Below are 55,148 nucleotides of genomic sequence, written 5' to 3'. Positions count from 1 at the left end.
CACCGGCGACTTCGAGGTCGAGCAGATCGAGCGCGCCGCCCGTGGCACCAGCGTCATCCTGCACCTGCGCGACGACGCGTCGGATTACCTGGACGCCTGGACGCTCAAGGGCATTGTCAGCAAATACTCCGACCACATTTCCCTGCCCATTTTGATGCCGCAAGAGCGCTGGGAAGCCGGCGAGGAAGGCCAGCCCGGCCAGATGGTGGCCACCGGCGAATGGGAGCCCATCAACCAGGGCAGCGCGCTGTGGACCCGGGCCAAAAAAGACATCAGCGACGAGCAGTACCAGTCGTTTTACAAACAGCTGGCCATGGACCACGAGAACCCGCTGGCCTGGAGCCACAACCGCGTGGAAGGCAGCACCGAATACACCCAGCTGCTGTACATCCCGTCCAAGGCCCCGGCCGATTTGTACCAGCGCGAGAAGGTGGCCGGCGTCAAGCTGTACGTGAAGCGCGTCTTCATCATGGACGACGCCGAGGCCTTGATGCCCGCCTACCTGCGCTTTGTGCAGGGCGTGGTGGACTCGGCCGACCTGCCGCTCAACGTGAGCCGCGAGCTGCTGCAGGAAAGCCGCGACGTGAAAGCCATCCGCGAAGGCTGCACCAAGCGCGTGCTGAGCATGTTGGAAGATCTGGCCAAGCACGACCGCCTGCCCACCGAAGGCGCCGATGGCGTGACCGATGTGGCCAGCGACGAAGACAAGGCCAAGGCCGGCCAGTACGCCAAGTTCTATGCCGAGTTTGGCGCGGTGCTGAAAGAAGGCCTGGCCGAAGACTTTGCCAATCGCGAGCGCCTGGCCAAGCTGCTGCGCTACGCCTCCACCCAGAGCGACACCGTCAGCGTGTCGCTGGCCGACTACAAGGCCCGCATGAAAGAAGGCCAGCAGGCCATTTACTTCATCACCGCCGACACCCTGGCTGCCGCCAAGAACAGCCCGCAGCTCGAAGTCTTCAAGAAAAAGGGCATCGAGGTGCTGCTGATGACCGACCGCGTGGACGAGTGGGCGCTGAACTACCTGCACGACTTTGACGGCACGCCGCTCAAGAGCGTGGCCAAGGGCGCGGTGGACCTTGGCGACCTGCTGGACGAGGGCGAAAAGAAAGCCGCCGAAGACGCCGCCGAGGCCTTCAAGCCGGTGCTGGCCAAGCTGAAAGAGGCGCTGAAAGACAAGGCCCAGGACGTGCGCGTCACCAGCCGCCTGGTGGACTCGCCCGCCTGCCTGGTGGTGCAAGACGGCGGCATGAGCATCCAGCTCGCCCGCATGCTCAAGCAGGCCGGCCAGAAGGCGCCCGAGGTCAAGCCCACGCTGGAGGTGAACGCCGAGCACGCGCTGGTGAAAAAGCTCGACAACAACGTCAACTTCAACGACCTGGCCCACATCCTGTTTGACCAGGCCCTGCTGGCCGAAGGTGGCCTGCCCGAAGACCCCGCCGCCTATGTGAAACGGGTCAACGCGCTGCTGGTGTGACACCGGCCTCCAGCCGGCGTAAAGTGGGTGCCATGCGCACCCCTTTTGCTTTTTGGCCGCTTGTTTTCATTGCCGCCGCTGCCGCCACCTTGAGTGGCTGCGGCTCGGTGGGTGCCGGTGTGGGCATCAGCGTGCCGGTGGCGCCCGGCGTGTCCATCGGCATCGGTGTGGGCAGCGGCGGCCCCACGGTGGGCGTGACGGCCGGCTCCGGCCCGGTGGGTGTGGGCGTGGGTGTTAACCAGAACGGCCAGGTGACCGGCGGTGTGGGCGTGGGCACGAGCACCGAAGTGGGCAACAGCGGCGTGCGGGTGGGGGCGGGCGTGGGCACCGGGACGGTGATTTATGACCCGAATGAGAAGCGGCAGAGGGAGCAGGAGTCGGGGCGGTGAGTCGGAGGATGACAAGCCGCTTTCGGCCAGGTGGGGAAGCTCAAGGCCCGGCGGCTAAAGCCAGCCGATGGAAGCCGAAATACGCTGCGCTCCAAAGTCGTCGATCTGCACCAGGGTAGCCAGTGGCTGGCCCCCGACCCCCGACCACCGGCCGGGGGCTTGGGCTTACTTCAAGGCGTCGGCCACCTTGGCGATGCCGGCGTTGGCGCAGACCTCGTCCTTCTCGCCGCCAGGCGCGCCCGACACGCCCACCGCGCCGATGGCCACACCGCCCGACCGGATGGGCACTCCGCCGCCCACTGCCACCGTGTCTGGAATCTGGCGCAGGTAGGCGTTGGCAGGGTCGTCGGTGAGTTTCATGAACTCCAGCGAGGTCTGGTTGCGGGTGCGGGCGGTATAGGCCTTGCGGCGTGCAAACTCCACAGTGTGCGGCGAGGTGCCGTCGCCACGCAGCGCCGAGTGCAGCTGGCCCGCGTTGTCCACAATCACCACCGAGACGCGGTAGCCGTCCTTGCTGCATTGCTCGATCACGCCGTCGATGATGGCCTGCGCCATGCGCATGGACACGTTCTTCTGGGTCTGGGGCGCCAGGTTCTGGGCACTGGCCGAGGCGGTGCCGCCCAAGGCCAGCAGGGCCAGCGCGAGGCCGGCCAATGGGCTTGTTCCACGGTGCATGAAGTCTCTCCTCTGGGTGTTGAAATGAGCGGTCAGTCTAAGCCGCGTCACCGACCTGGTCACCCCCGGGCTCACCCGGGTGGCGGGTCTGGCCAGGCGGCAGACCGGGGGGCGCATCTTCGGCGATGATGGTGGTTTTCTGGGCCCAGCCATCTCGTCTGTGAGGCGGCTCCCTCACCCACCCCAACGAAACACACACCATGTCCAGCTATGTCGATGAAGTTCTGGTGCCCGGCGAACGGGTGGTTCATCTGGGCCGCACCAGCCTGTGGTCGGTGTGGCATTTGCTGGTGCTGGGGCTGGTTCTGTTGCCAGCCTTCGGCCTGGGGCTGGTGTTCTGGGGCGTGGCCTATGTGCGCATCAAGTCCACCGAGCTGGCCGTCACCACGCGGCGGCTGATCGTCAAGCACGGCTTCATTCGCCGCAGCACCATGGAAATCAACATCAGCAAGGTGGAGAGCCTGCAGGTCAACCAGTCGCTGCTGGGCCGCATGCTGGACTACGGCACCCTGGTGATTGCCGGCACCGGCACCTCGCACGCGCCCATCGCAGGCATTGCCGAGCCGCTGGCGTTTCGGCGCGCCTTTGTGGAAGCGCAAGACGCCGCCGGCAAGGGCGCCGGCAGCGTGGCCAGCAGCGAGGCCTGAGCCTGCCGCCGCGCCGCGTCAGATGCCTTCTCGAACGACGTCGTTCTTGCCCAGGATGGGCAGCTGAACCGAGCCGTTGAAGAAGGCGGCCGGCGCAAACAGGTCGGTGGAGAACACGGTGGCGTATTGCGCATGGAAGGCGTAGATCAGCAGGCCCAGTTGGTCGCCTTTTTTCAGGCGGGCGCTGAGGCCGGCCAGGTCCACCGCGTGTTTGCCAAAGCCGCGCACCGGGGTCAGGTTGGCGTCCACCAGGGTCCAGTGCGATGCGCCGGCCGACAGCCTGCCAATGCCGATGAAGAAGCGCGGGTCACAGCCGCCCAGCTGCGGGCTGGGGCAGTTCGTCATTTGCAGTGCCGGCACAAAGCCTGACAGGTCGATGTTCATGGTGGGGATGCCGGCCACGAGGGTGTTGTCCTGGCTGGCGGTGAACAGCGGCTGAACCGACAGCAGCATTTCGCGGGCCGCGCCACCCAGCAGCGAGCCGGCCACACCCACCGGCCCACTGAACTGCGGCGTGGCCTGGCTGACCTTGAAGCTGGTGCCACCGCGCTTAATGGTGCGCAACTGAATGGCGTCGCCGTCGGCAATGCTCATGCAGAAGTCTTTGCCGGTTTTCACCACGCCTTGGGTGGCGTTGGTTTTGCCCTGCAGCTTTTCTTCCATCCACGAGAACACCGCGTCTTGCACGTTGATGCCGCCGCAGGCGTTGGCGCCGCCCGGGCCCTGAAATTCCGGCGGGTTGATGGCGGCGTACAGCGGGTCCAGCCCTTCCGAGCCGGGCACGGTGGCCACGCTCACCGGCAGGATGTGGCCGCCCTGGTGGGTCAGCAGGCGCACGTCGCCGCCGCCGCGCTTCAGGCACTGGTGGTTGTTGTAGCCGTTGTTGAAGTTGAACAAGGTGTCGCTCATGCCGATGGTGATGAGCGCGTCGATCTTGGGGAAGGCCTTAGGTGCCACCAGCGCCGGAAAGGCGTCGGGCACGGCGCCGGGCAGCGTGAACACCTGCTGCTTGGCCGGCAGGCCGTCGCAGAAATAAGACACGCTGTGGTACTTCATGAAGTTCACATCGGTCTCGGTCATGCTGCCGCTCAGCGAAGACAGGCCCATGGCCTGGATGAGGGTGGGGTCGGCCCGGGTGGGCTCGCCACGCGAGGCCCGGTCGAGCAGGGTCTGCACCGCCAGCTTGGGGTCGAACGGGGTGGACGGTGAGTTGCCCAGCGGGTTCAGGCTGGGCGGGGCCTCGGCCAGTGCCAGCAGGCCGGTCAGGTAGGTGGACTTGGGCACGTTGTTCTGGTTCAGCGAATAGGCCAGGTCGTGTGGCGCGATGTCGGGCGCGATCACGCGCAGCCGCTGCTGGGGGTCGGCGCCGGCCAGCAAAAACTGGAACATGCCGCCGTAGGAGCCGCCGTAGCTGCCCAGCACCATCTTGCCGTCGGTTTTGCGGCGCAGGCCGGGCAGCTTTTCTGCCCAGTCGAGGATGGCGATCAGGCTTTTGCCGTCGTACTCCGGGTCCATGGCTCGCACCTTGCCGCCCGATTCGCCAAAGCCGCGCTGGTCGAACGAGATCACGTAGTAACCGGCGTCGCGAAACTGGGCGGTGATGCTGCCGGGTGGCGCGGCCACGTTGCGCATGCCGCTCCAGCCATGGCCGTTGAGCACCAGCGGGTAGGTTTTGCCCACCTGCAGCCGGGTGGGCTCAAAGACCTGGAACACATGGGTTTCGCCGCCCACGTCAATGGTCTGGCGGTAGATGGTGCCGTCGCGGTCCTGCGTGATGGGGGTGTCGGTGCGGCCCATGTCGCCGCTGGAAGCCACCTCGGGCACCGGCAGCGAGGTGCTGCCCTCCGCGGAGGCCCCGGCCGCACTGACGCGGCCATTCAGGCTGAGTTTCTCGCTGCCGGTGGCGCTGCCGTCACCGCCGCCACAGGCGCTGAGTGACAGCGCGCCCACCAGGCCCAGGGCCTTGAAAATTTGGTTTGCCAACATGAATCGTCTCCAGTTCACCGTGAATCAAGCACTGGCCTGTACGGTAAAAGGGCTATCGGTTCAGTTTTGTCATCCCAAAGACAACTGAAGTGTGAACCAATGACTTAATTCACGGCCGCGCCGGAATTCTTGTCATGCTTTCGGTTTACACCACGCCAGCCGTCCCGGCGTTGGGCCTCACACCACCAGCGGTTCGCCCTGCATGGCCTCGATCTGCTCTTCCAGCATCTGCACCTGGCCCTGCCAGTAGTCGCTGCTGCCGAAAAACGGGAAGTTGATCGGGAAGATGGGGTCGTCCCAGCGCCGGGCCAGCCAGGCGCTGTAGTGAATCAGCCTCAAGGTGCGCAGCGGCTCGATCAGGGCCAGCTCGCGGCGGTCGAACGCGCGGAACTGCTCGTAGCCGTCCACCAGGGCGCCCAGCTGGCGCTGCTGCTGCCGGCGGTCGCCGCTGAGCAGCATCCACAGGTCTTGCACCGCCGGGCCGGTGCGGGCGTCGTCCAGATCCACAAAATGCGGGCCGCCGCCGGGGCGGTCGGTGGGTGTCCACAGAATGTTGCCGGGGTGGCAGTCGCCATGCAGGCGCAGCCGGGCCAGCGGCTCGTCCTGGGCCTCGGTGCGGCCCAGGGCTGACTGGGCAATCAGGTCCAGCGCTTCTGTGCAGCGGGCGGCCCAGGCCGACTGCACGTCCAGCGGCACCATCTCGTGGCCCAGCAGCCAGTCGCGTGGCTCCTGGCCAAAACTTTGCAAATCCAGCGCCGGGCGGTGCACAAAGGGGCGTTCGCTGCCCACGCTGTGGATGCGGGCCAGAAAGCGGCCAATCCATTCCAGCACCTCGTCGTCGTCCAGCTCGGGCGGCCGGCCGCCGCGGCGCGGGCTGACGCTGAAGGCAAAGTCGCCGAACTGGTGCAGCGTGGCGCCGTTCAGCACCAGCGGCCCCACGGCCGGCACCTCGGCGGCCATCAGCTCGGCGGCAAAGCCGTGTTCTTCCAGAATCTGCGCCTCGCTCCAGCGGCCGGGGCGGTAGAACTTGGCCACCACCGCCTCGCCGTCTTCCAGGTGGGCCAGGTAGACCCGGTTCTCGTAGGAGCTGAGCGCCATCAGGCGGCCGTCGCCGTACAGGCCCACACTGGCCAGGGCGTCCAGCACCTGGTCGGGTGTCAGCGATTCAAAAGGGTGAAGCATCGGGTTTGGGCGGCGGCAGCAGCGTCTCTAGTTGTTCGAAGGGCAGCGCGGATTTGACCAGCACCACGGTGCAGGGCGCGGCCATGGCCACCTTGATGGGCACGGTGGCCAGCAGGCGCTGCAGGTGCAGGCCATGGGTGGCCGCCCCCATCACCAGGATGCTGACGGCGTTGCCCTCGGCGTAGCGCAACAGGGCATGGGCCACGTCGGTGGCCTCGATCACATGGCAGGACAGCGAATGCGCCTCCAGCCCCAGCGGCTGGGCCCATTGGCGCAGCAGGGCCAGGTGCTGGCGGTGCACCTGGGTTTCGCTTCGGGCGTCGATGGTGCTGCTGGTCGAGCCGGGCGAGATCACCGTCACGCAGGCCAGCCGCGCGCCGGGCTGCAGGCCCAGCACCCGGCCCACCGACTGGCGCAGCGAGTACAGCGTGGCGTCGGTCACGTCGCGGTGGGGCACGGCCACCATCACGATGGGCGAGGCTTCCAGGTGGCGGGTGGGCAGCGGGCTTGGCTGGTAGTGAAGGCCGGCGGCGCGCAGCCAGCGTTTCACATGGGTGCGGAAGCTGGTGCCGTGCAGCCGGCGGCCCCGTTCGGTGATGGCCACCTGGTCGGGGTGGCTGAGGTCCAGTGCCAGCTGGCTGGCCGAGGGGTAGCGTTTGGCGGCCTCGGGTTCCAGGCAGCGCAGGATGATTTCCTGCAGCCATTCAGGCAGGCCGGGCCGGCTTTGGCGCGGCGGCCGCGGGTCGGCCCACAGGCGCTGGCGCAGGCCGCTGGGGGTTTGCGGGTCGCCAAAGGGCAGCCGTCCGGTGGCCAGCTGGTACAGGATGACGCCAATGGCAAAGATGTCGCTGCGCGGGTCGCCGCGCACGCCCACCACCTGTTCGGGCGCAATCCACGGCGGCGAGCCCACGGCCTTGCGCAGCTCCTCGGCCAGCAGGTCCGGGTAATGGGCGTGCCACGACAGGCCAAAGTCCAGCAGCACCGCGCTGCCGTCGGGCTTGATCATCACGTTGCCGGGTTTCAGGTCCAGGTGCACCGCGTCCTGCCGGTGCAGGCTGTGGGTGGCGCGGGCCATGGCCACGCCCAACTGCACCAGGGTGTCGGCATACAGCGGCTCGCCCTGGTCCAGCCAGTGCTGCACCGTCTGGCCGGGCACATGCTCCATCACCAACCAAGGCAGGCGCGACAAGTCACCGGCTGCCACAAAACGCGGCACATGCGGGCCACTGACCGCGCGCAGGATTTGCAGCTCCACCTCGAAGCCGATGATGTTTTCGGCGCCGTCGCCGGCTGTCATGCGCGGCACCTTCATCACCATTGGAAAGCCCGGGTCGGCCGCGCCATTCCGGTAGGTCACGGCGTAAATGTGGGCCATGCCGCCGGCGTGCAGGCAGTCGCCCACCACAAAGCCGTCGACCTCGGTGCCTGGCGCCAGCAGCTTCATTGCCCGGTCTCCAGCCGGCTGGCAAAGGCCAGCGGCAGACCGCTCAGCCGCACGGCCTCGGCGGCGGCCAGGTGGTCGTAGGGCACGCGGTGAAACCACAGCTGCAGCGCGGTGGTGTCGAACAGCGCGTACATGGCCCGCGGGTCACCGTCGCGCGGCTGGCCCACCGAGCCCACGGTGGCCAGCCAGCTGCGGTGCAGCGGCACCGGAATGGCCACGCCGGGGGTGGGATCGAAGCGCATCAGGCCCTGGCGGGCGCCACGGTAAAACAAGCGCTGGTGGTGCACATGGCCACCAAACACATGCTGAACGCCGGGCCAGGCGCTCGCGGCCTGCAGGCTGGCCTGGGCGCTGCGCTCGTCGGTCACATAGGTCCAGCGCTCGGGCTGGTCGGCGCTGGCGTGCACCAGCAGCCAGGGCGCTTCGCTGGCCAGCAGCGGCAGGCCGGCCAGAAAGGCGCGCTGGGCGGGCGACAGCCGCTGGCGGGTCCAGGCGGTGCTCAGGCTTTCGTGGGTGGGCGGCTCGGCTTTGCTGGCCAGCACCGGGGGCTGGCTGGCGGCCAGGTCGTGGTTGCCCTGCAGCAGCACCGCGCCGTCGGCGGCCAGCGCCTGCAGGCGGTCCACCACCGCGCCGGGTTCGGGGCCGTAGCCCACCGAGTCGCCCAGCACCGCGATGCGCTCGGCGCCCTGTTGGCGGGCGTGGGCCAGACAGGCGTCCAGCGCCCAGGGGTTGGCGTGGATGTCGGACAGCAGGGCCAGTTTCATGCGCCGATGATGCCCCAAGCGCAGCCGGGTTTGGCCCCCGCGCAGAAAAAAGCGGCCCGCCCCGCGAAGGGCTGGCCGCTGGTGGGCGGACGCCAGTGTCAGGTGGGCTCAGACCACCGTCAGGCCCACGTCGATGTTGCCGCGGGTGGCGTTGGAGTAGGGGCAGACCACATGGGCCTTTTCCACCAGCGCCTCGGCGGCGGCGTGGTCCATGCCGGGGATGTGCACCGACAGGTCGACCTTGATGTTGAAGCCGGTGGGGATGGGGCCGATGCCCACCGCGCCATTGACCAGGGTGTCGGCCGGCAGGTTGATTTTTTCCTTGCCGGCGACGAACTTCATCGCGCCCAGAAAGCAGGCGGCGTAGCCGGCGGCAAACATCTGCTCGGGGTTGACGCCGCCACCCATGCCGCCCATTTCCTTGGGCAACACGAGTTTCAGGTCCAGATGGCCGTCGTCCGACTTGATCTGGCCTTCGCGGCCACCGGTGGCGTGGGCGTGGGCGGTGTAAACAATTTTTTCGGGTTTGGTCATGGTTCTCTCCTGGGGGTGGGTGAATGCTTCGTTGCCGAAGCGGGGGCTGAAAGGGGGTCAGGGCGACAGCCGCTGGCGCAGCTGGTGCAATTCGGCGGTCAGGGCCAGCAGCTCGGGCAGCGTGCATTCGGTGGCCTGGGCCACGCAGCTGGGCACCTTGGCGGCGCGGGCCCGGAGCTTGCGGCCAGCGCTGGTGAGCTGCACATGGACGCGGCGCTGGTCTTCCGGCGCCCGCACCCGGCTCACCAGGCCGGCGGCCTCCAGCCGCTTGAGCAGCGGTGTCAGCGTGCCCGAATCGAGGCTGAGCCGCTCGCCCAGGCTGGAAACCATGGGGCCCGGGCCCTTGCCGTGGTCCTGGAGGTCACCCTCCCACAGCACCAGCATCACCAGATACTGCGGGTAGGTCAGGCTCAGCGATTCCAGCAACGGCTTGTACAGCTTGGTCATGGCCAGCGAGGCGGAGTACAGCGCAAAACACAGCTGGTTGTCGAGCAGCAAAGCCTGGTCGGTGGTGAAGCTTGGGCGGGCCATGGTGCAATGATAGCCAACAATTTAATTGTGTGCAATTTAATTGTGACTGGATGTTGCGGCTTGGCTGGGTGGCTGGCCTATGATGCGCCCATGCCCCGCACCCCCCTCAGTGAAAAAACTTCGGTGGCCAAGGCCCAGCGCGCCGCCCCCACCGACATCCCCGAGATCCGCCCCGGCCAGTCGATCGAGCTGCTCAAAGAGCTGCACATCCTGACCCGCGACGGCAAGCTCAACCAGGACTCGCGGCGCAAGCTCAAGCAGGTCTACCACCTGTTCCAGTTCATCGAGCCGCTGTTGCAGCAGGTGCTGGACGCGCGCGGCGACGTGGCGCTGGTTGACCATGGCGCCGGCAAGTCCTACCTCGGCTTCATCCTCTACGACCTGTTCTTCAAGGCCCGCGCCAGCGGCCAGGTGGTGGGCATCGAAACCCGGCCCGAGCTGGTGGAGAAATCGCGTGCGCTGGCGCAGCGGCTGGGCTTTGAGCGCATGGCGTTTTTGAACCTGACGGTGCAGGCCTCGATGACGTCGGCCGAGCTGCCCGCCACGGTGGATGTGGTGACGGCGCTGCATGCCTGCGACACCGCCACCGACGATGCCATCCGTTTCGGCCTGCACAAGCAGGCCCGCTTCATGGTGCTGGTGCCCTGTTGCCAGGCCGAGGTGGCCGGCGTGCTGCGGCAGCACAAGGCTTTGTCGCTGTCGCGCACGCCGCTGAGCGAAATCTGGCGGCATCCGCTGCACACCCGCGAGTTCGGCAGCCAGATCACCAACGTGCTGCGCTGCCTGCAGCTGGAGGCCAGCGGCTACCAGGTCACAGTGACCGAGCTGGTGGGCTGGGAGCATTCGATGAAGAACGAGCTCATCATCGCCACCCGCCACAGCGGCCCGCGTCGCAGCGCCGCCGCGCGGCTGCAGCAGCTGCTCGACGAGCTGGGGCTGGACGACCTGCGGGCGCGTTTTTCGCCCATGGCCCACGCGTCGGCGCTGGCCGAAGAGGCGGAGCCCGCCGCCTGAGTCCGCGTCAGTAGCGGTAGATGCCGTGGCCGGTTTTGCGGCCCAGGCGGCCGGCGGCCACCAGCTCCTTGAGCAGCGGGCAGGGGCGGTACTTGGAGTCACCAAACTCCTTCAGGTAGACCTCCATCACCGCCAGGCACACGTCCAGGCCCACCATGTCGGCCAGGGCCAGCGGACCGATGGGCTGGTTGCAACCCAGCTTCATGCCGGCGTCGATGTCTTCCGGCGTGGCCAGGCCCTCGGACAGCACAAACAGCGCCTCGTTGATCATGGGCACCAGGATGCGGTTGACCACAAAGCCCGGCGCGTTCTTCACCGTGATGGGGGTCTTGCCCAGCGCCATGGCCAGCGCGTGCACTGCCGCGTGGGTGGCGTCGCTGGTCTGCAGGCCACGGATGATTTCCACCAGCGCCATCATGGGCACCGGGTTGAAGAAATGCATGCCGATGAAACGCTCGGCGCGCTGCGTCACCGCGGCCAGCTGGGTGATGGAGATCGACGAGGTGTTGGAGGCGATCAGCACCTCGGGCGCCAGCAGCGTGTCGAGCTGCTTCAAGATCTTGACCTTGAGCTCGAAGTTCTCGGTGGCCGCCTCGATCACCAGCTGGGCGGCGCTGAGGTCTTCGTAGCGGGTGCTGCCTTGGATGCGGGCCAGGGCCGCGTCCTTCTCGGCGGCGGTCATTTTTTCTTTCTTGATCAGCCGGTCCAGGCTGCCGGCCACGGTGGCCACGCCCTTGGCCACGGCCGCCTCCGAGATGTCCACCATCACCACGTGAATGCCTGAGACCGCGCAGGCCTGGGCGATGCCGTTGCCCATGGTGCCGGCACCAACGATGCCAACGGTCTGGATGGGGGTGTGAGAGGCCATGCGAACTCCAAAAAAAGAAATGAAAAACGAGGGTCACCGCCGACGGTGGCGACAAAGCGGGGCATGTTAACCCGAGCACTCCATCACGTTGGTGTCGGGCCTTGGCCTGAAAAGCGGCATTCCGTCACGAACGGCGGCCTGGTCGTAGGAATTGCACTGACATGGGATTTGGCGCTGCGCCGACTTAATCTTTTGGGTCGGCTTGCCTACAGTCAAGCCATCGACTCACCAACCCGCTGCAGGTTTCCGAATGCAGCACAACCCAAGGACTTGATCATGACGCTGCATTCCCAACTTTCCAACCCCTTCGCCATGTTGCTCAACGCCGAAGCCGTGCTGGATTACATGCACCACTCGGAAAGTTTGGAGAAGCTGGCCCACCAGGTGCACCACCCACTGGACAAGGTGACCCGGGTCAGCCTGCCGATGGAGCTGGCGGCCTATGACGACAACGTCGAGGCCACCATCGGCGACGACATCAGCGACCTGCCGGAAGAAGACCGCACCGACCCCATCATTGACGACGGCACGATCGACCTGGACCCGACCCACCACTGAGCCGGGCAGCGAAGCTCAGGCGCGAAAGCGCTTGCGGGTCAGCGCCAATGCCAGCCAGAAGGCGGCCACGGCACTGACCACCAACACCAGGCCGTGCCGCAGCGGGTGGGCCGGCCACTGGTCCATGAACAGCGGCCGCACCAGCTCCACCGCGTTGGTCAGCGGCAACCAGTCGGACACCACCCTCACCAGCCCCGGCAGCTGTTCCCGCGGGAAAAAGATGCCGCTGAGGAACATCATGGGCGTGAGGAACAGCGTGAAGTAGTAGGTGAAGAAGTCATAGCCCTTGGCCAGCGCGTTGAACACCAGCGCGATGCAGCTGAAGGTGATGCCCACTCCCAGCAGCACCGGCCAGGCCAGCAGCAGCTTGGGCGAGTAGCTGATGCCCAGGCCCAGCATCACGCCCAGGATGGCGGTGGTGGTGAACAGCGACTTGAAGGCCGCCCACATCATTTCGGCAAAGACGATGTTGTCCAGGCTCACCGGGGCGTTCATGATGCCGTCCCAGGTTTTCTGCACATGCATGCGCGAGAAGGCCGAGTACAGCGCCTCGAAGCTGGCCGCGTTCATCGCGCTCATGCAGATGCTGCCGCTGGCCAGAAACAGGATGTAGGGCACCACCGTGCCGTTGACCGTGATCTGCCCCACCAGCGCGCCCATGCCGTAGCCAAAGGCCACCAGCCACATCAGCGGCTCGGCAATGTTGCCCACCAGGCTGGGAATGGCCAGCTTGCGCCAGACCAGCAGGTTGCGCAGAAACACCGGCCACCAGCGGGTTGACAGTTCCGGCACTCTCCATATCGATTGCATCTAGCCGTCCTCTCTGATCTGTCGGCCGGTGAGCTTGAGGAACAAGTCCTCCAGGTTGGCCGGGCGGTGCAAGGTGCGCAGGCCACCATGGGCGTCCAGCCCGGCCAGCAGCGGCTTGGCGTTCTGGGTGTAGAAAAACACCGTCTCGCCGCTCACCTCGACCCTTGCCGCCAGCGCGCGCAGCGCCGCGTGCTCGGGCGCGCTGGCCAGCGTCAGCGCGCCGTTTCCGTAAACCTCCACCACGTCGGGCTCCAGGTGCTGGGCGATCAGCTCGCGGGGCTTGCCCTCGGCGATTTTTTTGCCATGGTCCAGCACCAGCAGCCGGGAACACAGGCGCTCGGCCTCGTCCATGAAATGGGTGGTGAGCAGAATGGACTTGCCCTGTTGCAACAGCAGCTGCAGCCGCTCCCACATCAAATGCCTAGCCTGCGGGTCCAGGCCGGTGGTGGGCTCGTCGAGCAGCAGCAGTTTGGGGTCATTGACCAGCGCCCTGGCCAGGCTGAGCCGACGCTTCATGCCGCCCGACAGCTCGCCGGGCTTGGCGTCGGCCTTGTGGGTCAGCGCGGCGAACTCCAGCAGCTGCGGGATGCGGGCCCGGATGTCGGCGTCGCGCAGGCCGAAGTAGCGGCCATAGACCAGCAGGTTTTCGGCGCAGCTGAAGTCCGGGTCCAGCGTGTCGAACTGGCTCACCACCCCCAGCTGGGCCTTGATGGCCAGCGCGTCCTGCGGCATGGTCAGGCCCAGCGCGGTGATGCGACCGGTGTCGGGAGCCGTGAGCCCCAGGCACATGCGTATGGTGGTGGTTTTACCGGCGCCGTTGGGGCCGATCACCCCCAGGCATTCGCCGGGCGCGATGTCGAAGCACACGTCATTGACAACGGTGCTGCTGCCGTAGCGTTTGCTCAGGTGTTCGACGGAAAAAAGCGGTGCTGCCATCCGGCCATTGTGACCCAGACCGGTGTCGCCGACAGGGCAGTCCCAAGGGGGTGCGCCGATATAATCCGCCCCGTTCCAACCGCATTCGCACGGGCAAAAACCGTGTGCACAGGCCCTTATGTCTGACCGTCTGGCCGTGCTGCCGCAATACCTGTTACCGAAGCGGGCCCTGACCCGTTTTGCCGGCTGGGTCGCCAGCGGCCGCTGGGGCGGCCTGACCCACTGGATCATCCGCGACTTTGTGGCGCGCTACCAGGTCAACATGGCTGAGGCGGCCAACCCCGACATCACCAGCTACCCCAGCTTCAACGAGTTCTTCACCCGCGCCCTGAAGCCCGGCGCGCGGCCGTTGGCCGCGGCCGACTTTGTCTGCCCGGTGGACGGCGCCATCAGCCAGTTCGGTGCCATCGAAGGCGACCAGATCTTCCAGGCCAAGGGCCACAGCTACTCCACCACCGCGCTGGTGGGCGGCGACGCGGCGCTGGCCGCGCAGTTTGCCCAAGGCGACTTCGCCACCATTTACCTGAGCCCCAAGGACTACCACCGCATCCACATGCCTTGTGACGGCCACTTGCTGCGCATGACCTATGTGCCGGGTGATTTGTTCTCGGTCAACCCCACCACCGCGCGTGGTGTGCCGGGGCTGTTTGCCCGCAACGAGCGGGTGGTCTGTGTGTTCGACACCGCCCACGGTCCCATGGTCTTGACCTTGGTGGGCGCCACCATCGTCGGCAGCATGGCCACGGTCTGGCACGGCGTGGTCAACCCGCCGCGCCGGCCCGATGTGTACACCTGGGACTACAGTGGCCAGAACATCCGCCTCAAGCAGGGCGACGAGATGGGCCGCTTCCTGCTCGGCTCCACCGTGGTGCTGCTGTTCCCCAAAGACCGCATCCGCTTCAACCCCGGCTGGGCGCCGGCCGGCCCGGTGTGCCTGGGCCAGGCCATGGGCCACACCCCTTCCTCCACCCACCTGTAACGCCATGACCACCTTCGGAACCCCGCTCTCCCCCCATGCCACCAAAGTGATGCTGCTGGGCAGCGGCGAACTGGGCAAGGAGGTCTTGATTGCGCTGCAGCGCCTCGGTGTGGAAACCATCGCCACCGACCGCTACGACAACGCCCCCGGCCAGCAGGTGGCCCACCACGCCCGCACCATCATCATGAGTGACCCGGCGCAGCTGAAGGCGTTGATCGAGAAGGAGCGGCCCGACCTGGTGGTGCCCGAGATCGAGGCCATCGCCACGCCGATGCTGGAAGAACTGGAAGCCGCCGGTGTGGTGCGGGTGATTCCCACCGCCCGCGCCGCCCGGCTGACCATGGACCGCGAAGGCATCCGCCGGCTGGCCGCCGAAACCCTGGGCCTGCCCACCAGCCCTTATGTGTTCTGCGACTCGCTGGCCGAGCTGCAGGCCGCCATCGACGGCAAGATCGGCTACCCCTGCATCGTCAAGCCGGTGATGAGCAGCTCGGGCAAGGGCCAGAGCAAGATCAGCGGCCCGGCCGATGTGGCCAAGGCCTGGGATTACGCCATGGCCGGTGGCCGCGTCAGCCACGGCCGCGTGATCGTCGAAGGCTTCATCGACTTTGACTACGAAATCACCCAGCTCACCGTGCGCGCGGTGGGTGCGAATGGCCAGATCGAAACCCATTTCTGCGACCCCATCGGCCATGTGCAGGTGGCGGGCGACTATGTGGAAAGCTGGCAGCCCCACCCCATGCTGGCCAGCGCGCTGGCCATGAGCCGCACCATCGCCAAGGCGGTGACCGACAACCTCGGCGGCCAAGGCCTGTTCGGTGTGGAGCTGTTCGTCAAGGGCGAGGACGTGTGGTTCAGCGAGGTCAGCCCGCGCCCGCACGACACCGGCATGGTGACGCTGACCACCCAGTGGCAGAACGAGTTTGAATTGCACGCCCGCGCCATCCTGGGCCTGCCGGTCAACACCCGGCTGAAGAGCCCGGGCGCCAGCGCGGTGATCTATGGCGGCGTGGACGCGCAAGGCATCGTGTTCGACGGTGTGGCCGAGGCGCTGCGGGTGCCCAACACCGACATCCGGCTGTTCGGCAAGCCCGAGAGCTTTGTCAAACGCCGCATGGGTGTGGCCCTGGCCTTCGACTCCGACGTCGAAGTGGCCCGCGCCAACGCCAAGCTGGCGGCCTCCAAGGTCAAGCCCCGCGTCCCCTGACGCCGCGGCCTCCGACGTGACCGAGGCCATCCCCCGCCGCGTCTTGCCGGTGCTGGTGTTGGCCCAGTTTGCCGGCACCTCGCTGTGGTTTGCCGTCAACGCGGTCATGCCCGATCTGCAGCGCGAGTTCGGCTGGCCCGCCACCGCGGTGGGCAGCCTCACCTCGGCGCTGCAAATCGGCTTCATCGCCGGCACGCTGGTGTTTGCGCTGCTGACCATTGCCGACCGTTTTCCCGCCCGCCGCGTGTTCCTGTTCTGTGCGCTGGCCGGTGCGGCCTGCACCGTGGCGGCCTGGGCCATGGTGCAGCATTTCACCGCGCTGCTGCTGTGGCGGGCCGCCACCGGTTTCTTTCTGGCCGGCATCTACCCGGTGGGCATGAAGATCGCCGCCCAGTGGTACCGCCAGGGCCTGGGCGCGGCGCTGGGCCTGCTGCTTGGCGCGCTGGTGCTGGGCTCGGCCAGCCCGCACGGCCTGCGTGCCATCAGCAGCCAGTTGCCCTGGCCCAGCGTGATGCTGGGCGTGGCCCTGCTGGCGGCGCTGGGTGGGGTGTTGCTGTACTGGGGCCTGCCTGAACCGCCCGCCGCGCCCAAGGCCGCGCCGCTGCAATGGCGGGCCTTGTCGGTGCTGTGGACAGACCGCCAGGTGCGGGCCTCGGTGCTGGGTTACTTCGGCCACATGTGGGAGCTGTACACCATGTGGGTGCTGGTGCCCCTGCTGTTGGCCAGCCGGCTGCAGGGCGCGGCACTGTCGGCCGCGGCCTTCTGCGTGCTGGGCGCCGGCGTGCTGGGCTGTGTGGGTGGCGGCCTGCTGGTGCGGCGCTGGGGCAGTGCCCGTGTGGCCGGTGTGCAACTGGCCACCAGCGGCCTGTGTTGTGTGCTGGCGCCCTGGCTGGCCGGTGCGGCGGACCCGCCGTTTTACGCCTGGCTGCTGGTCTGGGGCATCACCGTGTCGGGCGACTCGCCGCAGTTCTCGGCGCTGACCGCCCGCAACGCGCCACCGCAGGCGGTGGGCAGCGTACTCACGCTCAGCAACAGCATCGGCTTTGCGATCTCGGTGCTGAGCATCCTGCTGTTTGTGGCGCTGTCGGCCCGGCACCCGGTGGCCCAACTGATGCCCTGGCTGGCCCTGGGGCCGGCGCTGGGCCTGTGGGCGCTGTGGCCCTTGCTGCGGGCGAAGCCGGTCTGACCCTCAGGCCTGCTGGGCGCCGCGTGGCGCGTGCAGGATGCGCTGGCGGATGAAGCCGCTGAGCCGGTCCATCGCCGCCACCAGCGCCACCACCACGATCAGCAGCGTGGCCAGCCGGTCCCACTGGAACAGCGACACCGCCTCGCTCACCAGCAGGCCCAGGCCGCCGGCGCCAATCAGGCCCAGCACGGTGGAGTCGCGCACATTGAACTCCCACACATAAAGGTGGATGGAGGCGAACTGCGGGTAAAAGCCGCGCCGCATCGGGTGGGTCAGCACCTGCCAGGGCGTGAAGCCCAGCGCCAGCCCGCTTTCGAACAGCGCCGCGTCGGCGGCCTCGATGGCCTCGGCGTAGAGCTTGCCGTAGCTGCCCAGCGAGTGCGCGGCAATCGCCAGGATGCCGGCCACCGGCCCCAGGCCCACAATGCCCACCAGCAGCAGGCCGAACACCAGCGTGTGGATGGCGCGGCAGCCGTTGAGCAGCGCACGCGCCGGCAGCGCCAGCCAGGCCGGTGCCTGGGCGTTGCGGGCCGCCAGCCAGCCCAGCGGCAGGGCCAGCACCGCGGCCAGCGCGCTGCCCAGCGTGCCAATCACCAGCGTGGTCCAGGTGGCGCCGGCGATGCTGGCCATAAAGGCCTGCTCGACCTCACGCCGGTTTTCCACGCGCAACACCCGGCCGTCGTCGGCGGTGAAGGCCAGCCGCTCGGGTCCGAACCAGGCGTCGAGAAAACTCGGGTGGCCAAAGTCGGCCAGCGTGCGCAGCAGGTTGTCCCAGGGGTGGCGGCCCAGCGTCAAGTCACCCTGCAGCGCCAGCGTGGCCAGGCCGGCCAGCACCAGCGCCGCGTAGACCAGGCCCAGGCCACGCAGGGCGGTGAAGCGCCCGCCCATCAGCGCTTGGGCAGCAACTTGCCGGTGGCCAGGCCGGCGTCGCGGATGGGCGCGTAGTAGGCGTTGTCCTTGGCCACAAAGCCGGTGTAGCGCTTGGGCAGCAGGGCCGGGTTGGTTTGGAGTTCGGCGCCCAGGCCTTCGAGCGCGCTGCGCAGCCGGGCCACCAGCGCGGCGTCTTTGGCCAGCGTGGCGCTGACGGCGAAGGCGTCGTTGGGCAGCGGCGCCGAGGTCCAGATGATTTTGCTGTCGCCGGCCTTGATCAGACCCTCGTCGATCATGGCGTCGCGGTTGCGGTTGTAGTCGGCACCGGCGTCCAGCTCGCCACGCGCCACCTGGGTTTCGATGGCCTGGTGCTTGGTGTAGAGCACCTTGCTGAAGTGGGTGTCGGGGTGGATGCCGCGCTTCTGGAACTCATGGAAGGGAATCAGATAGCCGCTGGTCGAGCCCTTGTCGCCAAAGGCAAAGCTCTTGCCCTTCAGGTCGTCGATGCCGTTGATGCCGGTTTTCGGGTTCGTCACCATGATGGCAAAGTACTCGGGCTTGCCTTCGTACAGGATGGTGGCGATGGCCTGGGCGCCGGCCTCGTGGTTGGCCAGCACATAGCCCCAGGGGCCCATCAACGCCAGGTCGGTCTCGCCGCTGGCCAGCGACTTGGCCAGGCCCTCCCAGGTGTCCACCGTGCGCAGCTGCACCGGCCGCTGCAGCCGGGCCGCGAGGTGCTCGGCCAGCGGCTTGTAGGTGGCGTCGTTCTTCTCCCGGTCGGGCTGGAACAGGCCCACCCCCAGGCGCAGCGGCGCCTGGGCGAAGGCGCTCTGGCCCAGGGTGGCGGCGAGCAGCAGGGTGGCGAGCAGGGTGCGGCGTGTGGTGTGCATCATGGGACGGTGAAAGCAGGGGCTGGGCTTCAGGGTTGCTGTGGGTCGGCCAGCGCGCGTGATTCTGACAAGCCAGTGCGGACCCGGCGCCAGTACGAGGTGTGGGCCGGGCTGCCGGCGGGCCACAGCGCGAGGAACTGGCGCTGCCAGGCGGCGTCGTCAAAGTCCACCCGCACGGCCTGCACCCAGCAGTCCTTCACCTGCACCGACCGCAGCACCGGCACACCGGCGGGCGCCGGCCGCACCGAAATGCGGGTGACGAGGCCGGCGGTCTGGCCGGCCAGGCTGGCCAGCCCGGCCGCGCCGTTGTTGGCCACCCAGGTGGCGCCGGCCAGGCGCTGCAGCGTGGGCGCACAGGTGTGGCTGGAGGCGAACAGGTCCACGCCGGCCTGGGCCGCCACCCGGTCGCGCCAGGGCTGCTGGGCGGGGTCGGCCAGCGCGGCGGGGTCGAAGCCCCAGCCGGCCAGCGACTCGGCGTCGCCATGGACGATGGCCGTTCGCAGCGCGCCCACCCGGGCCACCGCGTGCATGGGCAACCGGCCCAGCGCGGCACGGGCCTCGGGGTGCTGGCGGGCGGTGTCGCGCAGCAGGCCCAGGATGGTGTTGGAGCGGGCCACATCGGCGTCGTCCACACGGTCGGGGTAGGCGCAGCCGCAGCCCACATCGGCGCTGTCGCTGGCCAGCTCGGTCTCCACATTGCCGCGCAGCGCCAGATGCGTCCGCACCCGGCGGTCGATGTCGGCGAACAGGCCGGGGTCGTTGTCGAACCAGTGGAAGTCGCCATTGAACACCAGCCGCTTGGCGCCGGATTCGAGCGCGAACAGGGACTCGATGCGGTCCAGCGCGCAGGGGTTGCCGTACAGCCCACCGACCACGTACAGCGTGTCGGTGTGCAGCTCGGGCGGGCGCTGAAACACCTGGGCCGGGTAGCGGTAGGCCAGCGGGCAGCTGCGGCCTGGGGCCTCGCTCACTGGAAGGCCACCTCGGCGAAGCTGCGCAGCTTGCGGCTGTGCAGCTGGGCCAGGCCGTTCTGGCGCAGCAGCTCGATGGCGCGCAGGCCGATGCGCAAATGCTGGTCGACCCGCTCGCGGTAGAAATGGTTGGCCATGCCGGGCAGCTTGATTTCGCCGTGCAGTGGCTTGTCGCTGACACACAGCAGCGTGCCATAGGGCACACGGAAACGGAAGCCGTTGGCGGCCACGGTGGCGCTTTCCATGTCGAGTGCCACCGCCCGGCTCTGGCTGAAGCGGCGCTGCGGCTGGTTGGCCGGCAACAACTCCCAGTTGCGGTTGTCGGTGCTGGCCACGGTGCCGGTGCGCAGCACCCGCTTCAGGTCGGCGCCGGCGAGCTGGGTCACGTCGGCCACCGCCTGCTCCAGCGCCAGCTGGATCTCTGCCAGCGCCGGGATGGGCACCCACAGCGGCAGCTCTTCGTCCAGCACATGGTCTTCGCGCACATAGCCATGGGCCAGCACGTAGTCGCCCAGCTGCTGGCTGTTGCGCAGGCCGGCGCAGTGGCCCAGCATCAGCCAGGCATGGGGCCGCAGCACGGCGATGTGGTCGGTGATGTTCTTGGCGTTGGCCGGGCCGACACCGATGTTGACCAGCGTGATGCCGCTGTGGTCGTCGCGCACCAGGTGGTAGGCCGGCATCTGCGGCAGCCGGGGCGGTGCCAGGCCCTCGGCGTCGCCGGCCCGGGCCGGCAGGCCGGTGCGGCGCGTGACCAGGTTGCCGGGCTCGATGAAGGCGCTGTAGGGGCTGGCCGGGTCGGCCATCTCGGTCTGGCCCAGGCGCACAAATTCGTCCACGTAGAACTGGTAGTTGGTGAACAGCACGAAGTTCTGGAAGGCCTTGGGCGAGGTGCCGGTGTAGTGGCGCAGGCGGTGCAGCGAGTAGTCGACCCGCGGTGCGGTGAACAGCGCCAGCGGCTGCGGCTCGCCGGCCGGCGGCTCGTGGCTGCCGTTGGCAATGCCGTCGTCCATGGCCGCCAGGTCGGGCAGGTCAAACAGGTCGCGCAGCTGGGCCCGGCGCTCGTTGCCCAGCTCGCCTTCCAGGTGCTCGTGCTCGCTGAAGGAAAAATGCAGCGGGATGGGCTGGGTGCTGGTGCCCACCTCCAGCTCGCCGGCGTGGTTTTGCAGCAGCAGGCGGAACTGCTCCAGGTAGTAGTCGGCGTACAAATCGGGCCGGGTCAGCGTGGTCTCGAAGCGGCCGGGCCCGGCCACAAAACCGTAGCTCAGGCCCTCGTGCGGCGAGCCGCCGCGTGGCCGCGAGGCCTCGGTGCGCACCCGCACCAGCGGGTAGAAGGCGCGCACCCGCTGGGTGGGCGGCGGGCTGTCGGGGCCGGCGGCCACAAAGTCGTGCATGGCCTCGCGCAGGTGCTGGATGCCGGCGTCGTAAATCTGCTGAACCAGCGCCAGGGCGGCCGGGGCGTCGGTGAAGCGTTGGGGGGCGATGAAGGCGGGCAGCGAGTACATGCCCCATTCTGTCCGAAAGCCGGGGCGCTACCGTGACGGCGGGGCGCTCAGGCGCGCGGGCGGCGGCGGTGGCCCAGCAGCGCCAAGCCGCCCAGGCACAGCAGCAGCCAGGCCGTGCCCGAGGCCGCGCCGGCCAGCACGTCGCTGGGATGGTGCACGCCCAGAAACACCCGGCTGCAGGCCACCGCATAAGCGATGGCCACCGCGGCCAGCACCACCAGCAGGCCCAGCCGATGCACCCAGCGCGGCGGCAGCAGGGTCAGCAGCAGCCAGGCCAGCAGGCCGTAGGCCACCACCGCGGCCGAGGCATGGCCGCTGGGGAAACTGGCGCCGTGGGCCGCCACCAGGCCTGCTGCGCTGCCGTCGGCCAGCAAGGGCCGCGGGCGCTCGAACCAGGCCTTCAGGCCGTGGTTGATGGCGGCATTGCCCAGCAAGGCCACCCACCAGGACAAGGCCAGCCAGGGCCGAGCCAGCAGCGCCACCGCCACGCTGACCCCCAGGCCCAGCGTGAGCCAGGTGGCGGTGTCGCCCAGCCGGGTGATGGCCGTGGCCAAGCTGGCCAGCTCGGGGGTGACCTGGGGCCGCAGCGCCTGCAGAAAGGCGTTGTCCAGCGCGCTGAGCCGGCCGTCGGGGGCGATGCCGCTGGCCAGGCCGGCAAACACCCCGGCTGCGGCCACCGCCAGCGCCGCGGCAAAAATCAGGTGCAGCGCCAGAAACAGCTCGGGCGGCCAGCTGCTGCGCAGCCGCGGCACCCACAGGTGGCGGCCAAATCCCCACAGGCCGGCGGTGGTCCACAGCAGCAGTGCGCCGGCCACGCCACAGGTGGTCAGCGCCTCGCTGCCAAGGCCGCGGGCCAGGTCGGTGAGGGCCAGGGTGTCGTCCAACATGGTGATCAGAAAGGGGCCTTAGCTTAATCGCATCAGGTGAAGACGCCAGGCGTCGGCACAAGTCCCGATAATCGCGCATGACCCTTTCTGCCCCTGCTTCCCCTTCGCCCGCTCCGTCTTCCGCCGCCGGCCCGACCTTCGGCCAGCTGCCTTTGTCGCCCGAGGCGCTGGCCAACCTGACCCAGCTGGGCTACACCGCGATGACGCCCATCCAGGCTGCCAGCCTGCCGGTGGCCTTGCTGGGCAAGGACTTGATTGCCCAGGCCAAGACCGGCAGCGGCAAGACCGCCGCCTTCGCGCTGGCCCTGCTGGCCAACCTGAACCCGCGCCGTTTCGCGGTGCAGGCCCTGGTGCTGTGCCCGACCCGCGAGCTGGCCGACCAGGTGGCCCAGGAAATCCGCCGGCTGGCCCGCGCCGAAGAAAACATCAAGACCGTGACGCTGTGTGGCGGGGTGCCGCTGCGCATGCAGAACGCCAGCCTGGAGCATGGTGCCCACATCGCGGTGGGCACGCCCGGCCGCATCATGGACCACCTGCAGCGCGGCACGCTGGACCTGTCGGCCCTCAACACCCTGGTGCTGGACGAGGCCGACCGCATGCTGGACATGGGCTTCTTCGACGACATCGCCAGCGTGGTCAAGCAATGCCCGGCCAACCGCCAGACGCTGCTGTTCTCGGCCACTTACCCCGAGGGCATCGAGAAGATCGCCCGCCAGTTCATGCGCGAGCCGCAGCAGATCACGGTGGCGCCCGAAAAGGCGGGCAACCAGATCGCCCAGCGCTTCTACCAGGTGACGCGGGCCGAGCGCCTGCCGGCGGTGGCCAAAATCCTCAACCATTTCCGTCCGGTCAGCACCATCGCGTTCTGCAACACCAAGCAGCAATGCCGCGACCTGGTGGCCTTTTTGCAGGCCCAGGGCTTCAGCGCGCTGGCGCTGTACGGCGAGTTGGAGCAGCGCGAACGCGACCAGGTGCTGGCGCAGTTTGCCAACCGCAGCTGCTCGGTGCTGGTGGCCACCGACGTGGCCTCGCGTGGGCTGGACATCCAGCAGCTGGAGGCGGTGGTCAATGTCGACATCTCGCCCGATGCGGAGGTCCATGTGCACCGCATCGGTCGCACCGGCCGGGCTGGCGAGGCCGGCCTGGCGCTGAGCCTGGCCAGCATGGACGAGATGGGGTTTGTGGGCCGCATCGAGCAGTACCAGAACCTGACCTCGGCCTGGCACAAGCTCGACGAGCTGACACCGGCCAGCACCCAGCCGCTCACGCCGCCCATGGTGACGCTGCAAATTTTGGGTGGCCGCAAGGAAAAAATCCGCGCCGGCGACGTGCTGGGTGCGCTGACCGGCGACGCCGGCTTCAGCCGCGAGCAGGTGGGCAAGATCATGGTCACCGACTTCTGCACCTTTGTGGCGGTGGACCGCGCCATTGCCGACGAGGCCTTGCACCGGCTCAACGCCGGCAAGGTCAAAGGCAAGAGCGTCAAGGTGCGCCGGGTCGGTTGAAGCGATGACCGACCTGGCGGTTATTTTGGGCACGGGAGGGATTGGCAGCGCCCTGGCCGACGGCCTGCGCGCCAGCGGCCGTTTTGCCGAGGTGCTGGCCTTTGGCCGCCAGACCTCACCGGTGCTGGACATCACCGACGAGGCCTCGGTGGCCGCTGTCGCCGCGCAGGTGAAAACGCGTCTGGACGAGCCCGACCTTCGTTTGGCCCAGCTCTGGGTGGCCACCGGTTTTCTGCACGGCGCGGCCGGCCAGCCCGAACGCAGCTGGGCCCAGCTGGACCCGGCCTATTTGCAGCAGGTGCTGGCGGTCAACACCGTGGGCCCGGCGCTGGTGATGAAACATTTCCTGCCCCTGCTGCCACGCAGCGGCCCCTGTGCCGCGGCCTTTCTGTCGGCCAAGGTCGGCAGCATTGGCGACAACGCATTGGGTGGCTGGTATGGCTACCGGGCGTCCAAGGCGGCGCTGAACCAGCTGGTGAAAACCGCGGCGATCGAGCTGGCCCGCCGCAACCGCCAGGCCCTGTGTGTGGCGCTGCACCCGGGCACGGTGGCCACGGCCTTGTCGGCGCCCTTTGCCAAGCAGGGTTTGTTGGTGCGGCCGCCGGCCGAGGCCGCCGGGCGGCTGCGGGCGGTGGTGGACAGCCTGGTGCCCGGCGACAGCGGCGGCTATTTCAGCCACGACGGCCAGCGCCTGCCCTGGTAGGGGGCGGGGCCGTTCAGGCCGCTGCGCGGGCCCGCGGGCGGCGCGCCGGGGTTGCCGGCTTGGCCTGGGGTGGTTTGGCGGCCGGGGCCGCTTTCTTGCGCGGCGCCTTGGCCGGTGCCGCGGCCTCTGCGACGTCAGCGGCCGGTGTCAGCGCCATCAACTCGTCAAAGGCCTGCTGGATCAGCTCGGCCAGCCAGGGCAGGTCGGGCAAGGCCTTGCGGCAGGCGGTCAGGCCGAAGTCCAGTGCCCCGGCATAGCTTTGCACTGTGATGTTGAGCGCCATGCTGTGCACCGCGATCGACACCGGGTAGTAGCTCAGCAGCTTGGCGCCGGCCAGGTAGAGCGGGACCTTGGGGCCGGGCACGTTGGAGATGGCGACGTTGGCGATCGGCGGCATCTGGTTGGCGATGCGCGAGCGGCCGAACAGCGTGGCCAGCCCGCCCAGCAGCCAAGGCGCGCCCAGCGAGGGGTAGTCGGTGGGCAGCACCGATTTGACGCTGCCGGTGAGGGCCTTGGAGGCCTTGGCGCCGCGCCGCACCGCCCGCAGCCGCGCCAGCGGGTCGTCTATGGTGCTGGCCAGGCTCATGCGCATCATGGACACCTGGTTGTTCAGCGTGGCGTCGCCGGCTTCGCGCAGGCTCACCGGCACCGCGGCCAGCAGTGGCTCCTTGGGGATGCCACCGTGCTGGGCCAGGTAGCCGCGCAGTGCGCCCGAGCACAGCGCCAGCACCACGTCGTTGAGCGTGGCCTCGTGGGCGCGGGCGATGGCCTTCAGGTCGGCCAGCGGCAGCGACAGGCCGGCAAACAGCCGCTGGTTGGTGACGTTGCCGTTCAGCACGGTCTTGGGGCCGAACCAGGCGTTGCCGGTGCGGCGGCTGGTTTTCTCGCCCGAAGTGTCGCGCGCCGGGCGCAGCAATTGCAGCGCGGTGCCGGCCAGCGTGGGCAGCATCTTGACCAGCTTGCCGTACTGGCCGGCGGTCTGGCGCAGGCCGGCCTTGGCCAGCGCACCCAGGCTGGGTTCGGCATCGTCCTGGGGCGAGCGCGGGGCCGGTGGCGGCACCTCGCGCGGCACCGGCGAGACGTCCAGGATGGCCTGGGCCAGCGCCGCGCCGCCGGCACCGTCCAGCGCCGCGTGGTGGACCTTGGAATAAAACGCCACATGGCGGCTGCCCTGGGGCGCGCCGGGCGGCGACTGCAGGCCCTCGATCACATAAAACTCCCACAGCGGGCGGCTGCGGTCCAGCAGGCTGGAATGCAGCCGGCCCACCAGCCGGTCGAGCTGGGCCCGGCTGCCCGGCTTGGGCAGCACGGTGCGGCGGATGTGGTAGTCCAGGTCGATGTCGTCGTCATGCACCCAGACCGGGTTGGCCAGCTCGAAGGGCATGGGCACCAGCTTGCGCTGGAACACGCTGGCCAGGTGCAGCCGGCTGGCCAGGTGGCGCTGCACATCCTCGAAAAAATCGCCGCGGTAGCCGGCCGGGATTTCGCAGATGTTCAGGCCGCCCACATGCATCGGCGTCTCGGGGGTTTCGATGTAGAGGAAGGTGGCGTCCAGCCCGCTGAGGTGGTCCATGGGGTGCTCCGGGGGAAAAAGCGTGTGGGGGCGTTGCAGGGTGCGCCATCATGGCGCGGTTTGGCCCGGCCGGGTGGCGCGTTGGCGTCAAAAACCTAGGCGGGGCGGTCTATAGTTGGTTTGCAGCGCACCCAAACCCCGGAGACTTTGCCATGCGATTTTTGCGCCTTGCCACCGGCCTGCTGGCCGGTCTGGCCGCCACCGCATTCGCCCAGGACAGCGCCTGGCCCAGCTACGGCCGCGACCTGAGCAACCAGCGCCATTCGCCACTGGCCCAAATCCACCGCGGCAACGTGGGCCAGCTGCAGAAGGCCTGGGCGTACCACAGCGGCGTCAAGGCCACTTTCCAGGCCACGCCCATCGTCACCGGCGGCGTGATGTATTTGTCGCTGCCCTTCAGCAGCGTGGCCGCGCTGGACGCCGTGACGGGCCAGCCGCTGTGGCGTTACGAGCACCCGCGCCGCAAAGGCTACCCGCTGTGCTGTGGCCCGGCCAACCGCGGTGTGGCGGTGGCCGACGGCAAGGTCTATGTGGGCACGGTCGATGCGCGGCTGATCGCGTTGGACGCGAAAACCGGCCGGGTGTTGTGGGACATCGCCATTGCCGAAGACCAGGCCGCGCCGCCGTCCGAGCAGGCCGATCTGTTGAAGGGCTCGGCCTTGACCGGCCGCGCCAGCGTGCAGACCGGCACCACCGGCGTGGGCATCTCGATGGCGCCGGTGGTCTACCAGGGCAAGGTGATTGTGGGCATCACCGGCGTGGGCTACGGCCTGCACCTGGACGAGCCGCGCGAGGGCGCGCCGCTGGGCGCGGTGGTGGGCGTGTCGGGCAATTTTGGCCGGCCAGGTTTTCTGGCCGCTTTCGACGCAGCCACCGGAAAACGGGTCTGGCAGTTCGACACCATCGCCCCAACCGGCTGGGAAGGCCAGTTCCGCACCACCACGCCCGACGGCGAGCCCCTGCACCGCGACATCGCCCGCGAAAAAGCCACGCTGGCCCAATACCCCGACGCGGCCAAGTTCGGCGGCGGCTCGGCCTGGAGCACGCCGGCCATCGACCCGCAACGGGGCCTGCTGTACTTCGGCACCGGCAACCCCTCGCCGCAGATGGACGACATCTCGCGCCCCGGCGACAACCTCTACACCGTGTCGCTGGTGGCGCTGGACGTGGCCACCGGAAAGATCCGCTGGCATTACCAGCAGGTGCCCCACGACCGCTGGGGCTACGACGTGGCCAGCCCGCCCATGCTGTTCGATTACATGAAGAACGGCAAGGCCATTGCCGCCGTGGGCCAGGCCAGCAAGATCGGCTATTTCTTTGTGCACGACCGGGCCACCGGTGAGTTGCTTCTGAAGAGCGAGAGCTTTGTGCCGCGCAGCAACACCTTTGCCCGCGCCACACCCGAGGGGGTGCTGATCCAGCCCGGCGTGACCGGCGGTGTCAACTGGTCGCCGGCGGCGGTGGACCCCGGCGCCCAGCGCGCCTACCTCGCGGCCATTGACTGGCCGGTGCGCTACAAGGTGGGCGAAATCCCGGCCAAGGACGGCAAGCCGGCGGTGCGCTACTCGTCGCTGGAGCCGGTGGACAGCCCGCGTTCGGGCAATGTCACGGCCATCGACCTGGCCACCGGCAAGCTGGCCTGGCAACACCCCACGCCGGAGCCCATGATCGGCGGCGTGTTGTCCACCGCCGGCGGCCTGGTGTTTGCCGGCGAGGGCAACGGCCGCTTCAGCGCGCTGGACGCCGGCACCGGCCAGCCGCTGTGGACCACCCAGGCCGAGGCCGGCGTCAACGCGCCGGCCATCACCTACGAGATCAAAGGGCGGCAGTACATCGCGGTGGCCGCCGGCGGCAACCAGCTGTTCGGCTACAAGGCCGGTGATGCGCTGCTGGTGTTCGCGCTGCCCGAGGCGCATGCGGCTCAGTAGTGCGGCGGTTTTTCGTCGGGCGGAGGGCCCGATGGGTGCAGGCCGCCAGGCTGTGCGTGGTTGAGTTCGCGCAGACGGACGATCTCGGCGATGAGCGCGTCAATCTGTTGCTGTTGCCGGATCACGACCTGGTTGAGCTGGTCCACCAAATCCTCGGTGTAGCTGGCCTTGATCTCCAGATCGACGAGTTTGGCCTCGATGTCATGCGGTTCCATGGCCCCATTGGACCACCAAACGCGGCCTGGGCCGGTCCGTCAGCGGCTGGGCTCGCGCAGCGTCACAAACTCCTCGGCCGCCGTGGGGTGGATGCCGATGGTGCTGTCAAACACCGCCTTGGTGGCGCCGGCCTTCATCGCCACTGCAAAACCCTGGACGATTTCACCGGCCTCGGCGCCCACCATGTGCAGGCCCACCACCCGGTCGCTGGCACTGTCCACCACCAGCTTCATCAGTGTTCGCTCGGTGCTGCCCGACAGCGTGTGTTTGAGTGGCTTGAAGTCGGTGCGGAACACCGCGATCTGGCCAAAGCGGGCCCTGGCTTGTTCTTCGGTCAGGCCCACGGTGCCGATGTTGGGGTGGGTGAACACCGCCGTGGGAATCAGCTCGTAGCCCATCTGGCGCGCCGCCTTGCCCGGCGCCGGGCCGAACAGCTGGTCGACCACCACCATGGCCTCGCCCAGCGCCACCGGCGTCAGCTGGACCCGGGCCGTCACGTCGCCCAGCGCGTACACCGACGGCAGGCTGGTCTGGTACCGGTCGTTGACGACGATGGCGCCGCGCCCGTCCACCGCCACGCCAGCCGCTTCCAGCCCCAGGCCCTGGGTGTGGGGCACGCGGCCGGTGGCGTAGAGCACATGGTCGGCCATCACCGTGCTGCCATCGTCCAGCGTCACCCGGATGACGTCGGGCGCCTGTTCGAGTGAGGCCACCTGGCGGCCCAGCCGCTGCCGCACACCGGCTTTGCGCATCTCCTCGGTGACAAAGGCCCGCACCTCCTCGTCAAAACCGGTCAAGGGCAGCACGCCGCGGTGGACCTGCGTGACCTCGGCGCCCAGGCCGTGGAAGATGGAGGCGAACTCGCAGGCGATGTAGCCGCCACCCACCACCACCAGCCGGCGCGGGAAGGGGGCCAGGTCAAACACCGCGTCGGAGGTGACGGCCAGCGCTGCGCCCGGCACCGGCGGCACGGTGGGTGTGCCGCCGGTGGCCAGCAGCACATGGGCGGCGGACAAGGTCTGGCCATTCACCGCCACCCGGTGGCCATCCAGCAATTCGCCATGGCCGGTGACCAGTTGCACACCGGCGCCCAACAGCAGCTGGCGGTAAACCCCGTTGAGCCGGGTGATTTCGCGCGCCCGGTTGGCCTTGAGGGCTTCCCAGTTCAGCGTGGGGGGCGGGCCTTCCCAGCCAAAGCCATGCGACTCTTCAAAAGCCTCGGCAAAGTGGGCGGCGTAGCTGTAAAGCTTTTTTGGGATGCAGCCCACGTTGACACAGGTGCCGCCCAGCGCGCCGGCCTCCACCAGCGCCACCCGGGCGCCATGCTGGGCCGCCATGCGGGCCGCCCGCACCCCGCCGCTGCCGCCACCCACCACCACCAGGTCCAGATCAAACGCTGTCATCGCTGTGCACTTTCAAAAATTCACCAGGCCACAGCATGCCCGCATCGGCCCGGCCGCGCCAGCCAGGGGCGATGCGTGGGCCGGCCCACAGACGGCGGCGCCTGGCGCTGCCACAATGGCCGCTTCGTCCCCCTTCTTTGTTGGAGTTCGTCCGTGACCTTCTCGCTTCGTCTGGCCGCTGTGGCCCTGTGCACCGCCTCCCTCACCCTGTCGGCCCTGGCCCAAGCCCAGCCTGACGCCGCCCTGGCCGCGGCGGCCAAGGAGGCGGGCGCGGTGGTCACGCCCACCGGCCTGGTGTTTCGTTCGATCAAAGACGGCAGCGGCGCCAGCCCCCGGGCCATTGACCGGGTGCGGGTGCATTACCGCGGCACTTTCACCGACGGCAAAGAGTTCGACAGCTCTTATTCGCGCAACGCACCCATCGATTTCCCACTCAGCGGCGTGATCCCCTGCTGGACCGAGGGCGTGCAGATGATGAAGGTCGGCGGCAAGGCCAAGCTGACCTGCCCCTCGGCCATTGCCTACGGCCCGCGCGGCGCCGGCGGCGGGGTGATCCCGCCCAATGCCACGCTGCAGTTCGAGGTCGAGCTGCTGGCGGTCAACCCGCGCTGAGATGCGGGTGGCGCGCCGCGCCACCCCGGTTTCCCTGACCTTGGCCGCTGGCGCCACAACGCAGAAAGCATTCATGGTCAGACTTGAGTTTTCCATCCAGCTGGCCTACCAGGTGGCAACGCCAGGCGCTGACTTCATTTTCAGCCTGCAGGCCGCCCACACCCGCCAGCAGCAGGTGGTGAGTGAGGCCCTGGACATCTGGCCGCAGCTGCCGGTGACCAGCCACACCGACCCCATCACCGCCACCCGCATGATGCGTTTGCAGGCCCCGCCGGGGCCGCTGACGGTGCGCCACACCGCGGTGGTCGATCTGCACCACCAGCGGGTGCCGCACGACGCGCTGGCCGAGGTGCCGGTGGCCAGGCTGCCGCCCGAGGTGCTGCCCTTTTTGCTGCCCAGCCGCTACTGCCCGTCCGACCGCTTGCACCGCTTTGCGGTGGCCGAGTTCGGCGGCTTGTGGCAGGGCTACGGCCGGGTGCAGGCGATTTGCGACTGGGTGCACCGCCATGTGCGTTTCCAGTCCAACACCACCACCGGCAACACCTCGGCGCTGGACACGCTGGTCGACCGGGTGGGGGTGTGCCGCGACTTTGCCCACCTGATGGTGGCGCTGTGTCGGGCGGTCAACATCCCGGCCCGCTTCACCACCGGCATCGACTACGGCGCCGATCCGGCCCTGGGCCCGACCGATTTCCATGCCTATGTGGAGGTCTACCTGGGCCATGGCTGGTGGATGTTCGACCCCTCGGGCACCGCCATTCCCATGGGTTTTGTGCGCATCGCCACCGGCCGTGACGCCGCCGACGCCGCCTTTGCGATGCTGTTCGGCAGCGTGACGGCCACGCCCCCGCTGGTCACGGTGGCGGCCATCCCCAACGCCCAGGGCGAGCGGGTCGAGCCCCACCACCTGGGCGAGGCCTTGTCGACCGACGCCGACGGGCTGTAAACCCCCGTTCCGTCAGCCGCTCAGCGCGGCTGGCCTTGCCAGCGGCCCCGCCGGCCGTCGTCGTCGTTGTTATTGCCACCGCCCCGGCCGTCCTTGGCCTCGTTGGGCTGGCGCATCGGTGAGCCGGGCCGCAGCGGCCGGCCGGCGTCGGCCGGCGGTGCCGCCCGTTGCTGGGCCTGGGCGCGCGCCTGGGCTTCGGCAGCGGCCTGCGCCTGGGCTTGTTGGGCCTGTGCATTGGCGCGGGCCTGGGCTTCCATCTGGGCCCGCTGTTGCGCTTCTGCCTGGCTTCTGGCCTGGGCCTCGGCCTGGCTCCGGGCTTGCGCTTCGGCCTGGGCGCGCTGTGCCTGTTGCGCCCGCTGCTCTTGTTGGGCGCGCTGGTCCTGTTGCGCCCGCATCTCCTGCTCGCGCTGCTGTTGCTGTTGCATGCGTTGCTGGCGCTCGGCCTCGCGGTTGTCGCGCAGGTCGACCACCGGCGGCACCCTCACTGTGGGGTTGACCACCACCCGGCCCGACGGCAGCTCGGTGGACAACACCGTGGGCGCCTGGCGGGAAGGGGGGGCTTGCCCGGCCGGGACCGGGAACTGCTGGGCGGGCAGAGACTGCACGCCCGGCGATGGGCCGGGGGCGGGGCCCCGCCCGAAGTCGGGCTGGGTGCCGACGGCGTTGCCACGTTGAAAGCGGCCGTCGTCCTGGCCGCGCTGGCGCCAGCCCTCGTTACGACCGTCGTTGGCATGGGCCGCCCGCTCGGCGGCGGCGCGCCGGGCCAGCGCGTCCTGCTGGCTCAGGCTGGCCGGTGGCAGGGCCTGGGCGGGGGCCGCGCGCAGCCCCAGGAAGGGGGTGCGCGGGTCGGGTGCCACATTCGGGGCGGCCTGCACCGGGGCGCGCCGGAACTCGTCGTTGCGCACCCGGTAGGGCTCGTGCTGCACCGGCCGGCCCTGGCTGAAGTTGTCGGCGCTGACCGCAGTGACCGCCCGTGGCATTTGCTGGTGGCGGTAGCCGCGGCGCTCGTCGAACTGGCTGCTGTAGGCGCCCGGGTTGGCACGGCTGATGTAGCGCGGGCTGGTGCGGTAGGCGGGCCGCCAGGCCTCGCCCGGGGCCAGCGGGAACCAGGCCACACCGGGCTGCCGGGCGGTGGCGCCGAAGCTGCCGCCGACAAACACGACCAGCGCCGGCGCGTACACCGGGCGCGGCGTCAGCGGCCCGGGCACCCAGGCCCAGCGGGCACCCACATAGGCCCAGCGGCCATAGTGGAAGGGCGCAAAGCCCCAGGGTGCATCGTCCACCCAGGTCCAGCCCCAGGGCACGATGAATTCCCAATGACCGGCGCGGTAGGGCGCCCAGTCGACCGCCACCGCGCGCGGGTACCAGACCGGGCCCAGCGTGGCGTCGCTGGACCAGTCGCCGTACTGGTCGAGCTGCTGGTAGCCCACCACCTCGCGCGACACATAGCGGGCGCTGGTGGACTGGTCTTCGGCGCGGTCGCGGTCGGCGGCCCAGGTGTCGAAGCCGTCGCGCTGCGCCACTTCCTGCGAGGCCAGCAGGGCCAGCGCGGTACCGCCAAAGGTCAGCTGCTGCCGCTGGCCCAGTGGCACGGACTGGCCGCCCTCACCATAGGCCACGCCGCTGCCCGAGGCCACGGCGATGCGGGTGGCGTTGCGCAGCGGGTCCACATCAATCCGGTACTCGCCGGGCTGGCCCACGCTGAATCCCAGGTTGGGGGTGTCGATCTGCACGCTCTGGCCGTCGAACAGCTGGCGCACCCGCAGGCTCAGCGTGCCCTGGGTCAGCTGCACATGGGTGACCTCGTCGTCCAGCACCAGCAGCTTCACGTCGGTGGCGCTGCCGACCCGGGCCGCGTGGGCGCCCAGGTGCACCTCGGCCCGGGTGCGCTCCGCGGTCCAGAGCCGGTCGCCGGTGGTCAGTGGCCGGTTCGGCAGCACACCCACCCAGGCGGTGCTGCCCTGTGGCGCCACACTCATGCTGCCCTCGACCAGGTCGACCCGACCGACCCGGCCCGGTGGGTCGAGGTTGGGGTCGGTCTGGGCCCAGGCGGGGGCCAGGCTGAGGGCGGCCGACAGCGCCAGGGTCCAGCGCAGCGGGGACGGGAGGGAAAACAAGGTGGTCATGCAAAAACAACGTTTGGCCTGGCCATTGGCGTACGGCGGGCGGGTAAATCTGGGTGCACGGCCGGTCGGCCTTGCAAGCAAATGTAAGCCGGCCGGGCAGGCGACCACAAGCCAGGCCTTTGCCGGGCCTGGCTTTCCTGTTCAGTGCGGGGCTGACCGGCTCAGGCCAGTTCGTCTTCGAAGAACTCCTGCGCGCCCTTGGTGCCGGCGGCGCGCTGGGCGGCCTCGGCCTTGCGCAGGTCGACCCGGCGGATCTTGCCCGAGATGGTTTTGGGCAGCTCGGCGAACTCGATGCGGCGGATGCGTTTGTAGGGCGCCAGTTTGTCGCGGCAAAAGGCCAGGATGTCGCGTGCCACCTCGGCGCTGGGGGCATGGCCGGCGGCCAGCACCACAAAGGCCTTGGGAACGGCCAGGCGCAACGGGTCGGGGCTGGGCACGACCGCGGCCTCGGCCACCGCCGGGTGCTCGATCAGCACCGACTCCAGCTCAAAGGGGCTGATGCGGTAGTCGGAGGCCTTGAACACGTCGTCGGCCCGGCCGACGTAGGTGATGTAGCCGTCGGCGCCGCGTTGGGCCACGTCGCCGGTGCGGTAAAAGCCGCCACGCATGACCTCGGCGGTTTTGTCGGGGTCGCCGGCATAGCCCAGCATCAGGCCCAGCGGCTTGGCCGACAGGTCCAGGCAGACCTCGCCCTCGTCGGCCGGCTGGTCTTCGGTGTTGAGCAAGGCCACCTTGTAGCCCGGCATGGGCCGGCCCATGCTGCCGGCCACCACGAGTTGGCCGGGCGGGTTGCCGATCTGGCAGGTGGTTTCGGTCTGGCCAAAGCCGTCGCGGATGGTGATGCCCCAGGCGGCTTTCACCTGGTCAATCACCTCGGGGTTCAGCGGCTCGCCGGCGCCAATCAGTTCGCGCAGCTGCACCTTCCAGGGCTTGAGGTCGGCCTGGATCAGCAGCCGCCAGACGGTGGGCGGCGCACACATCACCGTCACGCCGTATTTTTCCAGCGTCGCCAGCAAGGCCTCGGCCTTGAAGCGGGCGTAGTTGAAGATGAAGATGCAGGCGCCCGCGTTCCAGGGCGCGAAGAAGCAGCTCCAGGCGTGTTTGGCCCAGCCGGGCGACGAGATGTTGAGGTGGATGTCACCGGGCTGCAGGCCGATCCAGTACATGGTGGACAGGTGGCCAGCGGGGTAGCTCTGGTGGCTGTGCAGCACCAGCTTGGGTTTGGAGGTGGTGCCCGAGGTGAAATACAGCAGCAGCGGGTCGGTGGCCTTGGTGGGGCCGTCCGGCGTGAAGCGGGCCGGCGCGGCGTAGGCCGCGGTGAAGGCCTGCCAGCCCTCGGCCGGCGCGCCCACCACGATGCGGGTGTAGGCGCCTTCAATGGCGGCGAACTTGGGCACATGCTCGGCGCCCACCACCACATGCTTGACGCCGCCGCGCTCGAAACGATCGACCAGGTCGTCGTGCACCAGCAGCGTGGTGGCGGGGATGACCACCGCGCCCAGCTTGAAGGCGGCCAGCATGGTCTCCCACAGCTCGCGCTGGTTACCCAGCATCAGCAGCACGCGGTCGCCACGGGCCACACCCAGGCCACGCAGCCAGTTGGCGACCTGGTTGGAGCGGGCGGACATCTGCGCGTAGCTGAGCTTTTCCTCGCGGCCGTCTTCCTCGACGATCCACAGCGCCGGCGCGTCATTGCCCTGGGCCATGGCGTCGAAATGGTCCAGCGCCCAGTTGAAGTGGTCGAGCTGCGGCCATTCGAAGCCGGCGTAGGCCGCGTCGTAATCGGTGCGGTGGTCGAGCAGGAACTGGCGGGCGCGGGCGAAGGCGGTGATGGCGTCGGTCATGGGCTTGTCTCGTGATTCTGGTTTTGGAAGGGGCTGCGCCCCTTGCATTGCTGGAAGGGGCGCAGCGGGGGGCATGCGTCGGTCGACGCCGTGCTCACATGTTGCGGCGGTACTGGCCTCCGACCTCGAACAAGGCGTTGGTGATCTGGCCCAGCGAGCACACGCGCACCGCGTCCATCAGCACCTCGAACACATTGCCGTTGTCGATCACGGCCTGCTGCAGGCGCTGCAGCATGGCCGGCGCCTCGTTGGCGTGTTGCGCATGGAACTCGTGCAGGCGCTTGAGCTGGCTTTGCTTTTCCTCGTCGGTCGAGCGGGCCAGTTCCAGCTTGTCCTGCACCTGGTCGCCATGCGGGTTGCGGAAGGTGTTGACGCCGATGATGGGCAGCTCGCCGGTGTGCTTGAGCATCTCGTAGTGCATGGACTCGTCCTGGATGCGGCCACGCTGGTAGCCGGTTTCCATCGCGCCCAGCACGCCGCCACGTTCGGCGATGCGCTCGAACTCGGTCAGCACGGCCTCTTCCACCAGCTGGGTCAACTCCTCGATGATGAAGGCGCCCTGGCTGGGGTTCTCGTTCTTGGCCAGACCCCATTCGCGGTTGATGATGAGCTGGATGGCCATGGCCCGGCGCACCGAGTCTTCGGTCGGCGTGGTGATGGCCTCGTCAAACGCATTGGTGTGCAGCGAGTTGCAGTTGTCGTAGATCGCGATCAGCGCCTGCAGCGTGGTGCGGATGTCGTTGAACTGGATCTCCTGCGCGTGCAGGCTGCGGCCCGAGGTCTGGATGTGGTATTTCAGCTTCTGGCTGCGCTCGTTGGCGCCGTATTTTTCCTTCATCGCCACCGCCCAGATGCGGCGCGCCACCCGGCCCATCACCGTGTATTCCGGGTCCATGCCGTTGCTGAAGAAGAAGCTCAGGTTGGGCGCGAAATCGTCGATGTGCATGCCACGCGCGAGGTAGGCTTCCACAAACGTGAAGCCGTTCGACAGCGTGAACGCGAGCTGCGAAATCGGGTTGGCGCCGGCCTCGGCGATGTGGTAACCGGAGATCGACACCGAGTAGAAATTGCGCACGTTGTGGTGCACAAAGTACTGGGCGATGTCACCCATCACCTTGAGGCTGAACTCGGTGGAGAAGATGCAGGTGTTCTGGCCCTGATCTTCCTTCAGGATGTCGGCCTGCACCGTGCCGCGCACATTGGCCTTGGCCCATTCGCGGATCTTGGCGGCTTCGGTGTCGGTGGGCTCGCGGCCGTTGTCGGCGCGGAACTTCTCCAGCTGCTGGTCCATCGCGGTGTTCATGAACATCGCCAGGATGCTGGGCGCCGGGCCGTTGATGGTCATGGACACCGAGGTGGTCGGGTTGCACAGGTCGAAGCCGGAATACAACACCTTCATGTCGTCCAGCGTGGCAATGCTGACGCCGGAGTTGCCCACCTTGCCGTAGATGTCGGGCCGCGGGTCGGGGTCGTTGCCGTACAGCGTGACCGAGTCGAAGGCGGTCGACAACCGGTGCGCCGGCATGCCTTCGGACACCAGCTTGAAGCGGCGGTTGGTGCGGAAGGCGTCGCCTTCACCGGCGAACATCCGGGTCGGGTCTTCGCCCTCGCGCTTGAAGGCAAAGGTGCCGGCGGTGTACGGATAGCTGCCGGGCACGTTGTCCAGCATCAGCCACTTGAGAATTTCGCCATGGTCCTCGTAGGTGGGCAGGCTCACCTTGCGGATGGTGGTACCGGAGAGCGACTTGGTGGTGATGGCGGTGCGGATTTCCTTGTCGCGGATCTTCACCACGTACTCATCGCCGGCATAGGCCTTTTGCATGTCGGGCCACTGGGCCAGCAGCTTGGCGGCGGCCTTGTCCTGCAGCTCTTCGCGCTGGCTGGCCAGGTCGAGCGCGGCCTCGGAGGCGCGCGGCTTGCCGGGCTTGCCCTCGGCCAGCATGGCGGACGCGGCACGCAGTTGCTGGATTTCGCGGGCCAGGCGGGCCTGGGCCAGTGCGCGCTTTTTGTAGCCGCGCACCGTGTCGCTGATCTCGGCCAGGTAGCGGGTGCGGGCCGCCGGCACCACCGGGGTCTGGTTGGTGCTGTGGCGCACGCTCACCTGGGGCAGGCGGCCGTCGACCACCGGCAGGCCCAGCGCGGCCAGCCGCACCTTCAGTGCCTGGTAGAGCGCGGTCACGCCGTCGTCGTTGAAGCGGGCGGCCATGGTGCCAAACACCGGCATCTGGTCGGCCGGCGTGGTCCAGGCCTCTTTGTTGCGCTGCACCTGCTTGGACACATCTCGCAAGGCGTCGAGTGAGCCCTTGCGGTCGAATTTGTTGATGGCGATGAACTCGGCGAAGTCCAGCATGTCGATTTTCTCGAGCTGGCTGGCGGCGCCGAACTCGGGCGTCATCACGTACATGGGCACGTCCACATGCGGCACGATGGCGGCGTCGCCCTGGCCGATGCCCGAGGTCTCCACCACCACCAGATCGAAGCCGGCCACCTTGCAGGCGGCGATCACATCCGGCAGGGCAGCCGAAATTTCGGAGCCGAAGTCGCGTGTGGCCAGCGAGCGCATGAAGACGCGCTGGCCCTGCTGCCAGGGGTTGATGGCGTTCATGCGGATGCGGTCGCCCAGCAAAGCGCCACCGCTCTTGCGGCGGCTGGGGTCGATGGAGATCACCGCCACCCGCAGGCTGTCATTCTGGTCAAGCCGGATGCGGCGGATCAGCTCGTCGGTCAGGCTGGACTTGCCGGCGCCACCGGTGCCGGTGATGCCCAGCACCGGCACCTTGGTGCCGGCCGCAGCCTGGCGGATGGCGGCGGTGAGCTGTTCGTCGGCCTTCTCGTTTTCCAGTGCGGTGATCAGCTGGGCCAGGGCCCGCCAGTTCATCTCGCCATGGCCCTGGATGGCGTCCAGGGTTTTCGGGGCAAAGCCGGTGAGGTCTTTGTCGCACCGCATCACCATCTCGCCGATCATGCCTTGCAGGCCCATGCGCTGGCCGTCTTCCGGGCTGAAGATGCGGGACACGCCATAGGCATGCAGCTCGCGGATCTCCGGCGGCACGATCACGCCGCCGCCGCCGCCAAAGACCTGGATGTGTTCGCCGCCGCGGCTCTTCAGCAAATCCACCATGTACTTGAAGTACTCCACATGGCCGCCCTGGTAGGAGCTGATGGCAATGCCTTGGGCGTCTTCCTGCAAGGCGGTGGTCACCACCTCGTCGACGCTGCGGTTGTGGCCCAGGTGGATGACTTCGGCGCCCATGCCTTGCAGGATGCGGCGCATGATGTTGATGGCGGCGTCGTGGCCATCGAACAGGCTGGCCGCGGTGACGAAGCGCACCTTGTGCGTCGGGCGGTAGTTGGCCAGGGCCTTGAAATCGGCGGACAGATCGGTCATGAGGGGGTCTCCATGGGTGCGCAGGGGGGTCGGTTTTTTGCGGCGGTGCAGCATAACCACACCGGGCGCGGCATACCGGTCGACGTACTTTACGCGTCTTCCTCGCTCTGCGCGATGGCCAAAGCAAGCAACCGGGGTGGCGTTTTTTGCCACCCCGGCGGCGGCGCCCCGGGTGACAGCTTGACGAAGGACACCCATCGGATACTCTGGCCACTGTTTGGAGGCCTGATCTGCCCGTGACCGCTCCCGCCCAACCCCTGTTCCTGCGCCCCGATGCCGAAGGCGTCCAGCACGAAGTTCTGATGCTGGTGACGCAGCAGACGCGGCGCGTGCCGCTGCCGGTGTTCCTTTGCATGATGGCGCTGGCGGCCATGGCCGCGCAAAAGATGCCACCCTGGATTCCCGCGGTCTGGCTGGTCGCCGAGGCCTTGCTGATGGCCTTCCGTTTTCGGCTGCTCAAGCGCCTGCCCGGCCGGACCGACCTCAGCGCGCGCCAGAAGATGCGGGTGCTGGTGGGGGTCAATCTGGCCAGTGCCAGCCTGTGTGCCTGCAGCGTGCTGGCCTTCCCGCTGCTGTCGGAGGTGGAGCGGGCGTTTTTCACCGTGGTGTTGCTTGGCCTGTGCAGCGGGGCGGTGGGCACCATGGCCGGTGACCGATGGGCCTTTCTGGCCTACAGCGGCCCGCTGCTGGTGGGCTTGGCGGTGATGTGGCCGCTGAGCCACCAACTGGGCTGGGCGCTGGGGGTGGAAAGCCCCGAGTCGAGCCGGGTGGCCGGTGTCATCTCGCTGCTGGTGGTGGCCTACGGCATGGTGCTGCTGGCGCTGGCCCAGGACGTCAACCGCTCGGTGGTCCATGCCTGGAGCCTGCGGCTGCGCGAGCGCCAGCTGAACCAGCAGCTCAGTGCGGCGCTGGCCGCGGCCGAGGAGTCCGGCCGCACCAAGGCCCGCTTTCTGTCGGCCGCCAGCCACGATTTGCGCCAGCCGCTGGCGGTGGTCAATGCGATGGCCGCCACGCTGAGCCTGCGGCCCACCGATGAGAACGGGCGCCGCATTTTCGGCGTGCTGAACAGCGCAGCGGTGGAGCTGTCGTCGCAGCTGGAGAGCCTGATCGACGCCTGCCGGCTCGACACCGCCACGGTGCAGGCCCAGCTGGCGCCGGTGAATGTGTCGGGCCTGCTGCAGCAGCACGCCAGGGAAATCGCCGTCCAGGCCGAAGCCAAGGGCCTGGCGTTGCGGCTCGACTGCCCGCCCGATGTCACGGCCCACACCGACGCCCGGCTGTTGACCCGAATGCTGCGCAACCTGACCCACAACGCGCTGAAGTACACCGACAGCGGCTCGGTGACGCTGCGCCTCAGCGAGGACGGGCAGGGGGTGTTGCTGTCGGTGGCCGACACCGGTCGCGGCATTCCGCAAGACCAGCAGGCCCGGGTGTTCGAGGAGTTCCACCAGATCCGAACCGACCATGGGGCCGAGTGGTCTGGCCTGGGCCTGGGGCTGTCCATCGTCCAGCGCATGGCCGAGGTGTTGAAGATCGAGGTCTCGGTGCAATCGGCGCCGCGCCAGGGCTCGACCTTCGGTCTGCGCATACCCCACCCGGCCGGCTGAACCCCCCCGGGCGGGCTGTACGATCCAGACTGGCCTGCGGCGGTTGAGCGCGGGCGGCGTTTTCGGGGTGCGATGCAAAAAGACACGGTGGCGATGTACTTTGTCAACGCGGCGGTGGCCAGGCTGCCGGCGTCGGCGCGGGAGCGCGCGCTGCTGGCCGCCGGCATCCCGCAGGAGCTGCTGGCGCTGGCCAACGCCCGGGTGCCGGCGCAGTCGTTCTCGGCGCTGTGGCTGGCGGTGGCCCGCGAGGGCGACGACGAGTTTTTTGGTCTGGACAGCCGGCGCATGAAGGTGGGCAGCTTCGCGCTGCTGTGCCAGGCCCTGCTGGGCGGCGAACGGCTGGACGGTGCGCTCAGGCGCTGCCTGCGCGGCTTTGCGCTGTTCCTGGACGACATCGACGCCGAACTGCGGGTGGCCGACGGGCTGGCCACCGTGGTGGTGCGCAACCGCATCGCCCAGGCACCGGCCCGGCTGTTCGCCGACGAAACCTTTCTGATCATGGTGCACGGCCTGATGTGCTGGCTGGTGGGTCAGCGCATTCCGCTGGCCGAGGTGGCCTTTGCCCACCCACGGCCGGCCCATGCCGGCGAGCATGCGGTGATGTTTGCCCAGGCCCTGCGTTTCGATGCCGACCACACGGCGATGACCTTTGACGCCAAGCTGTTGGAGGCGACGGTGGTGCAGAACACGCAGACGGTGAAGGCCTTTTTGCGCCAGGCGCCGCAGTCGGTGTTTCTCAAATACAAGAACCAGGACAGCTGGACCGCGCGGCTGCGGCGCCAGCTCCGGGGCGCGGTGGGCACCGAATGGCCGGTGCTGGACGACATGGCGCGCCGCTTCCATGTGGCGCCCACCACCTTGCGCCGCCGTCTCGAATCCGAAGGCACCAGCTACCAGGGCATCAAAGACCAGCTGCGACGCGACGCCGCCATCCACCACCTGTGCAACAGCCAGCTGGCCATCGCCGAGATTGCAGGCCTGCTGGGTTTTCAGGAGCCCAGCGCCTTTCACCGCGCGTTCAAGAAATGGACCGGAGCCCAGCCGGGCGAGTACCGGGCCCGGCGGGGCCAGACCGGCCGGGTGAAGTGAGCCCGGCCTGACCGCTCAGGTCACCTTCAGGCCCTTCAGGGCCGGGTCGCCCGGCGGGTAGCGCAGGCCCAGGCCCTGCAGCGTGTCGCGCACCACGGTGGCCACCATCAGGTTGCGGTGGGTTTTGGAGTTGGCCGGCACGATGGTCCAGGGCGCCCAGGCGGTGCTGGTGGCGCCCAGCAGCTCGGCGTAGGCCTGCTGGTAGGCGGCCCACTGCTTGCGCACCGCCAGGTCACCCAGCGCAAACTTCCAGTGTTTGCTGGGGTCGTCGATGCGCTCCTGCAGCCGCTGGCGCTGCTCGTCGGCGCTGATGTGCAGCATGAACTTCAGCACCACCGTGCCGCTGTCGGTGAGCAGGCGCTCGAAGTCGTTGATGTGGCCCTGGCGCTGTACCGCTTGCGCCGGCGTGATCCAGCCGTTGACGCCGGGCACCAGCAGGTCTTCGTAGTGGCTGCGGTTGAACACCATGACCTCGCCCGCCCCCGGCATCTGGCGGTGGATGCGCCACAGAAAGTCGTGGGCCTTCTCTTCCTCGGTGGGGGCTTTCCAGCCCACGGTGTGCACGCCCAGCGGGCTGGTGCGGCTGAACACGTCGCGCACCGTGCCGTCCTTGCCGCTGGCGTCCATGCCCTGCAGCACCACCAGCATCTTGAAGCGCTTGTCGGCAAAAAACACCTCCTGCAGCTGGTTCAACTCCTCGGCCAGCGCCGTCACCTTGGCCTTGTCGGCGGCTTTGTCGCCGCTGCCATAGGGCTTGGCCGAGGGGTCGAAGCGCTCCAGCGGGCAGGGCTTGCCCGGGCCGACGGGCGGGCGCCAGGCCGCCAACAGGGCCGAGGTGGGGCTGGCGGGGAGGGGGGCATGGGTCATGGTGTTCTCCAGCGCCGCAACAAGCGACAAGGCGCAGGGCCATCATCCCACCCCCGCCGGCTTACCATGGCGGTTTTGACCCTGCCCCCTGCCATGACCACCCCTCCGCCCCCCGCCGCCGCCGAAGACACCGTTCACCCCGCCACCGGTTATGCCGGCGACGTCTCGCCCACGCTGGCCTGGGCCTGGGTGCAGGCCGGCCAGGCGGTGCTGCTGGATGTGCGCACCGACGCCGAACGCGAGTGGGTGGGTTTTGTGCCGGGCGCGCTGGCCGCGGCCTGGAAACAGTGGCCGGGCATGGCGCTCAGCAGCGACTTTGATGCCCAAGTGCGGGCAGCGGCCGGCAACGGCCTGCCGCTGCTGCTGTTGTGCCGCAGCGGCGTGCGTTCGATCGCCGCGGCCCGTCGCGCCACCGAGCTGGGGCTGACGGCCTACAACATCCTCGAAGGCTTTGAGGGTGACCCCGACGCCGAGGGCCACCGTGGCCAGCGCGGCGGCTGGCGGCTGCGCGGCCTGCCCTGGCGGCAAAACTGAGTCGCTCCGGCCTGCTGGAAAGCCATGAGCCCGCCAGCCGGCCAGGCTGCGCATAATGCGACCACCCTTTTCCGCCCACCCACCCATGACTTTCCTGGCCCTAGACGTTGGCAACACCCGTTTGAAATGGGCCCACTACGAGGCGCCGCACGCCGGCGCGCGGCTGCTCGCCCAGGGTGCGGAGTTCCTGGAAAACATCGACAAGCTGGCCGACGGCCCCTGGCGCACCCTGCCAGCGCCCGAGCGCATGCTGGGCTGTGTGGTGGCTGGCGACGCCATCAAGCGACGGGTGCAGGAGCAGATGGAGCTGTGGGACGTGGTGCCCCAGTGGGTGGTGTCCAGCAGCGCCGAGGCCGGCTTGAGCAACGGCTACGACCACCCCGCCCGACTGGGCTCGGACCGCTGGGTGGCAATGATTGGCGCCTGGCACCGGATGCGTTCGCAGGGCCCAGCCCGGCCGCTGGTGGTGGTGATGGTGGGCACGGCGGTGACGGTGGAGGCCATCGACGCGCAGGGCAAGTTCCTGGGCGGGCTGATCCTGCCCGGCCACGGCATCATGCTGCGCGCCCTGGAGTCCGGCACCGCCGGACTGCATGTGCCCACCGGCGAGGTACGCGACTTTCCCACCAACACCAGCGACGCGCTGACCAGTGGCGGCACTTATGCCATTGCCGGTGCGGTGGCCCGCATGGCCCAGCACCTGAAGACGCAGTGCGGCATGGAGCCGGCCTGCATCATGACCGGCGGCGCGGGCTGGAAGATGGCGCCGCACATGTCGGTGCCGGTGGACCTGGTGGACAACCTGCTGTTTGACGGGCTGCTGGAAATCGCCGCCCGCCGTTTCGCCGCCTCGCCCTCGCTGGCCTGAGCCTCAGCTGCCCCAGGGCAGCATCAGCGTCACGCAGGCCATGCGGGCGAATTCGGGCTCGAACTCGTCGATGATGGCCTGGGGGTCGGGGCACAGCGTGCTGTCGGTGATCACACCAAACTGCACACCGCCGCCATAGCTGAGGATGGACACGCCCAGGCCCACATCGCCGGACTGCGGAACCCAGAACATGGTTTGTTCCAGCGTAGACCCACACAGCTTGAGCTTTTCGCGCGGGCCGGGCACGTTGGTCATGACCGCGGTGGTTTTCTTGCCGAACAAATTCAGCATCGCGTCCTGCGCCGGTTTGATCAGCAGGCCGGCCACCGCCAGCAGGCCGAAGGCCATCAGCGGCTGCATGCTGCCCTTGAGCTGGGTCATGCGGCGGCGCACCTCGTAGACCCGCTCGATGGGGTTGTCGATGCCGATGGGCAGCACCAGCGGCACCAGGCCAAAGCGGTTGCCCAGCTTCCAGGCCTGGTCGAGTGGGCGCAAATTCACCGGCACCATGGCGCGGATTTCCTTGCCCGCCACCTCGTCGCCATGGCCACGCAAATAGCCGCCGATGGCCCCGGCCACACAGCTCAGCAACACGTCGTTGATGGAGCAGTTCAGCGCCTTGCTGACCGCCCGCACCTCTTCCAGCGGGATGGGCTGGCACCAGGCCACCTTTTTCGCGGTGCCGGGCTTGCCTTTCAGTCGGGTGGGCGAGTCGTCTGGCATCAGCGCCAGCGCCGCGCCGTCGCTGATCACCTGGTAGGCCAGCTTGGCCAACTCGATCGAGCCGCCGATGCCTTTTTGCGGGTCGCGCAGCATCTCCAGCGAGCGGGCCAGGTTGGTGCCGGTGGCATCCAGGGCCTTGACCGTCATGCCGGTGAACGGCTTGATCAGCGTGTCGGCAATCCAGTCTTCGGCACCGGCCGCGCTGTCTTTTTTACGCCGCGCGGGCGGGGCGCTGCCACCGTCGACCATGGTCATCATCACCGAGATCAGCGCAATGCCGTCGGCGATGCAGTGGTGGATGCGGGCAATCAGCGCCGAACCGCCCTCGTAGTCCTCGACCAGATGAAACTGCCACAGCGGGCGGCGCGAATCCAGCGGCTTCATGGCCAGCGCGGCCACCCGGTCCTGCAGCGCGGCCTGCTGTTGGCCCTTGGCCGACTTGGGCAGCTTTTCCACCACCACATGGTGGGCGATGTCGAAACGTTTGTCTTCCACCCAGGTGGCGCCAGCGGCGTCTTCCACCACCCGCTGGCGGAAGCGTGGGTACTGGGTCAGCCGCTCCTCGACGCGGGCCGAGATGTCGGCATGGCTGACGCCGGGCTTGAGCACCCAGACGCCGACGATCATCATCAAATTGGAGGCGGTGTCCATGCGCAGCCAGGCGGTGTCGACCTTGCTCATGCGCTCGCCGGTCAGGCCCAGCGTGCCGCCGACCGCCTTGCTGACGTTGGACTGCACGCTGCGTGCGGCCTTCTGGGCGCCGGCCGTGGCCCGTTGGGCCATGGCATTGCGGGTGACCCGCTGGGTCACCGGGGCCACGGCGGTGCGGACCTTGTTGCTCACTTCTTTGGCTGTCTTTGCAGCCACGACACGGGTCACCATGCTTGTCTCCAGCTTGTCTTGGTTTGGGGCGCTGACCCTATTCTGCAGGGGGGCGAGCCCGTAAGATACCGCGCAGTTACCCGAACGCGTAGACGTTCACCACTACTTTTTCAACCCAGGAGACCCGTCCCATGGCCGATCTGAAAGCCGCGTTTGAAGCCGCCGTTGCCAACTCCAAGAACCTGACCGAGCGTCCCGACAACGCCACCCTGCTGAAGCTGTACGCGCTGTACAAACAGGGCAGCACTGGCGACAACACCGAGAAAAAACCCGGCTTTGCCGACATGGTGGGCCGCGCCAAGTGGGACGCCTGGAACAACCTCAAGGGCACCAGCAGCAACGACGCGATGCAGCAGTACATCGATCTGATTGGCTCGCTGAGCTGAAGGACATCGCCCCCACGCTTCCTCACTGCGTGTGGTCGCTTGACATGCCACGGCCTGAGGCAGTGGCCCTTCGGGCTGCCCCTGCCTGCGCAGGCAGGCAGGGAGCCGCAGCCCTCAGCCCCAAGGGGGCCATGTTTTTCCTTGGCGCGGCCCGGCGGAAAAACCGCCCCCACGCTCGCTGGGCTGCGTGAGCCGTCAGCTTCAGCCCACCACGCCGCGCGCCTTCAGCGCGGCGATCTGTTCATCCGACAAACCCACTTCGCGCAGCACCGCGTCGCTGTCCTGGCCCAGGGCCGGGGCGTTGCGGCGGTGGCTGCCGGGCGTGCGTGACAGCTTGGGAATGACCCCGGGCACCGTCAACATGCTGCCGTCGTCCAGTTGCACCTGGGCCAGCATGCCGCGCGCCGCGTAATGCGGGTCGGCCGCGATGTCGGCCACGGTGTAGGCCTTGCCAGAAGGCACTTCGGCAGCGGCCAGCACCTCCAGCACGGTGTGCACCGGGTGCTGCGCGGCCCAGTCACCAATGACCGCATCGATCTCCGTCACCCGTGCCACGCGGCCGGCGTTGCTGGCCAGACCCGGGTCATTGCCCAGGTCGTCCCGGCCAATCGCCGCCATCAGCCGCTTGAAGATGCTGTCGCCGTTGCCCGCAATCAACGCCCAACTGCCGCAGGCGCAGCGGTAGGCATTGCTGGGGGCAATGCCGGGCAGCGCGCTGCCGGCCGGCTGGCGCACCGCGCCAAAGGCGCTGTACTCTGGCAGCAGGCTTTCCATGCAGTTGAACACCGCCTCGTACAAGGCCACGTCCACCACCTGGCCCTGGCCGCTGCGTTGCCGCTCCTGCAGCGCCATCAGCACGCCGATCACGCCGTGCAGGCTGGCCAATGTGTCGCCGATGCTGACGCCGGTGCGCACCGGCGCGCGGCCGGGCTCGCCGGTCAGGTGGCGCAGCCCGCCCATGCCTTCGGCCACCAGCGCAAAGCCGGGCCGGTCGCGGTAGGGGCCGGTCTGGCCATAGCCGCTGATGCGCAGCATCACCAGCCGCGGGTTCAGCGCCAGCAGGGCGTCGGGGCCCAGGCCCCAGCCCTCCATCGCGCCGGGGCGGAAGTTCTCGATCAGCACGTCGGCCTCGGCCGCCAGCTGGCGCACGATGGCCTGGGCCTCGGGCTGGCGCAGGTCCAGCGCCAGCGAGCGTTTGTTGCGTGACTGCACCTGCCACCAGACCGAGGTGCCGTCTTTCACCAGCCGCCACTGGCGCAGCGGGTCGCCGCTGCGCGGGGGCTCGATCTTGACCACCTCGGCGCCGAAGTCGGCCAGGGTCTTGGCGGCAAAGGGCCCGGCGATCAGCTGGCCCAGCTCCAGCACCTTCAGCCCGGCCAGCGGGCCGGCTGGCGCGCTCATGCCTTCTTTTTGGTGGTGGTTTTGGCCGCGGTTTTGGTGGCCGCTTTCACGGCCGGCTTGCCGGCCTTGGCGGCGCTTTTTTCGGCCAGCAAGGTGTCGAGGTTGTTGACGATCTCGCTCTCGATGCGGTCTTTGAAGGCGCCGAGCAGAAACCCCAGCTTGACCACCATGTCGAAACGGTCCGGGGTGACCACCAGCGTGCCGTTGACGCCGCTGCGGGTGAACGTCACCTCGTCGTTGCTGTCACCTTCTTCGTAGGTGCATGCCATGTCGAATTTTTCTTCGGCCTGCTCGGCCCACTGGAAGGCCAGCTTGCGGGCCTCGGCCAGGCCCAGGGCGTGGTCGCGTTGGATGCGGATGTCGGGCATGGGGTCTCCTCGTTGTGTGGCGGCGGGTCAGCGGGGCGCGGTGGGTGCGGCCAGCAAGGCCTGCCGCAAACCGTCGCGCCTGGCCTCGCGGTCCAGCGCTGCCAGTTGTTTGACCGCATCATAAAACCGCCGCCAGTCCTGGCCCTGCTGCGCGAACAAGGCCTCGAAGGCCGGCACCAGGTCGTCGTAGGCGGCCTGGGCGCCGAAGGCGGCGTTGTTGGCCTGGGCCACCCAGGCGTCGTAGCCGGAAAAACCGTCCCAGCCGGCCTTGAGTTCGGCGTAGCGGGTGCGGAACTCTGCCATGGCCGCGGCCTTTTCCAGGTCCAGCGCGGCCCGCTCGGTGGCCGACAAGTCGTCGCGCGGCGGGTCGGGGTAAAGCGTGGTCAAGGCCTCGCGGGTGGCGCGTGTCAGGGCCCGGAAGGCCTGGCGCCGGGCGTCGAAGCGGGCGTAGTCGGCGCGCGCCGCCGGGCTGGCGTGGCTGGCCAGCCAGCGCGCCCCGCCCAGCCGTTCGACCGCGGTGGCAAAGGACTCGTTGAAGGCGGTGTCGCCACTGGCGTACACCACCTGGTGGGCCAGCTCGTGGAAGATCAGCCGGGCCAGCTCGCCCTCGGTGTGGGCGATGAAGGTGTTGAGCAAGGGGTCGCCGCCGGCCCAGTTGAGCCAGCCCAGCGTGGAGTAGGCCGGCACGCCGTAGACACTGACCTCCAGACCTTGGGCCTGCAGCGCGTCGGCCGCGGTCTGTGCGTCGGCGCGGTCGAAATAGCCGCGGTAACCCACACAGCCGGTGACGGGGAAACACCAGGTGCTCAGGACCAATGAATAAGCTGGGGCGGCCACCACGTTCCACACCGCGGCCGGGCGTTTCAGGTCGGCGTAGCGACGGTAGCTGGGGTTGTCGGGCAGCTGCAATTCGGCCGAGGCAAAGGCCCGGATGCGTTGCGCCAGCCGCAGCCGGGCTTTCAGGGCCTCGCTGGTGGCCGGGTCGGCCAACCAGTCGTCGATGGGCCGGGCCGCCTGCATCAGCTTCACATGGCCGCTGACCGACTGCCAGTAATAGCCCAGCGGGCTGCTGCTGGCACAACCGCCCAGCAGCAGGGCCAGAGACCACAGACAACAGCGAAACAGGGTGGAAAAACGGGGCATGGTGGGTGGGCTTGTGGCCGGATTATGGCGGCGAGCAGTAACATCACCGGCAGAGGAACACCGTCCATGAACGTCATTGACTCCATCGCCAGCGAAGCCGCCGCGATGGCCGCGCTGCGGCGCGACATCCACGCCCACCCTGAGCTGTGTTTTGAGGAGCGCCGCACCGCCGACCTGGTGGCCGAGAAGCTGACCAGCTGGGGCATTGAGGTGCACCGTGGCCTGGGCCAGACTGGCGTGGTGGGGGTGCTGCGTTGCGGCACTTCGCCCCGAGCGATTGGCCTGCGTGCCGACATGGACGCGCTGCCCATCCAGGAGTTCAACCGCTTCCCACACGCCAGCACCCACCCGGGCAAGATGCACGCCTGTGGCCACGACGGCCATGTGGCGATTTTGCTGGCCACCGCCCAGCACCTGGCCCGCCAGCGCGACTTTGACGGCACCGTGGTCTTCATCTTTCAGCCGGCCGAGGAGGGCGGCGGCGGGGCGCGTGAGATGCTGCGCGACGGCCTGTTTGAGCGCTTCCCGGTGGACGCGGTGTTCGGCTTGCACAACTGGCCCGGCCTGGCGGTGGGCCAGTTCGCACTGAGCCCGGGGCCGGTGATGGCGTCGAGCAACGAGTTCAAGATCACCATCCGCGGCAAGGGCAGCCACGCGGCCTTGCCGCACAACGGCATCGACCCGGTGCCGATCGCCTGCCAGCTGGTGCTGGCGTTCCAGACCATCATCAGCCGCAACACCAAACCGGTGGAGGCCGGTGTGGTGTCGGTCACCATGGTCCACGCCGGCGAGGCCACCAACGTGGTGCCCGACCATTGCGAGCTGCAGGGCACGGTGCGCACCTTCTCGGTGGAACTGCTGGACATGATCGAGCAGCGCATGCGCGACCTGGCCCACCACACCTGTGCGGCCTTTGGCGCGCAATGCGATTTCGAGTTTCAGCGCAACTACCCGCCCACCGTCAACCATGCCGGGCCGACCGAGCGGGTGCGCCAGGTCATGGCGGCGATGGTGGGGGCCGAGCAGGTGCTGGCGCAGGAGCCCACCATGGGTGCGGAAGACTTTGCCTACATGCTGCAGGCAAAGCCGGGCTGTTATCTGTTCATTGGCAATGGCGACGGCCTGCACCGCGAGATGGGCCATGGCGGCGGGCCCTGCATGCTGCACAACCCCAGCTACGACTTCAACGACGACCTGATTCCGCTCGGCGCCACGCTGTGGGTGCGGCTGGTGCAGGACTGGCTGAAGGCCTGAGCCTGCTGCGCGAAAGGCCGGCTCAGTCGGCCAGTTCGGCCTTGGCCAGCTCCACGTCCAGCCGCTCGGTGGCGTCCTTGGGTGTGGCCGCGGCGGCCCGCTGGTATAGCGCGGTGGCCTGGTCCATTTCGCGTTCACCCTCCAGCATCACCAGGCCGTTGGCGTACTCCACCAGCGCGATCGGAGCGTCGGGGTTCAGCGCCAGCGCCTGCTGGAACAGCGTCAAGCCCAGTTCCTTCTTGGCCCCGTAGGTGATGCCGCCGATCAGCACGCCCACCTTGTCGATGACCTCGGCATGGAAGGTGCCCAGCGCGACATGGGCATCGGCATGGCGCGGTTCCAGCGCGATGGTTTTTTCCAGCGACTCCTTGACGCGTTTGCCCAGCCCCTGGGCCAAGGCCTTGGCCACGCTGATGCCCTGGCTGTAGCGGCCCAGCGCATAGGCCTGCCAGTACCAGGCGTTGGCCAGCATGGGCTGTTCCATGGCCAGGGTTTCGGCGCGCTGCGCCACCGCCATGAACAGGTCCAGCTTGTGTTTCTCGCGTGGCTCCAGGTAGTTGGCGTAGATGCAGGTGGCCTTGTTGGCCACCGTTAAACCGGCCAGACCCAGCTTCAGCCCCAGCGTGGCGGCCTTCTGGAACTCGCCGTTGTGGAACAGCACCCAGGCCTGCAGCACCTCGGCGTCGCTGGGGCAGGGTTCGGCGTCGCCCCGGTGCAGGCGCTCCCAGTGTTGTTTGACACTGGCCGCGTCGAAGCGGAATTCGCCCAGTTGGGGCAGGGGGGTCCAGGGGGCCACAGGAGGGTCCTTGAAAGGGCGTCAGCCGCCGGCCTGCTGGTAGGCGCCCACCAGGGTCAGCAAATGGGTGCGCTGGCCGGGCTCCAGGTAGGGCATCAGCAGGTTCAGCGCATGGTGGGCGCCACGCATCAGCGCGGCCTGGGCGCTTTCGGCCTCCAGCGCGCGGCGCGGGTCGCGCACGTACTCGTAGCTCAGCCAGTAGGTCAGCACCACCACCATGCAGGTGGCGGTGGGCTCCAGCTCGCGCGAGTCGATCTTCAGCGCGCCAGCCCGGCTCATGCTGTCCAGCATGGTCTTGATGGCGCGGGTCTTGTTTTTCAGCACCCATTGGAAATGGGTTTCCAGCCGGCGGTTCTTGCTCAGCAGGTCGTTCAGGTCGCGGTAAAGGAAACGGTACTGCCAGATCAGCTCGAACAGCGAGTGCATGAAAAACCAGGCGTCCTCCACGTTGCGCACACCGTCGCTGGCGTTGAGCAGCTCGTTCAGCCCGCGCTCGTAGCGGTCGAACAGCGAGTTGATCAGCTCGTCCTTGGCCGGGTAATGGTAGTAAAGGTTGCCCGGGCTGATGCTCAGCTCGGCCGAGATCAGCGTGGTGGACACGTTGGGTTCGCCGAACCGGTTGAACAGGTCCAGCGTGACTTCCAGAATGCGTTCTGCCGTGCGGCGTGGCGCTTTTTTCGCCATGGGTGTGGTCTGCCTCGTTTCCAAAGACTGTACCCGACTCCGCGGCCCGTCCCCATCGGGCGCAACCCGGAGCGGGCATGAAAAAGGGCGCCGAAGCGCCCTGTGGGGTGGGTGGCGGCCCCCGGGGCCACGCAGCCTCAGGCCGCGGTGGCTTCTTCGGCCTTCTTCTTGGCGGCGCGCTTGGGTGCGGCCTTGGGGGTGGCCGGGGCGCTCACTTCTTCCTTGGCTTCGGCTGCCGCGGGCTTGCTGGCGCGCTTGGGCGCCGCCTTCTTGGCTGCGGGTTTGGCCGCCGGCTTGGCCGGGGCGGCCGCGGACTTGGCGGGGGCCTTGGCTTTCAGGCCCTTGGCCAGTTCGTCGACGCGGGCGCTCAGCGCCGCCACGTCCTTGGCCGAGGGCACGCCCAGCTTGGCCAGGGCCTTGGCCACGCGGTCTTCAAAGATGTTTTCCAATTTGTCCCACTGGCCGGAGGCCTTGTTGGTGATGTCGGAGGCCATGGTGGTCATCTTGCTGGTGGCCTCGGTGATTTTTTCTTCGGCGGTGGCCTGGGTCTTGCGCTGGATGCTCACGCCTTCCTTGACCAGGGCTTCGAACACCTTGCCGCCTTCTTCCTGGGCCTTGGCAAAGGCGCCCAGGCCGGCCAGCCAGATTTGCTGGGCCGAATCCTTGACGGCGCTGGACAAATGGGCACCGGTCTTTTTGTTGTCGGTGCTGGTTTTCTGCAGTTTTTTGACCATGGTGGGACTCTCCAAAGGGTTGAATGGTGTGGGGCTGCTGTGGCGCAACCTGCTGTATGGGCGACTGTAAGCGCAGTGCGCCGGGCCATTTAGGGACGATGACCTAAATCCCTAGGGCCGGCCACCTAGGGATTGCCCGGGTTTGTGCTGAACCTGGCGTGCATTTCTTTGAGCAAGAATGGACGACCTAACGGAGATCAACATGCAGTATTTTGTGACCGGCGCGACCGGCTTCATCGGCAAGCGACTGGTAAAGAAGTTGCTCGAGCGCAAAGGCTCGGTGGTGCACTTTCTGATCCGCCAGGAAAGCGCCGGCAAGGTGGCGGCCCTGCGCGAGTACTGGGGCGTCAGCGCGGCCCGCGTGGTGCCGGTGTTTGGCGACCTGACCGCCAAGAAGCTGGGCGTGTCGGCCGACGACATCAAAAAGCTCAAAGGCCAGATCGACCATTTCTACCACCTGGCTGCGGTCTATGACCTGGGCGCCGACGAGGAAAGTCAGGTCGCGGTGAACATCGACGGCACCCGCCACACGGTGGAGTTGGCCAAGGCCATCGACGCCGGCCATTTCCACCATGTGTCGTCGATCGCCGCCGCCGGTCTGTATGAGGGGGTGTTCCGCGAGGACATGTTCGACGAGGCCGAGAACTACGACCACCCCTATTTCATGACCAAGCACGAGAGCGAAAAAATCGTGCGCCAGGAATGCAAGGGCAAGTGGACGGTGTTCCGTCCGGCCATGGTGGTGGGTGACAGCGAAACCGGCGAGATGGACAAGATCGACGGCCCCTACTATTTCTTCAAGGTCATCCAGCGCATGCGCCAGCTGCTGCCGCCGTGGATGCCGGCGGTGGGCCTGGAGGGCGGCCGCATCAACATCGTGCCGGTCGACTTCGTGGTCAATGCGCTGGACGCCATCAGCCACAAGGACGGCATTGCCAAGAAGTGCTACCACCTGGTCGACCCGGTGGGCTACCGCGTGGGCGATGTGCTGGACATCTTCAGCAAGGCCGCACACGCGCCCAAGATGAATTTGTTCATCAATGCCGCGCTGCTGGGTTTCATTCCCAAGAGCGTGAAGAAGGGCTTGATGGCGCTGGCGCCGGTGCGCCGCATCCGCAACGCGGTGATGACCGACCTCGGCCTGCCGGAAGACCTGCTGAACTTCATCAACTACCCGACCCGCTTTGACTGCCGCGACACGCAGGCCATGCTCAAGGGCACCGGCGTGGCCTGTCCCAACCTGAAGGACTATGCCTGGCGGCTGTGGGACTACTGGGAACGTCACCTCGACCCCGACCTGCACATTGACCGCTCGCTCAAGGGCACGGTGGGCGGCAAGGTGGTGCTGGTCACCGGTGGCTCGTCGGGCATCGGCCTGGCGGCGGCGCACAAGTTCGCCGAGGCCGGCGCCATCACCGTCATCTGCGGCCGTGACCAGGACAAGCTGGACGAGGCCTGTGCCGAAGCCAAGGCCAAGGGCTACCAGTTCGTTGCCTACGCGGCCGACATCGCCGACATGGCCGACTGCGACCGCTTCACCCAGCTGCTGGTGGAGAACCACGGCGGGGTGGACTTTTTGATCAACAACGCCGGCCGCTCCATCCGCCGCGCCATCGAGTCCAGCTACGACCGCTTCCACGACTTCGAGCGCACCATGCAGCTGAACTACTTCGGTTGCCTGCGGGTCACCATGGGCCTGCTGCCTGGCATGGTGGGCAAGCGCAAAGGCCATGTGGTCAACATCAGCTCCATCGGCGTGCTGACCAACGCGCCGCGTTTCTCGGCCTATGTGGCCAGCAAGTCGGCCCTGGACGCCTGGACCCGTTGCGCTTCCAGCGAATACGCCGACCAGGGGGTGACCTTCACCACCATCAACATGCCGCTGGTGCGCACGCCCATGATCGCGCCCACCAAGATGTACGACAACGTGCCTACGCTGAGCCCCGAAGAAGCGGCCGACCTGATCGCCCAGGCCTGCATCTTCAAGCCGGTGCGCATCGCCACCCGTTTGGGCATTGCCGGCCAGGTGATGCACGCGCTGGTGCCGCGGGTGGCCCAGATCGCAATGAACACCAGCTTCCGCATGTTCCCCGATTCGGCTGCCGCCAAGGGCGAGAAGGGCGCCAAGGCCCAGTTGTCGGCCGAGGCCGTGGCCATGCAGCAGATGCTGCGCGGCATCCATTTCTGACGCGTCCCCGCTGTCAGCACCCAGGGCGCCCACGGGCGCCCTTTTGCATGGGCCCGCATAGAATGACCCCGCGCAGGCTGCAGTCAGCCACCAGCGCGATCACTGCGCCCCTCAGACCTGTTTCCTCGCCCATGAAATCACCCCAAAAACAACCGCAAGGTGAACTGATCGACGCGCTGTTGAAGTTCAAGAGCGCCTTCCGGTCGGTGGGCATCTTCAGCTTCATCGTCAACATGCTGATGCTGGTGCCGTCGATCTACATGCTGCAGGTCTACGACCGGGCCTTGCCCAGCCGCAACGAGACCACCTTGTTGATGCTGACACTGATCATGCTGGGCTTGTTTGCCCTGATGGCCGGGCTGGAGTATGTGCGCAGCCTGGTCATCATCCGGGTGGGCGCGCGGCTGGACATGGAGCTCAACCACCGCATCTACACCGCCGCTTTCGAACAGAACCTGAAGAAGGCCGGCGTCAATGCCGGCCAAGCCCTGGGCGACCTGACCACCATCCGCCAGTTCGTCACCGGCAATGGCCTGTTCGCATTTTTCGACGCGCCCTGGTTCCCGATTTACCTGATCGTCATCTTCTGGTTCCATCCCTATCTGGGCCTGTTCGCGTTGGGCGGCGCGGTGCTGCTGCTGTTGCTGGCATGGGCCAATGACGCGGTGTCGCGCAAGCCCATGGGCGAGGCCAGCACCTTGTCGGTGGCCTCGTCACAGACCGCCACCAACAACCTGCGCAACGCCGAGGTCATCGAGGCCATGGGCATGTTGCCCGGCCTGCGCCAGCGTTGGTTTGCCTTGCACGAGAAGTTCCTGCACCTGCAGGCCGAGGCTAGCGAGAAGGCCGCCACCGTGACCGCCGTGACCAAGTTCGTGCGGCTGGCCATGCAGTCGCTGGTGCTGGGCCTGGGTGCGCTGCTGGCCATCGAAGGCAGCATCTCGCCCGGCATGATGATTGGTGCCTCCATCCTGATGGGCCGCACGCTGAGCCCGGTGGAGCAGCTGATCGGCATCTGGAAACAGTTCGCCTCGGTGCGCAGTGCCTACGAGCGCCTCAGCGCCCTGCTGGCCAGC

The 55,148-nt window shown here is 68.1% G+C and carries 50 protein-coding genes (2 of these 50 only partly in view); 21 read left to right on the top strand and 29 right to left on the bottom strand.

Annotation, left to right across the window (positions count from 1 at the left end; genetic code table 11):
* On the top strand, positions 1-1,474 hold the 3' portion of the coding sequence (gene htpG / locus AC4BAR_RS14440; RefSeq protein WP_490628585.1) for a molecular chaperone HtpG. The gene continues 470 nt to the left of window position 1, outside the view; only the last 1,474 of its 1,944 coding nucleotides appear in the window; the start codon falls outside the window, past its left edge; it ends in the stop codon at positions 1,472-1,474.
* 32 nt (positions 1,475-1,506) lie between these two features.
* A complete protein-coding gene (locus tag AC4BAR_RS14435; RefSeq protein WP_490628584.1) occupies positions 1,507-1,863 on the top strand; it encodes a hypothetical protein in 357 nt (118 codons plus the stop codon).
* A 165-nt stretch (positions 1,864-2,028) separates the two neighbouring features.
* Here the strand turns inward: AC4BAR_RS14435 and AC4BAR_RS14430 are convergent, their stop codons facing one another.
* Positions 2,029-2,538, bottom strand: a complete 510-nt coding sequence (locus AC4BAR_RS14430) for a GlcG/HbpS family heme-binding protein (protein WP_490628583.1) — start codon at positions 2,536-2,538, stop codon at positions 2,029-2,031.
* A 200-nt stretch (positions 2,539-2,738) separates the two neighbouring features.
* Here AC4BAR_RS14430 and AC4BAR_RS14425 point away from each other — a divergent pair, with 200 nt between their 5' ends.
* Positions 2,739-3,185, top strand: a complete 447-nt coding sequence (locus AC4BAR_RS14425) for a PH domain-containing protein (protein WP_490628582.1) — start codon at positions 2,739-2,741, stop codon at positions 3,183-3,185.
* 18 nt (positions 3,186-3,203) lie between these two features.
* Here AC4BAR_RS14425 and AC4BAR_RS14420 read toward each other — a convergent pair whose 3' ends face one another.
* The 6 genes from AC4BAR_RS14420 to AC4BAR_RS14395 form a co-directional block, all read right to left on the bottom strand.
* Entirely contained in the window at positions 3,204-5,171 is a 1,968-nt protein-coding gene (locus AC4BAR_RS14420) for an alpha/beta fold hydrolase (RefSeq protein WP_490628581.1), read from the bottom strand.
* 177 nt (positions 5,172-5,348) lie between these two features.
* Positions 5,349-6,353 (bottom strand): serine/threonine protein kinase, encoded by a 1,005-nt coding sequence (locus AC4BAR_RS14415; protein ID WP_490628580.1) that lies wholly within the window; start codon positions 6,351-6,353, stop codon positions 5,349-5,351.
* Positions 6,337-7,797, bottom strand: coding sequence for a serine/threonine protein kinase (locus tag AC4BAR_RS14410; RefSeq protein ID WP_490628579.1), 1,461 nt, complete (start codon positions 7,795-7,797; stop codon positions 6,337-6,339). Before AC4BAR_RS14410 ends, AC4BAR_RS14415 begins: the two co-directional genes overlap by 17 nt.
* A complete protein-coding gene (locus AC4BAR_RS14405; protein ID WP_490628578.1) occupies positions 7,794-8,561 on the bottom strand; it encodes a metallophosphoesterase family protein in 768 nt (255 codons plus the stop codon). The genes AC4BAR_RS14410 and AC4BAR_RS14405 overlap by 4 nt, the downstream gene beginning before the upstream one ends.
* Before the next feature lie 108 nt (positions 8,562-8,669).
* On the bottom strand, positions 8,670-9,095 hold the full coding sequence (locus AC4BAR_RS14400) for an organic hydroperoxide resistance protein (protein ID WP_490628577.1): 426 nt from the start codon (positions 9,093-9,095) through the stop codon (positions 8,670-8,672).
* Positions 9,096-9,152: 57 nt separating this feature from the next.
* Positions 9,153-9,626: a MarR family winged helix-turn-helix transcriptional regulator gene (locus tag AC4BAR_RS14395; RefSeq protein ID WP_490628576.1), complete on the bottom strand. Its 474-nt coding sequence runs from the start codon at positions 9,624-9,626 to the stop codon at positions 9,153-9,155.
* 90 nt (positions 9,627-9,716) lie between these two features.
* Between AC4BAR_RS14395 and AC4BAR_RS14390 the strand changes: the two genes are divergently transcribed.
* Complete coding sequence (locus AC4BAR_RS14390; RefSeq protein ID WP_490628575.1) at positions 9,717-10,640, top strand: class I SAM-dependent methyltransferase; 924 nt, start codon at positions 9,717-9,719, stop codon at positions 10,638-10,640.
* Positions 10,641-10,647: 7 nt separating this feature from the next.
* Here the strand turns inward: AC4BAR_RS14390 and AC4BAR_RS14385 are convergent, their stop codons facing one another.
* Complete coding sequence (locus AC4BAR_RS14385; RefSeq protein WP_490628574.1) at positions 10,648-11,508, bottom strand: 3-hydroxybutyryl-CoA dehydrogenase; 861 nt, start codon at positions 11,506-11,508, stop codon at positions 10,648-10,650.
* A gap of 276 nt (positions 11,509-11,784) precedes the next feature.
* On the opposite strand from AC4BAR_RS14385, the gene AC4BAR_RS14380 reads away from it, so the two are divergent.
* A complete protein-coding gene (locus AC4BAR_RS14380; protein WP_490628573.1) occupies positions 11,785-12,066 on the top strand; it encodes a hypothetical protein in 282 nt (93 codons plus the stop codon).
* Between the two features lie 15 nt (positions 12,067-12,081).
* Here AC4BAR_RS14380 and AC4BAR_RS14375 read toward each other — a convergent pair whose 3' ends face one another.
* Both AC4BAR_RS14375 and AC4BAR_RS14370 read right to left on the bottom strand, forming a co-directional pair.
* Entirely contained in the window at positions 12,082-12,876 is a 795-nt protein-coding gene (locus tag AC4BAR_RS14375) for an ABC transporter permease (protein WP_490628572.1), read from the bottom strand.
* The gene (locus tag AC4BAR_RS14370; RefSeq protein ID WP_490628571.1) at positions 12,877-13,812 is read right to left on the bottom strand and encodes an ATP-binding cassette domain-containing protein; all 936 of its coding nucleotides are present in this window, start codon (positions 13,810-13,812) and stop codon (positions 12,877-12,879) included.
* A gap of 118 nt (positions 13,813-13,930) precedes the next feature.
* Between AC4BAR_RS14370 and asd the strand changes: the two genes are divergently transcribed.
* From asd to AC4BAR_RS14355, 3 genes are read left to right on the top strand one after another with little or no spacing between them, the layout of a single operon-like run.
* Positions 13,931-14,791 carry an archaetidylserine decarboxylase gene (asd, locus tag AC4BAR_RS14365; protein WP_490628570.1) on the top strand — a complete coding sequence of 287 codons (861 nt, stop codon included), beginning with the start codon at positions 13,931-13,933 and terminating at the stop codon, positions 14,789-14,791.
* A gap of 4 nt (positions 14,792-14,795) precedes the next feature.
* Positions 14,796-15,998, top strand: a complete 1,203-nt coding sequence (gene purT, locus AC4BAR_RS14360) for a formate-dependent phosphoribosylglycinamide formyltransferase (protein ID WP_490628569.1) — start codon at positions 14,796-14,798, stop codon at positions 15,996-15,998.
* A 16-nt stretch (positions 15,999-16,014) separates the two neighbouring features.
* Entirely contained in the window at positions 16,015-17,184 is a 1,170-nt protein-coding gene (locus AC4BAR_RS14355) for an MFS transporter (RefSeq protein ID WP_490628568.1), read from the top strand.
* 3 nt (positions 17,185-17,187) lie between these two features.
* On the opposite strand, the gene AC4BAR_RS14350 is transcribed toward AC4BAR_RS14355, so the two are convergent.
* The 5 genes from AC4BAR_RS14350 to AC4BAR_RS14330 are packed head-to-tail and all read right to left on the bottom strand — an operon-like array spanning position 17,188 to position 22,304.
* Positions 17,188-18,072, bottom strand: a complete 885-nt coding sequence (locus AC4BAR_RS14350) for a PhnE/PtxC family ABC transporter permease (protein ID WP_490628567.1) — start codon at positions 18,070-18,072, stop codon at positions 17,188-17,190.
* On the bottom strand, positions 18,072-18,944 hold the full coding sequence (locus AC4BAR_RS14345) for a phosphate/phosphite/phosphonate ABC transporter substrate-binding protein (protein ID WP_490628566.1): 873 nt from the start codon (positions 18,942-18,944) through the stop codon (positions 18,072-18,074). The genes AC4BAR_RS14350 and AC4BAR_RS14345 overlap by 1 nt, the downstream gene beginning before the upstream one ends.
* A gap of 29 nt (positions 18,945-18,973) precedes the next feature.
* The gene (locus tag AC4BAR_RS14340; RefSeq protein ID WP_490628565.1) at positions 18,974-19,915 is read right to left on the bottom strand and encodes a hypothetical protein; all 942 of its coding nucleotides are present in this window, start codon (positions 19,913-19,915) and stop codon (positions 18,974-18,976) included.
* Complete coding sequence (locus AC4BAR_RS14335) at positions 19,912-21,417, bottom strand: AMP nucleosidase (protein WP_490628564.1); 1,506 nt, start codon at positions 21,415-21,417, stop codon at positions 19,912-19,914. The genes AC4BAR_RS14340 and AC4BAR_RS14335 overlap by 4 nt, the downstream gene beginning before the upstream one ends.
* Positions 21,418-21,464: 47 nt before the next feature.
* Positions 21,465-22,304 (bottom strand): phosphatase PAP2 family protein, encoded by an 840-nt coding sequence (locus AC4BAR_RS14330; protein WP_490628563.1) that lies wholly within the window; start codon positions 22,302-22,304, stop codon positions 21,465-21,467.
* A gap of 77 nt (positions 22,305-22,381) precedes the next feature.
* On the opposite strand from AC4BAR_RS14330, the gene dbpA reads away from it, so the two are divergent.
* Positions 22,382-23,809, top strand: a complete 1,428-nt coding sequence (dbpA, locus tag AC4BAR_RS14325) for an ATP-dependent RNA helicase DbpA (RefSeq protein ID WP_490628562.1) — start codon at positions 22,382-22,384, stop codon at positions 23,807-23,809.
* Between the two features lie 4 nt (positions 23,810-23,813).
* A complete protein-coding gene (locus AC4BAR_RS14320; RefSeq protein ID WP_490628561.1) occupies positions 23,814-24,512 on the top strand; it encodes an SDR family NAD(P)-dependent oxidoreductase in 699 nt (232 codons plus the stop codon).
* A gap of 13 nt (positions 24,513-24,525) precedes the next feature.
* Here AC4BAR_RS14320 and AC4BAR_RS14315 read toward each other — a convergent pair whose 3' ends face one another.
* The gene (locus tag AC4BAR_RS14315) at positions 24,526-26,085 is read right to left on the bottom strand and encodes a WS/DGAT/MGAT family O-acyltransferase (protein WP_490628560.1); all 1,560 of its coding nucleotides are present in this window, start codon (positions 26,083-26,085) and stop codon (positions 24,526-24,528) included.
* 152 nt (positions 26,086-26,237) lie between these two features.
* Here AC4BAR_RS14315 and AC4BAR_RS14310 point away from each other — a divergent pair, with 152 nt between their 5' ends.
* Positions 26,238-28,013 carry a pyrroloquinoline quinone-dependent dehydrogenase gene (locus tag AC4BAR_RS14310; RefSeq protein WP_490628559.1) on the top strand — a complete coding sequence of 592 codons (1,776 nt, stop codon included), beginning with the start codon at positions 26,238-26,240 and terminating at the stop codon, positions 28,011-28,013.
* On the opposite strand, the gene AC4BAR_RS14305 is transcribed toward AC4BAR_RS14310, so the two are convergent.
* Together AC4BAR_RS14305 and gorA are read right to left on the bottom strand one after the other, a co-directional pair.
* Complete coding sequence (locus tag AC4BAR_RS14305) at positions 28,007-28,228, bottom strand: SlyX family protein (protein ID WP_490628558.1); 222 nt, start codon at positions 28,226-28,228, stop codon at positions 28,007-28,009. The two genes, AC4BAR_RS14310 and AC4BAR_RS14305, sit on opposite strands and share 7 nt — an antisense overlap.
* A gap of 39 nt (positions 28,229-28,267) precedes the next feature.
* Positions 28,268-29,632: a glutathione-disulfide reductase gene (gene gorA / locus AC4BAR_RS14300; protein WP_490628557.1), complete on the bottom strand. Its 1,365-nt coding sequence runs from the start codon at positions 29,630-29,632 to the stop codon at positions 28,268-28,270.
* Between the two features lie 216 nt (positions 29,633-29,848).
* On the opposite strand from gorA, the gene AC4BAR_RS14295 reads away from it, so the two are divergent.
* A complete protein-coding gene (locus AC4BAR_RS14295; RefSeq protein WP_490628659.1) occupies positions 29,849-30,244 on the top strand; it encodes an FKBP-type peptidyl-prolyl cis-trans isomerase in 396 nt (131 codons plus the stop codon).
* Positions 30,245-30,317: 73 nt separating this feature from the next.
* Positions 30,318-31,190 carry a transglutaminase-like domain-containing protein gene (locus tag AC4BAR_RS14290; RefSeq protein ID WP_490628556.1) on the top strand — a complete coding sequence of 291 codons (873 nt, stop codon included), beginning with the start codon at positions 30,318-30,320 and terminating at the stop codon, positions 31,188-31,190.
* 20 nt (positions 31,191-31,210) lie between these two features.
* Here AC4BAR_RS14290 and AC4BAR_RS14285 read toward each other — a convergent pair whose 3' ends face one another.
* The 3 genes from AC4BAR_RS14285 to icmF form a co-directional block, all read right to left on the bottom strand.
* A complete protein-coding gene (locus tag AC4BAR_RS14285; RefSeq protein ID WP_490628555.1) occupies positions 31,211-33,316 on the bottom strand; it encodes a DUF6600 domain-containing protein in 2,106 nt (701 codons plus the stop codon).
* A 161-nt stretch (positions 33,317-33,477) separates the two neighbouring features.
* Complete coding sequence (locus AC4BAR_RS14280) at positions 33,478-35,160, bottom strand: AMP-binding protein (protein WP_490628554.1); 1,683 nt, start codon at positions 35,158-35,160, stop codon at positions 33,478-33,480.
* A 94-nt stretch (positions 35,161-35,254) separates the two neighbouring features.
* On the bottom strand, positions 35,255-38,548 hold the full coding sequence (gene icmF / locus AC4BAR_RS14275) for a fused isobutyryl-CoA mutase/GTPase IcmF (protein WP_490628553.1): 3,294 nt from the start codon (positions 38,546-38,548) through the stop codon (positions 35,255-35,257).
* A gap of 236 nt (positions 38,549-38,784) precedes the next feature.
* Between icmF and AC4BAR_RS14270 the strand changes: the two genes are divergently transcribed.
* Together AC4BAR_RS14270 and AC4BAR_RS14265 are read left to right on the top strand one after the other, a co-directional pair.
* The gene (locus AC4BAR_RS14270; protein WP_490628552.1) at positions 38,785-40,155 is read left to right on the top strand and encodes a sensor histidine kinase; all 1,371 of its coding nucleotides are present in this window, start codon (positions 38,785-38,787) and stop codon (positions 40,153-40,155) included.
* Between the two features lie 72 nt (positions 40,156-40,227).
* Positions 40,228-41,244, top strand: a complete 1,017-nt coding sequence (locus AC4BAR_RS14265; protein ID WP_490628551.1) for an AraC family transcriptional regulator — start codon at positions 40,228-40,230, stop codon at positions 41,242-41,244.
* Positions 41,245-41,259: 15 nt separating this feature from the next.
* Here the strand turns inward: AC4BAR_RS14265 and AC4BAR_RS14260 are convergent, their stop codons facing one another.
* Positions 41,260-42,111, bottom strand: a complete 852-nt coding sequence (locus tag AC4BAR_RS14260; RefSeq protein ID WP_490628550.1) for a PPK2 family polyphosphate kinase — start codon at positions 42,109-42,111, stop codon at positions 41,260-41,262.
* 93 nt (positions 42,112-42,204) lie between these two features.
* On the opposite strand from AC4BAR_RS14260, the gene AC4BAR_RS14255 reads away from it, so the two are divergent.
* The gene (locus tag AC4BAR_RS14255; protein ID WP_490628549.1) at positions 42,205-42,645 is read left to right on the top strand and encodes a rhodanese-like domain-containing protein; all 441 of its coding nucleotides are present in this window, start codon (positions 42,205-42,207) and stop codon (positions 42,643-42,645) included.
* Between the two features lie 85 nt (positions 42,646-42,730).
* Entirely contained in the window at positions 42,731-43,513 is a 783-nt protein-coding gene (locus AC4BAR_RS14250) for a type III pantothenate kinase (RefSeq protein WP_490628548.1), read from the top strand.
* 3 nt (positions 43,514-43,516) lie between these two features.
* Here AC4BAR_RS14250 and AC4BAR_RS14245 read toward each other — a convergent pair whose 3' ends face one another.
* A complete protein-coding gene (locus tag AC4BAR_RS14245; RefSeq protein WP_490628547.1) occupies positions 43,517-45,118 on the bottom strand; it encodes a wax ester/triacylglycerol synthase family O-acyltransferase in 1,602 nt (533 codons plus the stop codon).
* A 131-nt stretch (positions 45,119-45,249) separates the two neighbouring features.
* On the opposite strand from AC4BAR_RS14245, the gene AC4BAR_RS14240 reads away from it, so the two are divergent.
* Positions 45,250-45,504, top strand: a complete 255-nt coding sequence (locus AC4BAR_RS14240; RefSeq protein ID WP_490628546.1) for an acyl-CoA-binding protein — start codon at positions 45,250-45,252, stop codon at positions 45,502-45,504.
* 201 nt (positions 45,505-45,705) lie between these two features.
* Here AC4BAR_RS14240 and AC4BAR_RS14235 read toward each other — a convergent pair whose 3' ends face one another.
* Genes AC4BAR_RS14235 through AC4BAR_RS14225 form a run of 3 tightly spaced genes read right to left on the bottom strand, consistent with a single transcriptional unit; the run spans position 45,706 to position 48,416 of the window.
* The gene (locus AC4BAR_RS14235) at positions 45,706-46,905 is read right to left on the bottom strand and encodes a CaiB/BaiF CoA transferase family protein (RefSeq protein WP_490628545.1); all 1,200 of its coding nucleotides are present in this window, start codon (positions 46,903-46,905) and stop codon (positions 45,706-45,708) included.
* Positions 46,902-47,273 (bottom strand): polyhydroxyalkanoic acid system family protein, encoded by a 372-nt coding sequence (locus AC4BAR_RS14230; RefSeq protein WP_490628544.1) that lies wholly within the window; start codon positions 47,271-47,273, stop codon positions 46,902-46,904. Before AC4BAR_RS14230 ends, AC4BAR_RS14235 begins: the two co-directional genes overlap by 4 nt.
* A gap of 27 nt (positions 47,274-47,300) precedes the next feature.
* Complete coding sequence (locus AC4BAR_RS14225; RefSeq protein WP_490628543.1) at positions 47,301-48,416, bottom strand: aminopeptidase; 1,116 nt, start codon at positions 48,414-48,416, stop codon at positions 47,301-47,303.
* Between the two features lie 66 nt (positions 48,417-48,482).
* Between AC4BAR_RS14225 and AC4BAR_RS14220 the strand changes: the two genes are divergently transcribed.
* Positions 48,483-49,670, top strand: coding sequence for a M20 aminoacylase family protein (locus tag AC4BAR_RS14220; protein WP_490628542.1), 1,188 nt, complete (start codon positions 48,483-48,485; stop codon positions 49,668-49,670).
* Between the two features lie 22 nt (positions 49,671-49,692).
* On the opposite strand, the gene AC4BAR_RS14215 is transcribed toward AC4BAR_RS14220, so the two are convergent.
* From AC4BAR_RS14215 to AC4BAR_RS14205, 3 genes are all read right to left on the bottom strand, one after another.
* Positions 49,693-50,466: a hypothetical protein gene (locus AC4BAR_RS14215; protein WP_490628541.1), complete on the bottom strand. Its 774-nt coding sequence runs from the start codon at positions 50,464-50,466 to the stop codon at positions 49,693-49,695.
* A 21-nt stretch (positions 50,467-50,487) separates the two neighbouring features.
* On the bottom strand, positions 50,488-51,150 hold the full coding sequence (locus tag AC4BAR_RS14210) for a TetR/AcrR family transcriptional regulator (RefSeq protein WP_490628540.1): 663 nt from the start codon (positions 51,148-51,150) through the stop codon (positions 50,488-50,490).
* A gap of 137 nt (positions 51,151-51,287) precedes the next feature.
* Positions 51,288-51,884 carry a phasin family protein gene (locus AC4BAR_RS14205; RefSeq protein WP_490628539.1) on the bottom strand — a complete coding sequence of 199 codons (597 nt, stop codon included), beginning with the start codon at positions 51,882-51,884 and terminating at the stop codon, positions 51,288-51,290.
* A gap of 202 nt (positions 51,885-52,086) precedes the next feature.
* Between AC4BAR_RS14205 and AC4BAR_RS14200 the strand changes: the two genes are divergently transcribed.
* Together AC4BAR_RS14200 and AC4BAR_RS14195 are read left to right on the top strand one after the other, a co-directional pair.
* Complete coding sequence (locus AC4BAR_RS14200) at positions 52,087-54,072, top strand: SDR family oxidoreductase (protein WP_490628658.1); 1,986 nt, start codon at positions 52,087-52,089, stop codon at positions 54,070-54,072.
* A gap of 131 nt (positions 54,073-54,203) precedes the next feature.
* On the top strand, positions 54,204-55,148 hold the 5' portion of the coding sequence (locus AC4BAR_RS14195) for a type I secretion system permease/ATPase (RefSeq protein ID WP_490628538.1). It continues 810 nt past the right edge of the window; the window shows 945 of its 1,755 coding nt (coding positions 1-945); the start codon lies at positions 54,204-54,206; the stop codon falls past the right edge of the window.

It is taken from the genome of Rhodoferax sp. SPJ4, assembly GCF_058216275.1.
The sequence above is the reverse complement of the archived record's forward strand: the minus strand, read 5'-3'. Positions and strand labels throughout refer to the sequence as shown.

What these genes read in the sequence shown, in the direction of transcription:
- AC4BAR_RS14245 (WP_490628547.1), bottom strand. Translation starts at nt 45,118, where the DNA reads ATGGTGACCCGTGTCGTGGCTGCAAAGACAGCCAAAGAAGTGAGCAAC.
- AC4BAR_RS14260 (WP_490628550.1), bottom strand. Translation starts at nt 42,111, where the DNA reads ATGACCCATGCCCCCCTCCCCGCCAGCCCCACCTCGGCCCTGTTGGCG.
- AC4BAR_RS14410 (WP_490628579.1), bottom strand. Translation starts at nt 7,797, where the DNA reads ATGAAGCTGCTGGCGCCAGGCACCGAGGTCGACGGCTTTGTGGTGGGC.
- dbpA (WP_490628562.1), top strand. Translation starts at nt 22,382, where the DNA reads ATGACCCTTTCTGCCCCTGCTTCCCCTTCGCCCGCTCCGTCTTCCGCC.
- AC4BAR_RS14240 (WP_490628546.1), top strand. Translation starts at nt 45,250, where the DNA reads ATGGCCGATCTGAAAGCCGCGTTTGAAGCCGCCGTTGCCAACTCCAAG.
- purT (WP_490628569.1), top strand. Translation starts at nt 14,796, where the DNA reads ATGACCACCTTCGGAACCCCGCTCTCCCCCCATGCCACCAAAGTGATG.
- AC4BAR_RS14200 (WP_490628658.1), top strand. Translation starts at nt 52,087, where the DNA reads ATGCAGTATTTTGTGACCGGCGCGACCGGCTTCATCGGCAAGCGACTG.
- AC4BAR_RS14435 (WP_490628584.1), top strand. Translation starts at nt 1,507, where the DNA reads ATGCGCACCCCTTTTGCTTTTTGGCCGCTTGTTTTCATTGCCGCCGCT.
- gorA (WP_490628557.1), bottom strand. Translation starts at nt 29,632, where the DNA reads ATGACAGCGTTTGATCTGGACCTGGTGGTGGTGGGTGGCGGCAGCGGC.
- AC4BAR_RS14280 (WP_490628554.1), bottom strand. Translation starts at nt 35,160, where the DNA reads ATGACCGACGCCATCACCGCCTTCGCCCGCGCCCGCCAGTTCCTGCTC.
- AC4BAR_RS14405 (WP_490628578.1), bottom strand. Translation starts at nt 8,561, where the DNA reads ATGAAACTGGCCCTGCTGTCCGACATCCACGCCAACCCCTGGGCGCTG.
- AC4BAR_RS14350 (WP_490628567.1), bottom strand. Translation starts at nt 18,072, where the DNA reads ATGGGCGGGCGCTTCACCGCCCTGCGTGGCCTGGGCCTGGTCTACGCG.
- AC4BAR_RS14425 (WP_490628582.1), top strand. Translation starts at nt 2,739, where the DNA reads ATGTCCAGCTATGTCGATGAAGTTCTGGTGCCCGGCGAACGGGTGGTT.
- AC4BAR_RS14315 (WP_490628560.1), bottom strand. Translation starts at nt 26,085, where the DNA reads ATGGACCACCTCAGCGGGCTGGACGCCACCTTCCTCTACATCGAAACC.
- AC4BAR_RS14395 (WP_490628576.1), bottom strand. Translation starts at nt 9,626, where the DNA reads ATGGCCCGCCCAAGCTTCACCACCGACCAGGCTTTGCTGCTCGACAAC.
- AC4BAR_RS14255 (WP_490628549.1), top strand. Translation starts at nt 42,205, where the DNA reads ATGACCACCCCTCCGCCCCCCGCCGCCGCCGAAGACACCGTTCACCCC.
- AC4BAR_RS14320 (WP_490628561.1), top strand. Translation starts at nt 23,814, where the DNA reads ATGACCGACCTGGCGGTTATTTTGGGCACGGGAGGGATTGGCAGCGCC.
- AC4BAR_RS14210 (WP_490628540.1), bottom strand. Translation starts at nt 51,150, where the DNA reads ATGGCGAAAAAAGCGCCACGCCGCACGGCAGAACGCATTCTGGAAGTC.
- AC4BAR_RS14290 (WP_490628556.1), top strand. Translation starts at nt 30,318, where the DNA reads ATGGTCAGACTTGAGTTTTCCATCCAGCTGGCCTACCAGGTGGCAACG.
- AC4BAR_RS14390 (WP_490628575.1), top strand. Translation starts at nt 9,717, where the DNA reads ATGCCCCGCACCCCCCTCAGTGAAAAAACTTCGGTGGCCAAGGCCCAG.
- AC4BAR_RS14335 (WP_490628564.1), bottom strand. Translation starts at nt 21,417, where the DNA reads ATGTACTCGCTGCCCGCCTTCATCGCCCCCCAACGCTTCACCGACGCC.
- AC4BAR_RS14430 (WP_490628583.1), bottom strand. Translation starts at nt 2,538, where the DNA reads ATGCACCGTGGAACAAGCCCATTGGCCGGCCTCGCGCTGGCCCTGCTG.
- AC4BAR_RS14305 (WP_490628558.1), bottom strand. Translation starts at nt 28,228, where the DNA reads ATGGAACCGCATGACATCGAGGCCAAACTCGTCGATCTGGAGATCAAG.
- AC4BAR_RS14235 (WP_490628545.1), bottom strand. Translation starts at nt 46,905, where the DNA reads ATGAGCGCGCCAGCCGGCCCGCTGGCCGGGCTGAAGGTGCTGGAGCTG.
- AC4BAR_RS14380 (WP_490628573.1), top strand. Translation starts at nt 11,785, where the DNA reads ATGACGCTGCATTCCCAACTTTCCAACCCCTTCGCCATGTTGCTCAAC.
- AC4BAR_RS14250 (WP_490628548.1), top strand. Translation starts at nt 42,731, where the DNA reads ATGACTTTCCTGGCCCTAGACGTTGGCAACACCCGTTTGAAATGGGCC.
- AC4BAR_RS14330 (WP_490628563.1), bottom strand. Translation starts at nt 22,304, where the DNA reads ATGTTGGACGACACCCTGGCCCTCACCGACCTGGCCCGCGGCCTTGGC.
- AC4BAR_RS14230 (WP_490628544.1), bottom strand. Translation starts at nt 47,273, where the DNA reads ATGCCCGACATCCGCATCCAACGCGACCACGCCCTGGGCCTGGCCGAG.
- AC4BAR_RS14385 (WP_490628574.1), bottom strand. Translation starts at nt 11,508, where the DNA reads ATGGCCTCTCACACCCCCATCCAGACCGTTGGCATCGTTGGTGCCGGC.
- asd (WP_490628570.1), top strand. Translation starts at nt 13,931, where the DNA reads ATGTCTGACCGTCTGGCCGTGCTGCCGCAATACCTGTTACCGAAGCGG.
- AC4BAR_RS14375 (WP_490628572.1), bottom strand. Translation starts at nt 12,876, where the DNA reads ATGCAATCGATATGGAGAGTGCCGGAACTGTCAACCCGCTGGTGGCCG.
- AC4BAR_RS14420 (WP_490628581.1), bottom strand. Translation starts at nt 5,171, where the DNA reads ATGTTGGCAAACCAAATTTTCAAGGCCCTGGGCCTGGTGGGCGCGCTG.
- AC4BAR_RS14285 (WP_490628555.1), bottom strand. Translation starts at nt 33,316, where the DNA reads ATGACCACCTTGTTTTCCCTCCCGTCCCCGCTGCGCTGGACCCTGGCG.
- AC4BAR_RS14400 (WP_490628577.1), bottom strand. Translation starts at nt 9,095, where the DNA reads ATGACCAAACCCGAAAAAATTGTTTACACCGCCCACGCCCACGCCACC.
- AC4BAR_RS14220 (WP_490628542.1), top strand. Translation starts at nt 48,483, where the DNA reads ATGAACGTCATTGACTCCATCGCCAGCGAAGCCGCCGCGATGGCCGCG.
- AC4BAR_RS14370 (WP_490628571.1), bottom strand. Translation starts at nt 13,812, where the DNA reads ATGGCAGCACCGCTTTTTTCCGTCGAACACCTGAGCAAACGCTACGGC.
- AC4BAR_RS14345 (WP_490628566.1), bottom strand. Translation starts at nt 18,944, where the DNA reads ATGCACACCACACGCCGCACCCTGCTCGCCACCCTGCTGCTCGCCGCC.
- icmF (WP_490628553.1), bottom strand. Translation starts at nt 38,548, where the DNA reads ATGACCGATCTGTCCGCCGATTTCAAGGCCCTGGCCAACTACCGCCCG.
- AC4BAR_RS14310 (WP_490628559.1), top strand. Translation starts at nt 26,238, where the DNA reads ATGCGATTTTTGCGCCTTGCCACCGGCCTGCTGGCCGGTCTGGCCGCC.
- AC4BAR_RS14415 (WP_490628580.1), bottom strand. Translation starts at nt 6,353, where the DNA reads ATGCTTCACCCTTTTGAATCGCTGACACCCGACCAGGTGCTGGACGCC.
- AC4BAR_RS14205 (WP_490628539.1), bottom strand. Translation starts at nt 51,884, where the DNA reads ATGGTCAAAAAACTGCAGAAAACCAGCACCGACAACAAAAAGACCGGT.
- AC4BAR_RS14225 (WP_490628543.1), bottom strand. Translation starts at nt 48,416, where the DNA reads ATGCCCCGTTTTTCCACCCTGTTTCGCTGTTGTCTGTGGTCTCTGGCC.
- AC4BAR_RS14265 (WP_490628551.1), top strand. Translation starts at nt 40,228, where the DNA reads ATGCAAAAAGACACGGTGGCGATGTACTTTGTCAACGCGGCGGTGGCC.